At 67.5% G+C, this 56,254-nt stretch carries 53 protein-coding genes and 3 pseudogenes; 37 read left to right on the top strand and 19 right to left on the bottom strand.

Going from position 1 to position 56,254, the window contains the following annotated elements:
- The 5 genes from D9598_RS19325 to D9598_RS19345 all read left to right on the top strand — a co-directional run.
- Nucleotides 1-322 (top strand): cytochrome c biogenesis protein CcdA (locus D9598_RS19325; protein WP_304621617.1); only part of this gene is annotated, 322 nt, incomplete at its 5' end.
- On the top strand, nt 319-936 hold the full coding sequence (locus tag D9598_RS19330; RefSeq protein ID WP_099096355.1) for a cation diffusion facilitator family transporter: 618 nt from the start codon (nt 319-321) through the stop codon (nt 934-936). The genes D9598_RS19325 and D9598_RS19330, both read left to right, overlap by 4 nt.
- Before the next feature lie 75 nt (nt 937-1,011).
- Nucleotides 1,012-1,260, top strand: coding sequence for a hypothetical protein (locus D9598_RS19335; protein WP_198368139.1), 249 nt, complete (start codon nt 1,012-1,014; stop codon nt 1,258-1,260).
- A 454-nt stretch (nt 1,261-1,714) separates the two neighbouring features.
- Nucleotides 1,715-3,127, top strand: coding sequence for a YncE family protein (locus tag D9598_RS19340; protein WP_099096357.1), 1,413 nt, complete (start codon nt 1,715-1,717; stop codon nt 3,125-3,127).
- 102 nt (nt 3,128-3,229) lie between these two features.
- The gene (locus D9598_RS19345) at nt 3,230-4,207 is read left to right on the top strand and encodes an arsenic resistance protein (RefSeq protein WP_198368140.1); all 978 of its coding nucleotides are present in this window, start codon (nt 3,230-3,232) and stop codon (nt 4,205-4,207) included.
- 58 nt (nt 4,208-4,265) lie between these two features.
- Here D9598_RS19345 and D9598_RS19350 read toward each other — a convergent pair whose 3' ends face one another.
- A complete protein-coding gene (locus D9598_RS19350; RefSeq protein ID WP_198368141.1) occupies nt 4,266-4,703 on the bottom strand; it encodes a helix-turn-helix domain-containing protein in 438 nt (145 codons plus the stop codon).
- 231 nt (nt 4,704-4,934) lie between these two features.
- Here D9598_RS19350 and D9598_RS19355 point away from each other — a divergent pair, with 231 nt between their 5' ends.
- The 4 genes from D9598_RS19355 to D9598_RS19370 are packed head-to-tail and all read left to right on the top strand — an operon-like array spanning nt 4,935 to nt 7,171.
- Nucleotides 4,935-5,588, top strand: coding sequence for an SCO family protein (locus tag D9598_RS19355; RefSeq protein ID WP_198368142.1), 654 nt, complete (start codon nt 4,935-4,937; stop codon nt 5,586-5,588).
- Entirely contained in the window at nt 5,585-6,049 is a 465-nt protein-coding gene (locus D9598_RS19360) for a copper chaperone PCu(A)C (protein ID WP_099096361.1), read from the top strand. The genes D9598_RS19355 and D9598_RS19360 overlap by 4 nt, the downstream gene beginning before the upstream one ends.
- Before the next feature lie 22 nt (nt 6,050-6,071).
- Nucleotides 6,072-6,530, top strand: a complete 459-nt coding sequence (locus D9598_RS19365; RefSeq protein ID WP_099096362.1) for a disulfide bond formation protein B — start codon at nt 6,072-6,074, stop codon at nt 6,528-6,530.
- Nucleotides 6,527-7,171, top strand: a complete 645-nt coding sequence (locus tag D9598_RS19370; RefSeq protein ID WP_198368143.1) for a thioredoxin domain-containing protein — start codon at nt 6,527-6,529, stop codon at nt 7,169-7,171. Before D9598_RS19365 ends, D9598_RS19370 begins: the two co-directional genes overlap by 4 nt.
- Nucleotides 7,172-7,195: 24 nt before the next feature.
- On the opposite strand, the gene D9598_RS19375 is transcribed toward D9598_RS19370, so the two are convergent.
- The 9 genes from D9598_RS19375 to D9598_RS19415 all read right to left on the bottom strand — a co-directional run bounded on the left by D9598_RS19375 (nt 7,196) and on the right by D9598_RS19415 (nt 20,343).
- Nucleotides 7,196-8,515, bottom strand: coding sequence for an Nramp family divalent metal transporter (locus D9598_RS19375; protein ID WP_099096364.1), 1,320 nt, complete (start codon nt 8,513-8,515; stop codon nt 7,196-7,198).
- A gap of 235 nt (nt 8,516-8,750) precedes the next feature.
- Nucleotides 8,751-9,677 (bottom strand): cation diffusion facilitator family transporter, encoded by a 927-nt coding sequence (locus D9598_RS19380; RefSeq protein WP_099096365.1) that lies wholly within the window; start codon nt 9,675-9,677, stop codon nt 8,751-8,753.
- A 77-nt stretch (nt 9,678-9,754) separates the two neighbouring features.
- A complete protein-coding gene (locus D9598_RS19385) occupies nt 9,755-12,346 on the bottom strand; it encodes a heavy metal translocating P-type ATPase (RefSeq protein ID WP_198368144.1) in 2,592 nt (863 codons plus the stop codon).
- A 120-nt stretch (nt 12,347-12,466) separates the two neighbouring features.
- Complete coding sequence (locus D9598_RS19390) at nt 12,467-13,396, bottom strand: cation diffusion facilitator family transporter (RefSeq protein ID WP_198368145.1); 930 nt, start codon at nt 13,394-13,396, stop codon at nt 12,467-12,469.
- Between the two features lie 165 nt (nt 13,397-13,561).
- A complete protein-coding gene (locus D9598_RS19395; protein WP_198368146.1) occupies nt 13,562-13,936 on the bottom strand; it encodes a hypothetical protein in 375 nt (124 codons plus the stop codon).
- Nucleotides 13,937-14,004: 68 nt separating this feature from the next.
- Entirely contained in the window at nt 14,005-17,250 is a 3,246-nt protein-coding gene (locus D9598_RS19400; RefSeq protein WP_198368147.1) for an efflux RND transporter permease subunit, read from the bottom strand.
- A gap of 15 nt (nt 17,251-17,265) precedes the next feature.
- Nucleotides 17,266-18,519 (bottom strand): efflux RND transporter periplasmic adaptor subunit, encoded by a 1,254-nt coding sequence (locus tag D9598_RS19405; protein ID WP_198368148.1) that lies wholly within the window; start codon nt 18,517-18,519, stop codon nt 17,266-17,268.
- Nucleotides 18,519-19,841: a TolC family protein gene (locus D9598_RS19410; protein WP_198368149.1), complete on the bottom strand. Its 1,323-nt coding sequence runs from the start codon at nt 19,839-19,841 to the stop codon at nt 18,519-18,521. The genes D9598_RS19405 and D9598_RS19410 overlap by 1 nt, the downstream gene beginning before the upstream one ends.
- An 85-nt stretch (nt 19,842-19,926) precedes the next feature.
- Nucleotides 19,927-20,343: a hypothetical protein gene (locus tag D9598_RS19415; RefSeq protein ID WP_198368150.1), complete on the bottom strand. Its 417-nt coding sequence runs from the start codon at nt 20,341-20,343 to the stop codon at nt 19,927-19,929.
- Between the two features lie 285 nt (nt 20,344-20,628).
- Between D9598_RS19415 and D9598_RS19420 the strand changes: the two genes are divergently transcribed.
- The 4 genes from D9598_RS19420 (at nt 20,629) to D9598_RS19435 (ending at nt 23,953) form a co-directional block, all read left to right on the top strand.
- Entirely contained in the window at nt 20,629-21,213 is a 585-nt protein-coding gene (locus D9598_RS19420; RefSeq protein WP_198368151.1) for a hypothetical protein, read from the top strand.
- A gap of 162 nt (nt 21,214-21,375) precedes the next feature.
- The gene (locus D9598_RS19425) at nt 21,376-22,146 is read left to right on the top strand and encodes a response regulator transcription factor (RefSeq protein WP_198368152.1); all 771 of its coding nucleotides are present in this window, start codon (nt 21,376-21,378) and stop codon (nt 22,144-22,146) included.
- Complete coding sequence (locus D9598_RS21670) at nt 22,143-23,468, top strand: HAMP domain-containing sensor histidine kinase (RefSeq protein WP_198368153.1); 1,326 nt, start codon at nt 22,143-22,145, stop codon at nt 23,466-23,468. The genes D9598_RS19425 and D9598_RS21670 overlap by 4 nt, the downstream gene beginning before the upstream one ends.
- 155 nt (nt 23,469-23,623) lie before the next feature.
- A complete protein-coding gene (locus D9598_RS19435; RefSeq protein ID WP_198368154.1) occupies nt 23,624-23,953 on the top strand; it encodes a hypothetical protein in 330 nt (109 codons plus the stop codon).
- A 300-nt stretch (nt 23,954-24,253) separates the two neighbouring features.
- On the opposite strand, the gene D9598_RS19440 is transcribed toward D9598_RS19435, so the two are convergent.
- On the bottom strand, nt 24,254-25,906 hold the full coding sequence (locus tag D9598_RS19440; RefSeq protein ID WP_198368177.1) for an ISL3 family transposase: 1,653 nt from the start codon (nt 25,904-25,906) through the stop codon (nt 24,254-24,256).
- Between the two features lie 290 nt (nt 25,907-26,196).
- Here D9598_RS19440 and D9598_RS19445 point away from each other — a divergent pair, with 290 nt between their 5' ends.
- The 4 genes and pseudogenes from D9598_RS19445 to D9598_RS19460 all read left to right on the top strand — a co-directional run.
- Nucleotides 26,197-26,337 (top strand): hypothetical protein, encoded by a 141-nt coding sequence (locus tag D9598_RS19445; protein WP_198368155.1) that lies wholly within the window; start codon nt 26,197-26,199, stop codon nt 26,335-26,337.
- A 185-nt stretch (nt 26,338-26,522) separates the two neighbouring features.
- Nucleotides 26,523-26,972, top strand: coding sequence for a Crp/Fnr family transcriptional regulator (locus D9598_RS19450; protein ID WP_198368156.1), 450 nt, complete (start codon nt 26,523-26,525; stop codon nt 26,970-26,972).
- Between the two features lie 29 nt (nt 26,973-27,001).
- The gene (locus tag D9598_RS19455; protein ID WP_198368157.1) at nt 27,002-27,787 is read left to right on the top strand and encodes a recombinase family protein; all 786 of its coding nucleotides are present in this window, start codon (nt 27,002-27,004) and stop codon (nt 27,785-27,787) included.
- 468 nt (nt 27,788-28,255) lie between these two features.
- Nucleotides 28,256-29,143: pseudogene (locus tag D9598_RS19460) on the top strand (cation diffusion facilitator family transporter); the annotation flags it as partial.
- A 195-nt stretch (nt 29,144-29,338) separates the two neighbouring features.
- Here the strand turns inward: D9598_RS19460 and D9598_RS19465 are convergent.
- Together D9598_RS19465 and wrbA are read right to left on the bottom strand one after the other, a co-directional pair.
- Nucleotides 29,339-29,779 (bottom strand): DoxX family protein, encoded by a 441-nt coding sequence (locus tag D9598_RS19465; protein WP_198368178.1) that lies wholly within the window; start codon nt 29,777-29,779, stop codon nt 29,339-29,341.
- 53 nt (nt 29,780-29,832) lie between these two features.
- Nucleotides 29,833-30,410, bottom strand: a pseudogene (gene wrbA / locus D9598_RS19470) (NAD(P)H:quinone oxidoreductase); the annotation flags it as partial.
- Nucleotides 30,411-30,696: 286 nt separating this feature from the next.
- Here wrbA and D9598_RS21260 point away from each other — a divergent pair.
- The 10 genes and pseudogenes from D9598_RS21260 to D9598_RS19520 form a co-directional block, all read left to right on the top strand.
- Nucleotides 30,697-31,008, top strand: a pseudogene (locus D9598_RS21260) (c-type cytochrome); the annotation flags it as partial.
- A gap of 500 nt (nt 31,009-31,508) precedes the next feature.
- Nucleotides 31,509-32,075 carry a cupredoxin domain-containing protein gene (locus tag D9598_RS19480; RefSeq protein WP_198368158.1) on the top strand — a complete coding sequence of 189 codons (567 nt, stop codon included), beginning with the start codon at nt 31,509-31,511 and terminating at the stop codon, nt 32,073-32,075.
- 45 nt (nt 32,076-32,120) lie between these two features.
- Nucleotides 32,121-34,076, top strand: coding sequence for a copper resistance system multicopper oxidase (locus tag D9598_RS19485; RefSeq protein ID WP_198368159.1), 1,956 nt, complete (start codon nt 32,121-32,123; stop codon nt 34,074-34,076).
- Between the two features lie 5 nt (nt 34,077-34,081).
- Nucleotides 34,082-34,840 (top strand): copper resistance protein B, encoded by a 759-nt coding sequence (locus D9598_RS19490; RefSeq protein ID WP_198368160.1) that lies wholly within the window; start codon nt 34,082-34,084, stop codon nt 34,838-34,840.
- Nucleotides 34,841-34,854: 14 nt separating this feature from the next.
- Entirely contained in the window at nt 34,855-35,304 is a 450-nt protein-coding gene (locus D9598_RS19495; protein ID WP_198368161.1) for a plastocyanin/azurin family copper-binding protein, read from the top strand.
- Nucleotides 35,291-36,058 carry a response regulator gene (locus D9598_RS19500; protein WP_370592089.1) on the top strand — a complete coding sequence of 256 codons (768 nt, stop codon included), beginning with the start codon at nt 35,291-35,293 and terminating at the stop codon, nt 36,056-36,058. The genes D9598_RS19495 and D9598_RS19500 overlap by 14 nt, the downstream gene beginning before the upstream one ends.
- Nucleotides 36,055-37,290 carry an ATP-binding protein gene (locus tag D9598_RS19505; RefSeq protein WP_198368163.1) on the top strand — a complete coding sequence of 412 codons (1,236 nt, stop codon included), beginning with the start codon at nt 36,055-36,057 and terminating at the stop codon, nt 37,288-37,290. The genes D9598_RS19500 and D9598_RS19505 overlap by 4 nt, the downstream gene beginning before the upstream one ends.
- Nucleotides 37,291-37,300: 10 nt before the next feature.
- Nucleotides 37,301-37,774: a DUF411 domain-containing protein gene (locus D9598_RS19510; protein WP_232477455.1), complete on the top strand. Its 474-nt coding sequence runs from the start codon at nt 37,301-37,303 to the stop codon at nt 37,772-37,774.
- Nucleotides 37,775-37,953: 179 nt separating this feature from the next.
- Entirely contained in the window at nt 37,954-38,328 is a 375-nt protein-coding gene (locus D9598_RS19515; protein ID WP_198368179.1) for a hypothetical protein, read from the top strand.
- Between the two features lie 132 nt (nt 38,329-38,460).
- Nucleotides 38,461-38,913 carry a hypothetical protein gene (locus D9598_RS19520; protein ID WP_198368165.1) on the top strand — a complete coding sequence of 151 codons (453 nt, stop codon included), beginning with the start codon at nt 38,461-38,463 and terminating at the stop codon, nt 38,911-38,913.
- Between the two features lie 98 nt (nt 38,914-39,011).
- On the opposite strand, the gene D9598_RS19525 is transcribed toward D9598_RS19520, so the two are convergent.
- The gene (locus D9598_RS19525) at nt 39,012-39,212 is read right to left on the bottom strand and encodes a heavy-metal-associated domain-containing protein (protein WP_198368166.1); all 201 of its coding nucleotides are present in this window, start codon (nt 39,210-39,212) and stop codon (nt 39,012-39,014) included.
- Between the two features lie 168 nt (nt 39,213-39,380).
- Between D9598_RS19525 and D9598_RS19530 the strand changes: the two genes are divergently transcribed.
- Entirely contained in the window at nt 39,381-41,762 is a 2,382-nt protein-coding gene (locus tag D9598_RS19530) for a heavy metal translocating P-type ATPase (RefSeq protein WP_198368167.1), read from the top strand.
- A gap of 137 nt (nt 41,763-41,899) precedes the next feature.
- Nucleotides 41,900-42,160 carry a DUF2933 domain-containing protein gene (locus D9598_RS19535; protein ID WP_109518943.1) on the top strand — a complete coding sequence of 87 codons (261 nt, stop codon included), beginning with the start codon at nt 41,900-41,902 and terminating at the stop codon, nt 42,158-42,160.
- Between the two features lie 116 nt (nt 42,161-42,276).
- On the opposite strand, the gene D9598_RS19540 is transcribed toward D9598_RS19535, so the two are convergent.
- A complete protein-coding gene (locus D9598_RS19540) occupies nt 42,277-43,551 on the bottom strand; it encodes a type II restriction endonuclease (protein WP_198368180.1) in 1,275 nt (424 codons plus the stop codon).
- Between the two features lie 887 nt (nt 43,552-44,438).
- Here D9598_RS19540 and D9598_RS19545 point away from each other — a divergent pair.
- The 6 genes from D9598_RS19545 to D9598_RS19565 all read left to right on the top strand — a co-directional run bounded on the left by D9598_RS19545 (nt 44,439) and on the right by D9598_RS19565 (nt 48,900).
- Nucleotides 44,439-44,771, top strand: a complete 333-nt coding sequence (locus tag D9598_RS19545; protein WP_198368168.1) for a four-helix bundle copper-binding protein — start codon at nt 44,439-44,441, stop codon at nt 44,769-44,771.
- A 97-nt stretch (nt 44,772-44,868) separates the two neighbouring features.
- The gene (locus D9598_RS19550) at nt 44,869-46,365 is read left to right on the top strand and encodes a calcium-binding protein (protein WP_232477458.1); all 1,497 of its coding nucleotides are present in this window, start codon (nt 44,869-44,871) and stop codon (nt 46,363-46,365) included.
- Nucleotides 46,366-46,737: 372 nt separating this feature from the next.
- Nucleotides 46,738-47,037 carry a hypothetical protein gene (locus tag D9598_RS19555; protein WP_198368169.1) on the top strand — a complete coding sequence of 100 codons (300 nt, stop codon included), beginning with the start codon at nt 46,738-46,740 and terminating at the stop codon, nt 47,035-47,037.
- A gap of 199 nt (nt 47,038-47,236) precedes the next feature.
- On the top strand, nt 47,237-47,623 hold the full coding sequence (locus D9598_RS21265; protein WP_232477459.1) for an ABC transporter permease: 387 nt from the start codon (nt 47,237-47,239) through the stop codon (nt 47,621-47,623).
- Between the two features lie 66 nt (nt 47,624-47,689).
- Nucleotides 47,690-47,938: a hypothetical protein gene (locus D9598_RS21270; RefSeq protein WP_232477460.1), complete on the top strand. Its 249-nt coding sequence runs from the start codon at nt 47,690-47,692 to the stop codon at nt 47,936-47,938.
- Between the two features lie 11 nt (nt 47,939-47,949).
- Nucleotides 47,950-48,900, top strand: coding sequence for an ABC transporter ATP-binding protein (locus D9598_RS19565; RefSeq protein WP_198368170.1), 951 nt, complete (start codon nt 47,950-47,952; stop codon nt 48,898-48,900).
- Nucleotides 48,901-49,025: 125 nt separating this feature from the next.
- On the opposite strand, the gene D9598_RS19570 is transcribed toward D9598_RS19565, so the two are convergent.
- From D9598_RS19570 to D9598_RS19585, 4 genes are all read right to left on the bottom strand, one after another.
- Nucleotides 49,026-50,258, bottom strand: coding sequence for an acyltransferase family protein (locus tag D9598_RS19570; protein ID WP_198368171.1), 1,233 nt, complete (start codon nt 50,256-50,258; stop codon nt 49,026-49,028).
- 194 nt (nt 50,259-50,452) lie between these two features.
- On the bottom strand, nt 50,453-50,923 hold the full coding sequence (cueR, locus tag D9598_RS19575; protein ID WP_198368172.1) for a Cu(I)-responsive transcriptional regulator: 471 nt from the start codon (nt 50,921-50,923) through the stop codon (nt 50,453-50,455).
- Between the two features lie 265 nt (nt 50,924-51,188).
- The gene (locus D9598_RS19580) at nt 51,189-53,675 is read right to left on the bottom strand and encodes a heavy metal translocating P-type ATPase (RefSeq protein WP_198368182.1); all 2,487 of its coding nucleotides are present in this window, start codon (nt 53,673-53,675) and stop codon (nt 51,189-51,191) included.
- Between the two features lie 185 nt (nt 53,676-53,860).
- Nucleotides 53,861-54,067: a heavy-metal-associated domain-containing protein gene (locus D9598_RS19585; RefSeq protein ID WP_198368173.1), complete on the bottom strand. Its 207-nt coding sequence runs from the start codon at nt 54,065-54,067 to the stop codon at nt 53,861-53,863.
- 440 nt (nt 54,068-54,507) lie between these two features.
- Between D9598_RS19585 and D9598_RS19590 the strand changes: the two genes are divergently transcribed.
- Together D9598_RS19590 and D9598_RS19595 are read left to right on the top strand one after the other, a co-directional pair.
- On the top strand, nt 54,508-54,888 hold the full coding sequence (locus D9598_RS19590; RefSeq protein ID WP_198368174.1) for a hypothetical protein: 381 nt from the start codon (nt 54,508-54,510) through the stop codon (nt 54,886-54,888).
- 117 nt (nt 54,889-55,005) lie between these two features.
- Nucleotides 55,006-56,240, top strand: a protein-coding gene (locus tag D9598_RS19595) for an IS3 family transposase (RefSeq protein ID WP_198368175.1) whose coding sequence is annotated in 2 segments (ribosomal slippage) — nt 55,006-55,354 and nt 55,354-56,240 — 1,236 coding nt in all. Because the reading frame shifts where the segments join, the coding sequence is not laid out codon by codon here.
- Nucleotides 56,241-56,254: the final 14 nt, after the last annotated feature.

The raw sequence follows: 56,254 nt of genomic DNA on the forward strand, positions 1-56,254 counted from the left end.
CGCCTTCGGCTGGACGCCCTGCATCGGGCCGGTGCTCGGCGCCATCCTGGCGCTGACCGCCACCAGCGAGATCAGCCACCTCGGCATCGTGTTGCTGGCCACCTACGCGGCCGGGCTGGGCGTGCCCTTCCTGCTGGTCGCCGCCTTCGCGGACAGCTTCCTGCGCGGCCCGTTCCGCGGGCTGCGGCGCCTTGGCCGTGCTCTTCAGATCGTGGCGGGCGGCGTCATGGTGGCGATGGGGGTGGCCATGATCACGGGCCACCTGACCGACTTCGCCATCCTGATGCTCCGGCTCTTTCCCTGGCTTGGGAACATTGGATGAGCGACGACGACGACCTTCCCGAGGACCTCGCCCACATCACGCCCGCCTACCGCCGGGCGCTCTGGATCGTGGTCGGCCTCAACGTCGGCTATGGCCTCGTGGAGATGGTCGGCGGCTTCGTCTCCGGCAGCCAGGCGCTGAAGGCGGACGCTCTCGACTTCCTGGGTGACGGCCTGATCAGCTTCCTCGGCCTGCTGGCCATCGGCTGGAGCCTCGCCTGGCGCGCCCGCTCTGCCCTCATCCAGGGACTGTTCCTCGCCGTGCTCGGCCTGGGCGTGCTCGCCACCACGGGCTACCGGGTGCTGGTGCTGAACCAGCCCGAGGCCGAGCTGATGGGCCTGTTCGGCGCCGTCGCGCTGGTGGTCAACGTCGCCTCCGCGGCGGTGCTCATCCCGCATCGGGAGGGCGACGCCAATGTCCGGGCCGTCTGGCTGTTCAGCCGCAACGACGCCATCGGCAATGCTGCCGTGCTGGTCGCGGCGGGCCTCGTCTGGTGGACCGAAACAGCATGGCCCGATCTCGCCGTGGCATTCGTCATCGCCGGGCTGTTCCTCCAGTCGGCTTGGTCGATCATTCGCGACGCGCGGGCGGACCTGAGGGTGGCGCGTGATTGACGACGTTCTCCCGCAGCGAAACCCTCCCATGTGGGAAGTGCGTCTTCGTTGCGGGCAACCATGAGGAGGTCAACGATGCGGAAGTTCGTCGTATCCATTGCCGCCCTGGCTGGAATTCTGGCCGTGGCAGACGCCTCTGCCCAGGGCAGCCAGACCCAGGGCGGAATGATGCCGATGCAGCAGGGGCAGCAGGGCGGCATGATGATGGGCTGCCCGATGATGCAGCGGATGGCCTCTTTGGAGACTCACCTGCGCCAGCTTGAGGAGCGGGCAGGAATGCCGACTCCGCCAGCCCAGCCAGGCGCCCCAGAGGGTAGCCACTAGCATCAACGGAAGACCCTTGTCGGCGGCCGACCTGTACCGGATTTGGGAAGTCGGCCCTGGCCAAGTCGACCGGCGGCCCAGACCGCCGGTCGGCCTGCCTCGGCCGCCGCGTTGAAGGGCGCCGCTCCCACGTTGAGGCCCGCCCGGAGCCTTCGCGAGGATGTCGAGGCGCCCAGGGGGAGCCACTGACACCGGGTGGTGGGCCAGTGGAACGGTTGCAGTTGCTTAATCTTAGTGCGATATGCGAATGATTATCATGTGCTGCCGTGAACCAACGCCTCACTGTGCCCGACGCCGTACTCCATCCCGCCAGGATTGTCGGGTCGACCGCGGCCGAAGTCCCTCCAAGGGAGGCAAGCCGTAGCTTAGGCCCCTGGCACGCGGCGGTCCCACGCGCTCTCACGTCAGCCTGACCAACCTCCTCGCCCACCCCGACCAGCAGGACACCGCACCATTGCGACGCCTCCGCACGCACTCTCGCCTCGCCACCATCGGCATGTTGGCCGCCGGTTCGCTGCTTCTGGCCACGGGTGACGCGCTGGCGCAGTCCTCCTTCGGCGCAGTGGACGCTGCGGCCAACGCGCAGGTACGCTTCGCCGCCACCGAGCGCGGCAAGCCCATCCTTCCCGGGAGCGAGGTTGCCGTGTCCGGCCAGGGCTTCCGCCCAGGCCAGAAGGTGGCGCTGCTCTATGGCACGGCGGCACTGCCCAACGGCACGCTGGAAGCGGACAAGGACGGCAAGATCGCGGGCCGGATCATGGTCCCAGCCGACGCCGCCGTGGGCAGCCACCCGATCGTGGTGGTGGCGCAGGGCCCCTACAGCGCGGCGCTGGCGCCCTTGAAGGTGTCGCCCAGCATCCCGCTGTCTGGCCAGAACGGCTACGTGACGCGGGAAGCCAAGGTGGCGCGCGGCCTCTACCAGTCCGCCTACAGCGCCAAGAACAATGCGCTGTTCGTCACCTCCGCCATCGGTCGCCCGCCGGTGAAGCAGTCGGAACTGCTGAAGCTGAACCCTGAGACGTTGGAGGTGCTGGCGCGCATCACGCCGCAGGCTGCCCCGGCGCGGCCTGGCGGCCCGGCGGATGCGGGCGTCTACGCCGTCTACGGCATAGGCGTGGATGACGGCAACGACACGGTCTGGGTCACCAACACGCGGCAGGACACCGTGGCGGTGTACCGCCAGTCCGACCTGTCGCTGGTGAAGCAGTTCCCGCCCGGCACGGTGAGCCACGCGCGCGACGTGCTGGTCGATCCGCGGCTCAACAAGGCCTTCGCCAGCGCCATGCTCGCGCCGGAAGTGGTGGTGTTCGACACCCGCAGCAACGAGGTCGCCGCGCGCATCGAGATCGTGTCCCGGGTCCGCGGCGGCACTTTCTCCGCCGCCAGCCTGTCGCTGGATGCCGCCGCGAACCGGCTCTACGTCGTCAGCCAAGTCACCAACGAGGTGGCGGTGATCAACACCCGCACCAACGCGGTGGAGAAGGTGCTGCCGGTGCCCGGCGCGCGTGGCGCCATCGGTGTTTCCCACGACCCGCAAACCGGGCGCATCTACGTCGCGTCGCAGGACAGCGACAACCTGGTGGTGTTGGACGGCGAGAGCGGCAGGGTGGTGGCTGACACCCCTGTGGGCGCCGGGGCGCTGAACGTCGTATTCGACCCGGCGCGACGCCACGGCTACGTGGCCAGCCGCGGGGCGGGCACCGTTACCGTGGTGGACGCGGACGGCAAGATCCTGGCCAACCTCGGTCCGGCGCCGCTGGCCAACCACGTCCTGCTGGGGCCGCGCGGCACTTTGTACTCCGTGGACAAGTCGGCCGGGGTGCTAGAAGCCGACAGCGACACCATCCTGCGCCTCCAGCCGCGCTGACAGGAGATCTCCTCCCCGAGCGGTGCGGATTGGTCCTGCCCAAGCCGCAGGTGAATGGCATTGGGTCAGGGGTTGCCCACTCATCACGAAGGAGCCGACAGCTTGGCCGTCACCCGCACCGGATTGGAGGAGAACCAGGTCGCCATCTACTTCGCCGCGGTCGTCGCGGGCGCGCTCATGGCCGTTGCCGCCCCTGGGGAAGCCTGGGGCGCGGTCATCAACCCGGCCCTCGCGGCCTTGCTCTACGTAACCTTCCTCCAGGTGCCCCTGGCGGACCTCCGGAAGAGCCTGGCCAACGGGCGGTTCTTGCTAACGCTGCTGGCCGTGAACTTCGTCGCCGCGCCCCTGGTGGCATTCGTCCTGGCCTCCTTCCTACCCAGCGAGGAATGGGTGCTTCGCCTGGGCGTCCTGATGGTGCTGCTGGCGCCCTGCATCGACTACGTGGTCGTGTTCACCCACCTCGGCCGCGGCGATCCCCGGCTGATCGTGGCGGCGACCCCCGTGCTGCTGGTGGCGCAGATGCTGCTGCTGCCCGTCTATCTCGGCCTGTTCGTCGGCGAGCGCGCCATGGCGATGATGCAGCCCGGCCCGTTCATCGAGGCATTCGTCTGGCTCATCGCCGTCCCGCTGGCCCTGTCGGCGGCGACTCAGGCCTGGGCGGCACGGTCCGGTGCCGGGAAGACGGTCGTCGACGCCATGGGATGGCTGCCAGTGCCTCTGATGGCCATGGTGCTGCTGGTGGTCATCGCGGCGGTCGCGCCGGACGTGGCGGCGCAGGCAAGGTCCGTCGCGATGCTGGTGCCGGTCTACGCCGCGTTCGCCGTGGCCATGCCGGTCGTGGGCAGCCTGGTGGCCAGGTTCGTGGGCCTTGAGGCGGGCGCGGGGCGGGCCGTCACCTTCAGCGGTGGCACCCGCAACTCCCTGGTTGTGCTGCCGCTGGCCTTCGCCGTTCCGGAGGCTGGCGCCCTGCTGCCTGCCGCGGTGGTGACGCAGACGCTCGTAGAGCTCGTCGCCATGCTGGTCTACATCCGCTGGGTGCCGACGCTGGTGTCTGCCAAGCCTGCCGCCGCCGCCGAATAGCTGGGGGTGTGGTCACCGATCCGGGCCGGTGGCGCCTGGATGCGGCGCGCATGCATGGCTAGAGCCCGGCTGCCGCGCCGAGTGCCTCAGGGGTGGGCGCCAGGGCTTCGACGATCCGGCATTCCGACACGGTGCCGCAGCCGCACTGGCTGATGAGGGAGTCCAGTTCGCGGCGAAGCGCCTGAAGGTCCGCAATCTTCCGCTCGACCTCCGCCAGATGCTCCCGGGCGATCGCGTCCACGGCGCCGCATGGCAGGTCGGGCTGCCCGACGAGTCCGAGCAGGGCACGAATCTGCTCCAGCGAGAAGCCGAGTTCCCGTGCCCGCCTGATGAAGCTCAGGCGCCCGAGATGGGCTTCCCCGTAGGTCCGGTAGTTTCCGGCGCTCCGACCGGGTTTGGGCAGCAGGCCGACCTTCTCGTACCAGCGGACGGTCTCGACCTTTGTGCCGGTGGCCCGGGCAAGCGTGCCGATGTTAAATGACTGTTCGGCAATCATGGCGTTGACCCTGTAGTGGCTACAGGGTGCATCTAGGGAGCCTTGGGCCGTAGCCGCAAGCGGCTATGCCCCTGCGTAAAGAATGGCGGAGCCATGGCTGACAGCGGACACTGCGCATCGGGAAGGTGCCCCCGGCCTGTTCCGGGAACCGGCTTCATCGCGGGCGCCGCGGCGCCACTCCAGCCAGATGACCATTTCCAGGCCACGACTGACTTGAGAAAGGAGACAAGGATGAACCGCAGGACCCTGCTGCTCGCCCTTGGCGTTGGCGTCCCGGCTGGGAGCGCGCTCGGGTGGGGCCTGTCCGAGTGGATGCTGCGCTCCAAGAGGGCTTCCGCGCCGCGATCCAGCGGCATGCAGCAGCCCATCGGGTCGCCCTTCGCGCTGGTCGACCATACGGGCCAGCGCGTCACCGACGCGACCTACGCCGGGCGGGTGCGGTTGGTGTTCTTCGGCTTCACCCATTGCCCGGACGTCTGCCCGACCGGCCTCGGCTACATCGCGGAGGTCTTGGATGGCTTGGCGCCGCAGGAGGCCGCGGCGGTGCGGCCCCTGTTCATCAGCGTCGACGCCGGGCGCGACTCCCCGGAGTTGCTGGCCAGCTACGTGACCAACTTCCATCCCACCCTCATCGGTCTGACCGGCACCGAGGCGGAGGTGGCGCAGGCCGCAAAGGCGTTCCGCTCATATTACAACAAGGTTCCCACGGGCGGGGATTCCTACGTCATGGAGCACACCGCCTCCATCTACTTGGTCGGTGCGGACGATACGCTGCGCGGCTTCCTGGACACCCACGAACCCGTGCCGACGGCGGTCGCCAAAATCCGGCTGGCCCTAGGCAGCGCGGCGCTCGGCGCCGCCAAGGCGGAGGACCGCTCGTCGTGAAGCGCCGTACTTTCGTGGCCGCCTTGCCTTGCATGGTGGCGAGCGGGGCGTCCGCGCAGGCGCAGCCCGGGTTGTTCGCCGAGAACGCGTGGTCCCGACCGGCGCTGGCGCGCATCGGCACCGCGGTCGTCTACCTCAGCCTCCGCAACGGAGGCAGCCAACCCGTCCGCCTCCTCGGCGGCAGCACGCCCGTCGCCGAGAGGGTCGAGATCCACGAGAGTGTCGTGGAAGGCAGGGTGGCCAGGATGCGCGCACGGCCGGGCGGCGTGGTCGTGCCCCCGGGTGGCGTGATCCGCTTCGAGCCGAGCGGCCTGCACCTGATGCTGATCAAGCCAGCCGCCGACCTCAAAGCTGGGCAGGGCTTCACCCTGACCTTGAACTTTGAGAACGGTGCGACCTTTGCCGTCCCGGTGCAGGTGGCGATGCGGGAACCGGCGGCCGGTCATGGAGCCGCACACTGATGACGGAGAAGGGGACGCGCCCATGAGCGCCGTGACGTCGACCACACAGGGCCGCGCCGACGCCAAGGCTTGGTCCATCCTCTTCGCGGCCTGGGCCGTGGCGCTCGCCGCCAGCCTAGGCGCCCTGTTCATCGGCGAGGTCATGGGCCAGGCGCCGTGCTCCCTCTGCTGGCATCAGCGCGCCTTCATGTTCCCGCTCGCCGTGCTGCTGGCCGTGGCCTGCTACCGCTCCGACACGGGCGCCTGGCGCTACGCCCTGCCGTTGGCGCTGGTCGGCTGGCTGATCGCAGGGTGGCACACGCTGATGTTCTACGGCGTGGTGCCGGAAGCCATACAGCCCTGCGCCGCGTCGGGTCCGTCCTGCTCCGGCGAAGGCATGCTGCTGCTGGGCTGGGCGCCGCTGCCCATGCTCTCGTTCCTCGCCTTCACCACCCTGCTGATCCTGCTGACACTGCTCGCCCGGGGAGGGCGCAAGGCATGAACCGGCGCGTCCTCACCCTTGGCACCGGCGCCGTGGCCCTCGCGGCCTTCGGCTTCGGATACTGGCTGTACCCGCACGGCGAACTCGCTGGCCCGGCGGTAACCGGCCAGGACGACACCTACGTGCGGCCGCACTCGCCCGTCATCGGCAAGTCCGACGCGCGAGTGACCCTCGTCGAGTTCTTCGATCCGTCCTGCGAGGCCTGCCGCGCGTTCCACCCGATCCTCGGGCAGATCCTGGCCCGCCACCCGGAGGACGTCCGGCTGGTGCTGCGCTACGCGCCGTTCCACCAGGGGTCGGACGAGGCCGTCCGCATCCTCGAGGCGGCCCGGCTGCAGGGTCGCTTCGAGCAGGTGCTGGACGCCCTCTTCGCCCGGCAGCCGGAGTGGGCGGCCCACGGCGCGCCGAACCTCGCGGCCGCCTGGCGGATCGCGGGGGTTGCCGGGCTGGACATCGAGCGGGCCAGGAAGGACGGACGGCAGCCGCAGGTCGACCGCGTGCTGCAGGCCGACACGGCGGACCTGCAGTCCCTGCAGGTGCGGCAGACGCCGACCTTCTTCGTGAACACGCGGCCGCTGCTCTCCTTCGGTCCGCGCCAGCTCTACGAACTCATCCTGAGCGAGCTGGACGCCCCGCGCTGAAGGCCGCGCCCGGACGGCGCGACCTCATTCTTGGATGATGAGGTCGAGGATCACCTTGGCGTTCAGGCCGATGATGAGCGCCGCGCTGGCCCAGCCGAGCGCCAGTTGCCAGCGGGGCGCCGTCAGGGTTCCCAATCGCCCCTTGTCCCCGGCGAACAGCATCAGCGGCACCACGGCGAAGGGCAGCTGGAGCGACAGGATCACCTGGCTCAGGATCAGGAGCTGCGCCGTGCCGCTCGTGCCGTAGAACCAGGTGACCAGGACGGCCGGTATGATGGCCACCAGGCGGGTGATCAGGCGCCGCAGCACCGGCGGCAGGCGGAAGCGGAGGAAGCCCTCCATCACGATCTGGCCGGACAAGGTCGCCGTGACGGTGGCGTTGATGCCGCACAGCAGCAGCGCGACCGCGAACAGCGTTGCCGCCGCGCCGGTTCCGACCAGCGGCGAGAGCAACTGGTAGGCTTCCTGGATCTCGGCGACTTCCGTCCTCCCGGCGGTGTTGAACACCGCCGACGCGGTGATCAGGATGGCCGAGTTCACCAGCAGGGCCAGGCTCAGCGCCACGGTGCTGTCGATGCTGGAGAAGCGGATGGCCTCCCGCTTGCCATCCAGGTCCCTGCCGTAGTCCCGCGACTGCACCAGCGCCGTGTGCAGGTACAGGTTGTGCGGCATGACGGTGGCGCCGAGGATGCCCATGGCGATGTAGAGCTGCGTCTCGTTCATGACGATGGAGGCGGCCGGGATGTAGCCGCGCAGCACGGCGCCCCAGTCCGGATCCGCCAAGGCGATCTGGATGGCGAAGCAACCGAAGATCAGGGCGATGAAGCCGAAGATCAGGGCCTCCAGCCAGCGGATGCCCTTGTTCTGGAGCCACAGGATCAGGAAGGCGTCCAGGGCCGTCAGCATCACGCCGAAGAGCAGCGGAATGCCGAACAGCAGCTGCAGGGCGATGGCGGTGCCAATGAGTTCCGCGAGATCCGTCGCGCAGATCGCGAGTTCCGCCAGGAGCCAGAGCGGATAGGCGACGGGAGCCGGAAAACGCTCGCGGCACAGCTGCGCCAGGTCGCGGCCCGTCGCAATCCCGACGCGGGCGCAGAGCGCCTGCAGGAGGATCGCCATCAGGGACGAGAGCAGGGCGATGGAGAGCAGCGTGTACCCGAAGGCCGAGCCGCCAGCCAAGGCCGTCGCCCAGTTACCCGGATCCATGTAGCCGACCGCCACCAGGTAGCCGGGCCCGACGAAGGCCAGCAGCTTGCGGAGGAACCCTCCGGCGTTCGGCACCCGGACGGAGCGATGGACCTCGGGAAGGCTTTCAGGCCTGGAAGGAATCAGGGGAACCGTCATGGACGACGCCTGCCAAGTGGGTGCTCGCCTGCCACCGGCTCCCGCCAGAGGCCCAGAGTGAACCCAAGGCTACAATCATTAGTAGAGGCATCTCAAGCGCAATCCGCGCGGTCCCCGACGGCCGTGAGGGCATCCATCGGCAGGTTCGCACCGGCGCTTGGTCGCCCCGCGCTGAAATCCGGGACTCGCCCACTGGGCAGCCGGTGCTCGGTGCCGGGAGCTTTCTTTCCCTGCCTCAGGGGTCCCCGAGAAGCTGCCGTCCATGGCGGAAACGCCCCGCCAGTTCGAACTCGAGGGTCGCGTGCCCGATCTCGAAGCGGTCGCGTAGCTTCGCCTTGAGGCGCTCCTTGATGTCGGTCACCTCCCCCAAGGGCAGGTCCTCCACGGCGAGGTGCGCTTCCAGTGCCACCTTGCCCTCCTCCGGCTGCCAGACGTGGATGTGGTGAACGTCCCGCACGCCCGGCGCCGCCCTCAACTCGGCCAGAACGGCTTCGTAGTCGAAGTCCCGGGGAGCACTGTTCATCAGCACCGCAACCGCCTCCCGGATCTCGTGCCACGCGTGGATGAAGATGTAGACCGAGATCGCCGCGGTGATGGCCGGGTCGACCCACTGGACGCGCTCTCCCCAAACCATGATGGCCAGGGCGCCCACGATGAGACCCACGGTCGCCAGGGCATCCGCGATCATGTGCAGGTAGGTGCTCTTGACGTTCAGGCTGCCGATGTCCTTCCGCAGCACCCAGGCGGAGGCGGCGTCCTCCACCAGGGCGATGAGGCCCACGATCAGCATCGTCTTCCCGGCGACCTCCGCCGGATTCATGAAGCGGTCTGCCGCCTCGTAGAGCAGGTAAAAGCCGATGACGAAGAGCGTCGTCAGGTTGATGAGCGCGCCGACCGTCTCCGAGCGCCCGTACCCGAAGGTCCGCCTCCGATCCACGTCGCGCCGGGAGATGCGCCATGCGACGTAGGACACGAGCACGGAGCCTGCGTCCGAGAAGTTGTGGGCAGCGTCGGCGAGCATCGCCAGCGATCCGGAGATGACGCCCCCGACCACCTCGGCCGCCGTGATCCCGAGGTTCAAAGCCAGCGCGACGAGAAGACGCCTGCCGCGTCCAGGCGAATCCTTGGCTTCCGTGCCGCCGTGATGATGGTGGTGGGCCATGACCGGCTCCTGGGTTCAGGTTGCTTGCGGCGGAACTCGCCTTCGGGCATCCGGCACCCGGGTTCCACGCATCAGGGCTACACCCCGGGCTTCCAGGCCAGCAGCCGGAGCGCGTTGAGGGTGACCAACACCGTCGCGCCGGTGTCCGCCATGATGGCGGGCCAGAGGCCGGTCACGCCGATGAGCGTCGTCACGAGGAACACGGCCTTGAGGCCGACGGCGATGGCCACGTTGGTCTTCACGTTGGTCATGGTGGAACGCGACAGGCCGACGAGTTCGGCGATGCCGGAGACGCGGTCCTTCAGCACCGCCGCGTCGGCCGTCTCCAGCGCCACGTCGGTGCCGCCGCCCATGGCGACGCCGACCGAGGCGGCCGCCAGCGCCGGGGCGTCGTTGATGCCGTCCCCCACCATGACCACGGAACCGGCTTCGCGGAGCGCGCCGATCTCGCGCAGCTTGTCCTCGGGCAGCAGTTCGGCCTTCACATCCAGGCCAAGGCCACCTGCGATGGCGGCGCCGGTCCGGGCATTGTCGCCGGTCAGCATGACAGAGCGGATGCCCAGCTTCGACAGAGCGGCCACGCCCGCGGCGGCATCCGCACGCGGCTCGTCGCGCAAGGCCAGGACACCCGCCGCGGCGCCGTCCACGACCACCACGACGGCGGTCTTCCCCTCGGTCTCCAGCTTGGAAACCTGTTCGGCGAGAGCACCCATGTTGGCGCCCAGCTCCGCCGCGTGGCGCGGGCTGCCGATGCTGACCTTCCGCCCGCCCACCGTGGCGGTGACCGCCTTGCCGGGCACGGCTCCCTGGTCGGAAGCCTGGGGAGTCGCAATGCCACGCTCACTGGCCTCGGCCAGGACGGCCTTGGCCAGGGGATGCGAGGACCCCTGCTCCACGGCCGCGGCATAGGCCAGGAGATCCCAGGCCGATGTTCCTGCCACCGGAAGCACGTCGGTCACCTTCGGATGGCCCGCTGTCAGCGTGCCGGTCTTGTCGAAGGCCACTATCCGGGCCGCCCCGATCGCCTCCAGCGCCGCGCCGCCCTTGATCAGCAGGCCGCGCCGGGCACCGGCCGACAGGCCGGAGGCGAGGGCGGCGGGGACGGAGATGACGAGGGCGCAGGGGCAGGCGATCAGCAGCACCGCCAGGCCGCGATAAACGCTGGTCCACCAGTCCCAGCCGAGCAGGAAGGGCGGCAGGAGGATGACCAACGCGGACACCACCATCGCGCCCGGGGTCCAGTAGGTCGAGAACCGCTCGATGAAGCGCTGCGTCGGCGCGCGGGAGGCGGTGGCCTCCTCCACCATGCGGATGATGCGGGCGATGGTGTTGTCCGTGGCCGCGCGGCTCACCCGGATGCGGAGCGCGCCGTCGGCGTTGATGGAACCGGCCACAATCGCGTCCCCGGGGCCGCGCGTCACCGGCACGCTCTCGCCGGTGACCGGGCTCTCGTCCAGGGCGGACTGCCCTTCCTCGATGGTGCCGTCGCCGGGCACGCGGTCGCCGGGGCGGACCAGCACGAGATCACCGACCGACAGGCGGTCGGACGGCACCTGTTCGGTCGAACCGTCCGCGCGCAGGCGCAGGGCCGTGCGGGGCATGAGGTTCGCCAGCGCCTTGATGCCCGCCCGGGCGCGCCCGGCCGCCACGTTCTCCAGCAGCTCGCCCAGGGCGAAGAGCAGGACAACGACCGCCGCCTCCTCCGCCGCGCCGATGACGGCGGCGCCCGCGGCGGCGGTGACCATCAGGGTCTCGATGGAAAAGGGCGAACCCGCCCGCGCCAAGTTGAAGGCGCGCCGCCCGAACGGTACCAGGGCGACCAGCGTCGCGATCAGGAAGAGCGGATAGGTCAGGTTGCGGGGCAGCACCAGCGACAGCGCGTAGGCCCCAATGACGAGGGCGCCCAGCAGCCAGACCAGGCGCGCCTTGCCCGTCGCGTACCAGGGCTTGGTCGCGTCGGCGGGGTCCTCGTGGTCGGCATGCGAGTGGCCGAACGCGGCGCCATGGGCATGGCCATGGTCATGGGCGGCGTGTGGCTGGGCACCGGCAGGCTTGGCTTGGGCATGTCCGTGCCCGGCATGGCCGTGATCATGGTCATGATCGTGGCCATGGTCATGATGGCCATGGTCGTGCCCGCGGCAGTGGCCATGGTCGTGGTCAACTGCCGAGGCAGGCGGCGCGCCCGGGGCTTCCTGAGGCGCGAGGGCCTGGGCCTTGTAACCGAGTGCCCCGATCTGCTTCTCCACGGCCACGGCATCCGTCGTGCCCGGCGCGAGGCGCAGGGTCAGCCGCTCGGCCATCAGGTTCACCGAGACGTCGGACACCCCGGGAAGGCGGCCGACGGCCTTCTCCACCTTGGCGACACAGGAGGCGCAGTCCATGCCCTCCACCCGCCAGGACAGCGGCGGCGAGGCGGCCAGGGCCTCAAGGCGGGTGACCTTGTAGCCCAGGGCGCCGATCTGCTTCTCGACGGCCTCGGGCGTCGCGCCACCGGGCGCCAGCGTGGCGCCGAGCCGCTCGGCCATCAGGTTGACCTTGATGTTGGTGACGCCCGGGAGACGGCCGACAGCTTTCTCGACCTTGGCGACACAGGAAGCGCAATCCATGCCTTCCACCCGCCATGTCACCGGCTGTCCCGGGGTACCTCCGCCGCTGCGCGTGCCGTCCATCGAGCAATCTCCTGCTGATGGTCCCCTAGATACGACCTCCAGTCACTGGAGGTTCAAGGGGGTGAATCAGGTTCACGGGAAACTTCCGCTGGCGTGTGGCGGCGACAGCCATGGGAGGAGCTATCCATGCGCATGCCCAGCTTCGGACTTTCCCCACAGGTCTTCGGTCACACCACCATGGGCGCCCGCCAACTCGGTCTGGATGGTCGCGTGGGTGATGCCGAACCGCTCCGCGAGCATGGCTCCCAGCACGTCCTCCAGCCTCTCCTCCCTGGACAGCGCGGCGTCGACAACGATGTGCGCCGAAAGGGCCACCTTGCCGCTGGTGAGTGCCCAGATGTGGAGGTCATGAATGCCGCGGACCCCGGCCGTCTTACTGATGGCCTGCTCGACGGCGTCGATGTCGATGCCGCGCGGGACGCTCTCCAGCAGGACGTCGATGGCTTCCGACAGGAGGGTCCAGGTCCGCGGGAGCACCCAGAAGGCGATGGCGATGCCGAGCACGGGGTCCACCCAGGTCCAGCCGGTGGCCCAGATGACAGCGGCGCCGATGATGACCGCGACGGAGCCAAGGAGGTCGCTCCAGACCTCGAGGTAGGCGCCCTTGACGTTGAGGCTGCTCTCGCTGCCCCCCGCCAGCAGGCGCATGGAGATCCAGTTCACCAGCAGCCCGAAGGCGGCCACCGCGAGCATGCCGAGGCTGCCGATCTCCGCGGGCTCGCGGAAACGCTGGTAGGCCTCGTAGAGGATGTACAGGGCGACGAGGAACAGCAGGGAAGCGTTGAACGCGGCCGCCAGGATCTCGAAGCGATGGTAGCCCCAGGTGCGCCGCCGGTCGGCTGGGCGACGGCCAACCCGGATCGCGACGAGGGCCACTGCAAGGGCCAGCGCGTCGGTCAGCATGTGCGCCGCGTCGGAAAGGAGAGCCAGGCTGTTGAAGATGTAGGCGCCCGCCACCTCGGCGAGCAGGAACGCGCCCGTCAGTCCCAAAGCCTTGGCCAAGGCCGCCGAGTTGGCGTTGCCCGCACCGTGGTCGTGACCCTGTCCCATTCAAGCCTCCAGCAAGGACCCACCGTGGTCCATCCGGGCAGGTCGTTGGCACCTCCAGCCGCTGGAGGTTCAACCCTTAAAAGCCCTTCGGCTCCCTTCCACTCAGGCACGTGTCCGTGAAGTCAGGCAGCCGCCCCACCAAGCGAGCGGGGCGGCATTCAACGCTCAGTAGCGCGCCTGGCCGCTGCGCCCGGCCGGGTTCTTGACCTGCAGGGTCACGGCGGCGCCTCGCGCGGGGGCGCTCGGAGCTGTCCCGGCCAGGGTGTTGTCCGTCCCCGGCGCCAGCTGGACGACCTGGCGGGCCTGGCCGGAGCCGACGAGCGCGGACACCGTGTAGCCCGCCGACGGCACCGGCTTCCCGGCCTCGTCGTAGAGGTGGACCGTCAGGGTCCGGTCCGAGACGATGAGTTCGGCGTGCACGCCGACGACGTCCTGCATGCGGCCGCCATGGGCGCCCTGGTCACTGTGGCCATGCGCCTGTGCCAGCGCGCCGGTGGAGATGGAGGCGGCCGCCAGGGCCGCGAGAAGGATGGTCCGCACGTTTGATGTCCTCGTTGGTTGGTGGACTGTTGTCGCCGGGAGGGGCTGGGACGCCCCTCCCGCCGGATTCACTCGGCCGCGGCGTGCCGCGCCCCGGCGGGGACGGCGTCCTCCGCCACGGGCTTCTGGACACGGCCGAAGCGCACGTAGAGCGCGGGCAGCACCAGCAGGGTCAGCAGGGTCGCGCTGATCAGGCCGCCGATGACCACGGTGGCCAGCGGCTTCTGGACCTCGGCGCCCGCGCCGGTGGCGAGCGCCATGGGAACGAAGCCGAGCGACGCCACCAGCGCCGTCATGGCCACGGGCCGCAGGCGGGTCATGGCGCCCTGGTACACCGCGTCCCGCAGGGACAGGTGCCCCTGCTGCATGAGGCCCTTGATGGAGGTCGCCATCACCAGCCCGTTCAGCACCGCCACGCCGGAGAGGGCGATGAAGCCCACCGCCGCCGGGACGGAGAACGGCATGTCCCGCAGCCAGAGCGCCAGCAGGCCGCCCGACAGCGCCAGGGGCACGCCGCTGAAGACCAGGAGGGCGTCGCGGACCGAACCGAGCGCCGCGAAGAGCAGGATGATGATGAGCAGGAAGCAGGCGGGCACCACGACGCTCAGCCGGTCGCGGGCCTTGGCGAGGTTCTCGAACTGGCCGCCCCAGGTGATGGTGTAGCCGGGCGGCAGCTGGACCTGTTCGTTCACCTTCGCCTGCGCCTCGGCCACGATGGAGCCGATGTCGCGTCCGCGGGCGTTGGCCTGGATGACCACGCGGCGCCGCCCCTGCTCGCGGCTGATCTGGTTCGGCCCCTCGACCACGTTGAGGGTCGCCAGCTGCTGCAGCGGCACCGAGGCGGCGGGCCTGCCCGCCACCGGCGGCAGCGGCACCGGCAGGTTCCGCAGCGCCTCGAGGTTGTTGCGCAGACTTTCCCCCAGGCGGACGACGATGGCGAAGCGCCGGTCGCCTTCGTAGACCATGCCCGACTCCCGGCCGCCGACCGCCGCCGCCAGCACGGCCTGGACGTCGGCGACGCTGAGGCCCCTGCGTGCGACCTCCGCGCGGTTCACCGTGACCTCCAGGAAGGGAAGGCCCGTCGCCTGCTCCACCTTCACGTCCGCGGCGCCCTCGGTGCCGTTGAGGATCTGCGAGATCTGCCCGGCCACCTGCAGCATGGGGCCGTACTCGTCGCCGAAGACCTTCACGGCGAGGTCGCCGCGCACGCCCGCCAGCAGCTCGTTGAAGCGCATCTGGATGGGCTGGGTGAACTCGAGCGCGTTGCCCGGGATGCCCGCGACCGACTGCTCGATGCGGCGCACCAGCTCCGCCTTGGGCAGCGACGGGTCGGGCCACTGGTCGCGCGGCTTGAGGATGATGAAGGTGTCCGAGGCGTTGGGCGGCATCGGGTCGGAGGCCACCTCGGCCGTGCCGGTCTTGGAGTAGATGATCTGGACCTCGGGCAGGCGCGAGATGCGGCGCTCCAGAACGGACTGCATGGCCTGGGACTGCTGCAGCGAGGTGCTCGGGATGCGCAGGGCCTGCATGGCGAGGTTGCCCTCGTCCAGCTGCGGGATGAACTCCTGCCCCAGCCGCGAGAACAGGCTCAGCGACCCCACGAACAGCAGCGCGCCCACGGCGATCACCGGCAGCGGCGCCCGCAGCGCGCGCCCGAGCACGGGAGCATAGACGCGCTTGAGGCCCCGCACGATCGCGACGTCCTTCTCCTGCACCCGCCCGCTGATCCAGATGGCGATGAGGGCCGGGACCAGGGTCAGGGAGAGGACGAAGGCGAAGGCCAGGGCGATGATGACGGTCAGCGCCATCGGGATGAACATCTTGCCCTCGACGCCCGTGAAGGTGAGCAGCGGGGCGTAGACGAGGATGATGATGCCCTGGCCGTAGAGCGACGGCCGGATCATCTCCTTGGCGCTGTCGGCGACCGTCTCGAGGCGCTCGCCCAGGGTGAGCAGGCGTCCCTTCTCGTGCTGGCGCTCGGAGAGGTGGCGCAGGCTGTTCTCGGTGATGATGACGGCGCCGTCCACGATCAGGCCGAAGTCCAGGGCGCCGAGGGACATCAGGTTGGCCGAGATGCCGCCGCGCACCATGCCGAAGGAGGTCAGCAGCATGGTGATGGGGATGACCATCGCCGTGATGATGGCGGCCCGGATGTTTCCCAGCATCAGGAACAGGATGACGACGACGAGGAGCGCGCCCTCGCCGAGGTTCTTGGCGACGGTCTTGATGGTGGCGTCCACCAGGATGCCGCGGTCCAGCACGGCCGTGGCCTCGATGCCGACCGGCAGGGTCCGCTTCAGCTCGTCGACCTTGGCGTGGACGGCGGCGGCCACGGTGCGGCTGTTCTCGCCGATCAGCATCAGCGCGGTGCCGACCACCATCTCCTGGCCGTTGCCGCTGGCGCTGCCCGTCCGCGGGGCCTGGCCGATGGAGACCCGCGCGACGTCGCGGAGGAGGATCGGGGTGCCCTCGCGGGTGGTGACGACCACCTGCTCCAGTTCCGCCACCGTGGCGACACGCCCGCCCGAGCGGACCACCAGGCCCTCGCCGCCGCGCTCCACGTAGCCCGCGCCGGTCGAGACGTTGTTGCGCTCGATCGCGGACGCGAGGTCGCTGAAGCTCAGGCCAAGGGCGATGAGGCGCCCGGGGTCGGGCTGCACCACGTACTGCTTGGTGTAGCCGCCGATGGCGTCCACGCCCGCGATGCCGGGCACGTTGCGGATCTGGGGCCGGATGATCCAGTCCTGCACGGTCCGCAGGTAGGTCGCCCGGTCCGCCTCCGTGGCCAGGCGCTCGCGCTCCGGCGTCAGGTAGCTGCCGTCGGCCTGCCAGCCCGGCGTGCCGTTCGGCTTGACGTCGCCCGGCGTGCGGTCGGCGAAGCGCACCGTCCACATCGTCACCTCGCCGAGGCCGGTGGAGACCGGCCCGAGACGGGGTTCCACGCCCTCAGGCATCGCCTCTCCCGCCTCGATCAGGCGCTCCAGCACCTGCTGGCGGGCGAAGTAGATGTCGGTGCTCTCGGCGAACACCGCCGTGACCTGACTGAAGCCGTTGCGGGAGATGGAGCGCGTGCTCTCCAGCCCCGGGATGCCCGCCAGCGCGGTCTCGATCGGGAAGGTGACCTGCTTCTCGATCTCGTAGGGCGAGAGCGAGGGCGCGACGGTGTTGATCTGCGCCTGGTTGTTGGTGATGTCCGGCGTGGCGTCGATGGGCAGGCGCGCGAGGGACCACGCGCCGATGCAGGCCGCGATGACGGCCAGCAGCACCACCGTCCAGCGGTTGCGGACGGAGAAGTCGAGGATGGGTCCGATCATGTCAGGTGATGCTTCTCAGTGCGCATGACCGGCTTCGGACTTGCTGAGCTCGGCCCGGAGCGAGAAGGCGTTGCCGACCGCGATCTCCGTCCCGGCGTCCAGCCCGAAGACGACCTCGTAGCCGTTCGCGTCCTCGCGCCCGAGCGCCACCTCGCGCAGCTCGAAGCCCTCCTCGTTCCGGACGAAGACGACCTTGTTGCCCTCGACCTCCTGAACGGCCTCCCGGGGCACGAGCACGTCCACCGGCTGCTCGGCCGTCGAGAGGTGCGCCGTGACGAAGCCACCGGCCCGCCAGGCACCTTCGGCGTTGGGGATCTCCGCCACGGCACGGGCCGAGCGTGTCTCGGGGTCCAGGACCGGACTCAGGAAGACGATCTTCCCTTCCGCGCGCGCGTCCCCCTCGCCGGTGACGAGGACGGTCTGGCCCTGCCGGGCCATCGGGACGTCCCGCGGCGGGATGGTCATCTCGACCCAGAGGGTGGACAGGTCAGCGACCGAGAAGACCTCCGCGTCGGCGGCGACGGCGGCGCCGAGGACGGCGTTGCGGGCCGTCACCCGGCCCGCGATGGGCGCGCGGAGCTCCAGGCGCCGCAGGGTGGCGGCGGGCTGGCGGGCCAGTGCCGCGACCTCGGCCTCCGACAGGCCGAAAGCCGCGAGCCGGGCACGGCCAAGGTCGACCTTGATGCGGGCGTCCTCGGCCGCGGTGCGGGCCTGGAGGAACTCCTGCTCAGCGGAGATGCGCTGGCGCCAGAGGCGGGCCTCCCGCGCCAGGGTGGTCTCGGCGAGGGCGGCGACCCGGGTGGCCGCCAGGAACTCGCCCTTGGCGTCGGCCACCTCGCGGCTCTCGAGCACCGCCAGCACGTCGCCCTTGGCGACCTCGTCGCCCAGGGTCTTGCGCACCTCGGAGACGATGCCGCCGAGGCGGGCGGTCACCCGCGCCTGCCGGTCCTGGCTGGCGGACAGGACGCCGGGCACGGCCGCCCGGCTTACCAGCACGCCAGGTTGAACCGCGGCGACGCGGATCCCGGCCGCCTCGACCTGCTCGGCGGTCATCTCGATGTGACCTTCCTCGCCTTCGGCGTGCTCTCCGCCCTCGGCATGGCCGTGCCCGTCACCCTTCGGGGCTTCTGCGGGCGCCGGTGACGCCCCGACGGCGGGCGGCACGGGCAGGCCAACGAGGTTGCGGGTAGCTTCGGGGATGGAGGGGAAGACGGTGGCGACCGCGAGCCCGCCAAGGGCGGCCCCGGCCATCAGGGTCATGCGGAGCATCAACGCGCACTCCTGGTCTGGATGTTCATGGGCTGGGGCGGCGCGGCGGGCGCCTCGCCCCGCAGGCGCTGCACGGCCGCGCGGATGGTGTGGAAGTCGCGGTAGGCCTCGACCAACTGGGCGCGGGTGTCCGAGAGGGCGCGCTGCGCGTCCAGGACTTCCAGGAAGCCGAAGCGGCCCTCGCTGAACCCGCCCGACGCGAAGCGGGCCGCCTGCTCGGCGGACGGCAGGGCGGTGCGGCGGAGGCTCTGCACGGTGCGCCAGGCGAGCGCCAGGCGCTCCTCCGCGGCGACCAGTTGGGCGACGAGCGCGCTGCGCCCCCGCTCGGCCGCCGCCTCGGCCTGGGTCAGTTCGGCGTGGGCCCGGGCGATGCCGCCCTGGTTGCGGTCGAAGAAGGGAAGCGGGATGGAGGCGCCCGCGACGAAGGCGGTCTCGCCCGTGTCGCCGAACCGGCGCACGTCGGCGTTCACGGTGAGGTCGGGCACCGCGTTGGAGCGCTGCAGGTTCAGGTTGGACCGCTGCTGGGCGATGGCGGCGTCCAGCCGGGCCAGCTCGGGGTTCGCCGTCAGCCGGGCCAGGGGACCGGCCTGCGCAGGGCGCGTGGGGGCTGGCCCGATGTCCTCGAACCAGGGTTGGCGCGGCGCCAGTGCGACCCGCGGCACGCCGATGAGGACAGCCAGGTCAGCCAGGGCGATCTCGACCTCGCGCTGAGCCCGCTCGGCGGCGATGTCGGCGGTGACCCGCACGACTTCGGCCCGCTCGGCCTGCAGGAGCGGGTCACGGCCCGCCTCGACCCGGCCACGGGAGGCCCGCAGCGTCTCGGCGGCGAGGCGTGCGCGCCCGCGCTCAACCTCGGCCAGCCTGTTCGCGGCCTCCGCCGCCGCCAGGGCGGTGACGACCTCGCGCGCGACCTCCAGCCGAACCCCGTTGAAGTCGAGCTCGGCCACGGCCGTGTTCCGGGCCGCGTAGTCCATCCGGGCGCCGCGCTTGCCGCCCAGCTCGATGCGCTGGGACAGGCCGATCGTGGTCTCCAGCGTCGTGAAGCCCCGGTTCTCGTTGCGGCCGCCGAAACCGCCGAAGTTCTCGAAGGAACTGTTAAGCTCCGGGTTTGGGCGCAGCCGCGCCTGCAGGGCGTCCGCCTGCACGGCCTGCCGGGCGGCCCCGGCACCCCGGAGCGCGGGGGACACGTTGAGCGCGGCCTCGACCGCCTGCTGGGGCGAGGTGATGGTGAGCGGAGCTGCGGCCGGGTGAGCGTTTTGCGCGCGGGCCATGACCGGGGCGGCGGCGAGGACCGCCGCCAAGCAGAAGACCTTGATTGTCATCGAAGCACCTGAAAAGCGAGCCGTAAGCAGCCCACACAGGTGCTCCCTCAGGAGGCCGTGCGTGGCCGACAGGGACAGGCAGGCTTCAGGCGCGGGGTGGTTTGGTCAGCAGTTCCGACGGTCCGGGCACGAGGGCGTGCGCCGGGGCAAAGGAGCTTCTTGAGGAGGCTTCGTCGGCCGGTGGACACGTGGCGACGGCGGACGAGCGGAGCAGCGCGACATGGCCGCAGAACGGGCCGCTGCCGTGACCCGGCAGCGTGTCCGGCCAAGCCGGGGGCTCCTCGTCCACGCCTTCGGAGAACACGGCCTCGATGGCGGCCATCGGTCCACCCGCCGCGTCGTCTGCCGCGTGTGCGGGCATGACGGCGAGCAGGATTGCCAGCGCGCAGAAGATCGCGATGATCCCCGCGCGAAGCGCCGACACGACCGACGATGTGCCTTTGGTCCACATGCCAGGAGCCGGACTAGTCGATTTCATCGGGCCTGTCACGCAAACGAGCATGTCCGCTCCTGGCCCCGCATTGCCTGAAGCCCAAGCCCACGCTTGGCGGATGGGCTTCGCCCGAAGCGTGGGCCTTGGGCGGGGAGCGGAGACAGGGGGCATGCGGGCCGGAACTTCCTCCTCGGGACGCCCGCCATCTACCACGCGTCGCCGCCCGGGCTACCCGCCATCTGGCGCCGTCACAAAACGATGCGCCTCCGTCAGCGGGGCATGAAAAACCGCCGGTAGCCTTTCGTCAGCGGCACGGGCAGCGCTCCTGCCCGCCACCTGGAAAGGATCCCTATGATGCTGAAGTTCGCACTCGTGGCAGGCGCGTTGATGGTGGCCTCCACCGGCCTGTCGGCCCAGGAAGCCAGCCTTCGCTGCCCAGCGCCGGGCAGCAAGGTCGAACGGACCAACCTACCGACGATCACTTATCGGGGCGCCGACCCCGCGTCCCCCCTTATCTGCCTCGACCAGGCGCGCCAGCCGCGCTTCCTGGGCTACTGGAGCACGCAGTCGGCCTTCTTCAACGCCGGGGGCAAGCAGCTCCTGTCGACCTTCGCGGAATGGAAGGGCGGCCCGAGCCGCGTGGTCAACATCGACTACTTCGGCAGCGATCGCTACGGCAACAGCACCACCGTCAACGAGAAATGGCAGATCCTGGGCCAGGAGCAGGCCGACGTGCGCGCCGGGTCCTTCGACGCCATCAAGGTGCGCCGGGCCTACTCCGTCGTGGGGACAAGCTACACCTTTACGGAAACCCTCTGGATCGACCGGGCCAGCGGAATGCCTGTCAAGTCCGTCGTGGACCACTTGAACGCCACCATGAGTCCCGACGTGACCAGCTGGCAGGCCACCGAGGTGATCACCCGTTCGTCGGGCTCCTGACCACCGCATCTGAGGATGGGACGGGAGCTGCTCGACGCCACTAGGCGCGGGCAGCTCCTTCTTTGTGACCAACGGCAATAGACAGTAACTTGCTTCCGGCGGCAGCGCAGGTGATGGCTCCCGGAAACACCGCGAAGTAAAACCGGACCAAGCGCCAGAAGAATGAAGAACCCGGAGCCAAGTTATATCATAACGAACACCGACGATCCGCCCGTGTTGTCCGGCGAGGGCTTCAGCATCCTCCTCGTCGAGGACAATGGCGACCTCCGCGCCCTGCTGCTCCAGATGCTCCGGCGGAGCGGGTTCCGGGCCAACGGGGCGAGGAACGCCGTCGAGATGCGGGAGATCATGGAAGGCAGCCATGTCGACCTGCTCCTCCTCGACGTCATGCTCCCCGGCATCTCCGGCTTCGAGATCTGCCGGGAGATCAGGGCGAGGAGCGCGGTGCCCATCATCCTGCTGACCGCCCTCGGCGAGGCCCACGACCGGGTCATCGGGCTCGAACTGGGCGCGGACGACTACATCGTGAAGCCGCCGGACTCGCGGGAACTGGTGGCGAGGATCCGCGCCGTGCTCCGCAGGCGCCAGCGGATGAGCCCGGAGGAGCAGGACGCCAGGCGCGACCGGGCGGAGTTCCGGGGTTGGCTGCTGGACACCCGGCAGCGCGAGCTGACGGCCCCGGATGGCAGCAGGATCGAGCTCACCAGCGGCGAGTACGACCTGCTCCTCGCCTTCGTGGAGCGCCCCCAGCGCATCCTCTCGCGCGAGCAGCTGCTCGACATCGCGCGCGGCCGGGCGCTGGGCGGCCTCGAGCGGTCGGTCGACGCGCAGATCAGCAGGCTCCGCTCCAAGCTCGGCGGGCGCGGCGAGGAGATCATCAAGACGCTCCGGGGCGCCGGGTACATGCTCGCCGCCCCGGTGAGCTGGCGGTGACGGCGTCTCGACGCCCGCGGTGGCTGAACTCCTTCGCACTGCTGATCCTCGCGCCCGGCGCGCTGGCGCTCGTCGTGCTCCTCGGGGTCAGCCTCGCCCTGCACGGCTACATCCTCCGCGGGGCCGCCGAGCGCGGCGCGGCGGAGGTGGCGGTGTCCCGCATCTACTCGACGGTCCGGCAGATCGCCTCGCTCCCACCCGGCGAGCGGCCAGGCGCCGCCAGGCGCAACTCCACTCCCGACATGGAGGTGGAGTGGTCCGCCCGCACGGCCGTGCCCGACGGCAGCGACCTCGACGACGACCTCAGGGCCATCGTGTCCGGCCCGCCGGAGTGGCGGGCCGTCCGTGTCAGGCTGGATGCGTCCGGCACCTCCGGGAATGTCCAGGACGTCGCGATCAGCGTCCAACTGGCGGACAGCACGTGGGTGAACGCCCGGCTCCGCGCGGTCTCGCTGCTCAGCGCCGACGACATGGCCTTCCGCATCGCCATCATCCTGACGGCGGTGACGCTCCTGGCGCTTGCGGCCTTCGCCTCCCGTCTGGTTGCCAAGCCAATGGCCCTCCTGGCCACGCGTGCGCGGAACCTGCCTGCCGACGGTGTCCTCAAGCTGGACGGGCTGGCTTCGCCCACCGAGGTGCGGGAGGTCGCCGAGGCCCTGGAGGCCGCGACGTCCCGGACCAGGGAACTGCTGCAGCAGCGGTCGCTCGCCCTGGGCGCCCTCTCGCACGACCTGCTCTCGCCACTCGCCCGCATGCGCCTCAGGGCGGAGGACATCGCCGACGGCCATGCCAGAGGCCGGATGCTCCAGGACGTCCGCGAGATGGCCGAGATGGTGACGGACGTCTTGGCCTATCTGCGTGGCGGGGATGGCGGGGAAGCCGCGACGAGGATTTCGTTGGTCTCGCTGGTTCAGGTGGTGGTCGATGAGTGCGCCGAGGAGGGTGCCCTCCTCGAGGAGCGTGACTACCAGGACTCCGCTGTCCTCGCGCAACCGACGGCCCTGAAGCGTGCGATCCGCAACGTGCTCGGCAACGCCATCAAGTACGGGCGCTCCCCCTGGGTGGAGGTGCTCCGGCGCGGGGACGAGGCCGTCGTGGCCGTCGGCGACAGCGGCCCGGGCGTGGCGCCGGGCGATCTCGAGCGGGTCTTCGAGCCGTTCTTCCGGGCGGACGAGGCGCGGGCGGCGGGTGAAGGAAGCGGCCTTGGGCTGCCCACCGCCAAGGCCATCGCCGAGACCCATGGCGGCCGCCTGGAGATGCAGAGCGTCCAGGGCATCGGGACTGTCGTGAAGCTCACCCTCCCGAGCGTCCGGGGAGGCTGACGGCTAGCCTGGGGCGATCGTCCGCCATTGCTGCCAACCGACGCTGCAGCCGCCTTCCCGTAAGAATTCGATGCAGTCCGGTCAGGCCACCGCACGATTGGATCCGTACATCACCGGGGCCAGCGCACCAGGCGCTGTTTACGCAGGAACCGATGATGCCGAAGTCTCGACTGATGTGGGCGGTGACCCTTCCTTTCCTCATGGCAGGCTGCGCGGGCCTGGATGGGTCGCCCTCGTACCCGCGCGTCGTCGCGAGCGGCGAGAACACGATGATCGATTACGGTCCAGGTCCGAGGAACAACATCGTCGGTGGCGGCGCTGTCGCGTTGTCAGGCGGGGCGGGCGAGAACCTCACCATCACATACTTCGACCGCTCCAAGGCGCAGATGCCGCCAGCTGGCATGACCCCGGTCTTTGCCGGGCAGGGGGAGAACACGGAGATTGTGTGGGTTCCGATGCCGTCTAGCACTCTGGCCGCGCGGTGAGTTCGCGGTCATCCCGGTGCTCTGCCGAGCGCCGGGCATCGACATGGCTCGTGCTGCGGTGTTCTAGATACGGTAATCGGGTCGGCGTGGTAGCGGAGGCGCTACGGCCGGATGTTCTTCCATGTGACCGTCTGTGGTCATGAGCTGAGGGAGGCACCGAGATGACCCACTACGCCGGAATTGACGTCTCACTGGAGACGAGCAGCATTTGCATGGTGGACGCCCAGGGAGTGATCCGGCGCGAGTTCAAGGTGGAGTGATCTTCCCCTGATTTGATGGTTCTCCCGCATTTTGCGTGGATCAGGCAGCGATAAGGACGCGGCGACGGAGCAGCGCGAAGCTGGCGCGGCCATACATGGTGCGTTTTAGCATCTTCAGCCGACTGATCTGCCCTTCTGCTTGCGCGTTGCTCCACGACGTCGTCAGTGCCGCCTGGACCGCCGTCCTGTCCTGCGCCAAGCCGGCCGCGAAGGTTTCCAGCGCCGCAACACCGCAGCTCCGGGCCTCCAGGAGCCATCTGTCGAGTTCGCCGGCAGCATCCGCCGGCCGCTCGCTATTCAAACCGCAGGCGCGGATCAGCATCGTGAACCGCAACGCCATATCGGCGACCTGTGCTGCCTCGGCATCCTGCCGAATGCGGCCGAGGTCGGCCGTGGCGCGGGGCGGCCGCGTCGCGTTCGGCTGCACCAAGATCCAGGCCAGCTGCTTCGGAGAAGGGAGCGGTGCTTTGACGAGCTTGGCACTCGGCGCCCCGGTCAGCGGCAGCCATTTTCGGGCCGTGCGCGGCGCCGGCTTTGCGCGTCGTTCAGCGACGAAGCGGTGCACCTGCCGGTGGGTCCCCGCGAAGCCCTGGCCGCGGATCTCGCGCCAGAGCGCCATGGCATTCTCGCAGCCCTCGGCCATGCGATGCTCCAGATGAGCGAGGTAGGGGTCGAGGCGAGACGGATTGGGTCGGCGAATGGCCCGCTCCGGGAAGCTCTCGGCCTGGGTGTACTTCCGCACGGTTGCGCGCGCCAAACCTGTGGCACGGGCGATCGCCAGCAGGGTCTCGCCTGCGAGATGACGTTGGCGCACATCCTCATAGGACATCAGCCGGCGAGCGCGGCTGTCGAGGCTGGTGGCGATCTCGGCCGCGCTGCGGTGGTAGGCACGCAGGCGCTCTCCAGGCTGTCGTCCGTCACCATCGGGCAGAGCGGGCAGCTGCCTCAGCCGGCCATGAACGCGGCCGAGCCAGCGCTCGAGAGCCTGGCGCATGTTGAGGAGGAGATGCCATCGATCGGCGACCTGGAGCGCGGCCGGCGCACCGACGCTCACCGCTCGAGCGTACTCGGTCGAGCGGTCGCGGGCGACGATCTGGATGCCGGGATGTCGACGCAACCACGCGGCGACGGTTACCCCCGACCGGTCAGGCAACAGGTCGATCGGGCATCGTCGTTCGAGATCGACAAGGAGCGTGCCGTAGGTTCGACCCTTGCGGATGGCCCAGTCATCGATGCCCACGGCTCGCGGCGGATCCGATCTCGGCAGCGGGAGGCGATGCACGAGGCGCAGGATCGTATCAGGGCTGGCTTGCATTCCCAGATGGCCGGTCAGGCGAGCGCCAGCCTCGCCGCCCATTGTCAGCCCGATCCGGGTCTGAGCCTGCGCGAGGCGACGGGTCCGACGCGCTTGCGGCAGCATCAGCCGTGGGAGAAGCTCGGCAAATGTGCGACGGTGGCAGGTGGGATGATGGCAATAGAAGCGTCGGATACGCAGGCGCAGCGTCACGGGCTGGCCAAGGCTCGGCAGGTCGGCTGGACGGCGATCGTAGCGGCTGTGAATGGCAGAGCTGGATGTGCCACAGTCCGGACACCGACCATGGGCACGGCGCGCATGCGCGACGACGACGAGGCGACCGTTGGTCCGGATGACGCGTTCGATGGCGCAGCCAGGTAAGGATGAGCACAGGATCATCCGCCTCGTGAAGCAGTCTGCGCCGATCTTGTCACCGCGACCGTTCCACGCAAAGTGCGGGAGAGCCACCAATTCGAAGGAAGATCAGTGCGCCGCGCCATCCTCGACCGGTTGTTCAGCCACCTCGCCACGCCGATCCGATGTCCGCACTGCCGACGCAGGTTCCTAGCACCTCCGTCTAAAATGCCCAGGTAGTGCTAGGTTTCGTGGACCTTCGGACGGACCAGTTTCGGGTCCACGGTCACCCCGAACCTGCGTTCCTGCAGCGTCTGGACGAGACGCTCGGCCAGATGCAGGCTGTGCTGATGGACGAGGGCTGCTCCGTCCGCTCGGCCCTGCTGATCTGCCGGGAGGCGCGCGAGATCGCGCGAGAGGAGTGGCGGCGGGTCTCTTGTAGGTGGAACCCGATCAGAAAGCCCTCCAGCATCTGAAGGCGCCTCCCTGGGCGATTTCGCACTTATTTTCGTTGCCAGGGAACACTAAGATTTATCTGCCACCGAGGTTCTCCGGCACAGACCGCTGAGGACGCTTCGCGCTCCCGCCGACCGCTCCGTCGCTGGAGCCTATCATGAACTCCCCTCCATCATAGGCCCAGCGATAGGATCCAGCCCATGGCTTGCAACATCAGCAAGTGGCGCGCACCAGCGCCTGCGACGGACGCCACGGGATCAACGCGCGTCTGGCCCGCTGCCTGCTGATGGCGCACGACCGGGCCAAGGGCGACACCTTCGCGATAACCCACGAGTTCTTCGCCATGATGCTCGGGGTGCGCCGCGCCGGGATCACGGTGGCGGCCGGGCTCCTCCAGCAAGGGGGGCGCATCCACGACGAGCGAGGGCGGATCACGGTGATGGACCGGCCTGGCCTGGAGCGCGCCGCCTGCGAGTGTTGCGGCGTAATGCGCCGCACTTTGGACCGCCTCCTCGCGGTGCCAACGGGTGCATCGCCTCTCATGTGCCCTGAGAGCCTAGGCACCCGCCGGAAGCGGATTCCTGACTGGATTTTCACCCCAGAGCGGCTGGCGGAGCCGCAGAACCGTTTGGCCAGGAGGCGTGCTCAGTCTTAATTTTAGCGCGGAGAGACAATGTTCAGCGAATGGCCAGAACAACCAAAAATTGCAGACCTGAGAATGGGTCTGAAGATCGGCGTGCTGTTGGATATCTGCGCATCAGTTTCAGGACGAAGGTCGGGGAACGGCAGGACAGCGACCAGCGCCAGCGCGAGGCTGTGACGCAATACGCCGCTCGCGTAGGCCTGGAGCTGGTGCAGGAGTTTTCCGACGTCGATGTGTCGGGTGCCGATCCTGTGGAGGGCCGCGAGGGTTTCAAAGCGCTGCTGGTCTATGCGCGGGAGCAGGGCATCAGCACGATCATTGTCGAAACAGCCAGCCGATTTGCCCGCGATCTCATCGTTCAGGAGACGGGCTACGTTCAGGAGACGGGCTACATCCTGCTGACCAAGCAGGGCTTTCGCATGATCGCGGCGGAGAGCCCTAGCACCTTCACGGCGGACACGCCGCCAGCAACATTCATTCGGCAGGTCTTGGTTGCGGTCAGCCAGTTCGAGAAGGCGCTGCTGGTGGCCAAGATGAAGGGCGGGCGTAACCGGGCTTCGGCGGCAGCAGGCCACCGGGTGGAGGGGAGGAAGGGCTACCACAAGACGCATCCGAAGCTGGTGCAGGAAGCGAAGCGGCTCGCGCGCCAGAACCCGAGAACCGGAAAGGTCCGAAGCCTGCGCGAGATCGCCGCGGAGTTGGCCAAGCTGGGCTACCTTACCAGCACGGGCAGGATGTTCTCACCGTTGCAGGGCAAGGGCCTGCTGAACCCGGCCTTGCGCTGGAAGGTCGTGAGGGAAGCGAAGGAAACAGAACTGGCAGCTTGAGTGCGCCAGCCGAGACCACATTCCATGCGATCACGGTGGCCGCTGTCGCGACCAATGCATGGGGGTAAAGGCGGTACAAGCGTTGCTGGTTTTATGCCGCGCCGGACGCGGTTTGCATCCGCCAGCGTGTTGCTCGTGGAAAGCGCGCTTTTCACGACTCTGGTGAGAACCTGATCAGGATCAGCCTTCAGACCGCCAAGGGGCTTGGGTGTAGCCTCGTCAACATTGTCGAGCTTATCTTACAAGTTTCTGATTCTGTTTGTATAATTGACTCGATGAGTGGCCTGAGGATACTGCCGCTTTTCGGGGAGTAGCCACCGCCAGCGAGGCGGGACCGGGTCAACATGCTCGCGCATCATGGTGCGCGTGGTCCGGTAAGCCGCACGCGCGGCCCGGCAAGACCGAGACGTGCTACGGCGTACTGGGCATTCCTTGGGCGCCTCTGCTTCGCCCGCCTGAGGACTGGCTATGAACCGCACCATCACAATCGCCTGGGGCAGCCTGGGTGTGAGCGTCGTCGTGTTGACGTTGAAGTTGGCGGCCTACTGGGTGACGGGCAGTGTGGCCCTCTACTCGGATGCTCTGGAAACCATCGTCAATGTCGCGGCGGTTTGTGCCGCTCTGTTCGCGCTCTGGTACAGTGCGCTTCCCGCTGACGCGAACCACCCCTACGGGGCACTACAAGGCCGAGTATCTCAGCGCCGTGATTGAGGGCGGGTTGGTCCTGGCCACCGCCATCCTGATCGTGGTCGAAGCATGGGAAGGCTGGCAGAACCCTAAGGCCCCGGACACACCTTTGCTCGGCCTCAGCCTCAACGCATTTGCCGGGGCGATCAATCTTGGTTGGGCGCTGGTGATGATCCGGGCTGGCCGACGCTGGAAGTCACCCGCCCTGCTCGCGGGCGGCAAGCATGTCCTGACGGATGTCTGGACCACGGCTGCGGTGCTGATTGGCTTCGCGCTCGTTCCCCTCACAGGATGGACCCGCCTTGATCCAGCCATTGCCGCTGTGGTCGCAGTCAACATTCTCTGGACAGGCTACGGCGTTCTGCGAGAGTCGATCGGCGGTCTGATGGACGAGGTTACCAATCCGGAGTTGCTGGCGAGAATCCGTGCAGTGATCACAGGGCAGGCCGCAGGCGCTATCGAAGCACATGATGTGCGGGCACGCATTGCAGGCCGGATGACCTTCGTTGAATTCCACTTAGTGGTGCCAGCGCGGATGGCCGTCGAAGATGCTCATGAGAGCTGCGACCGGATTGAGCACGGCCTCCCGACGAAGTTGAGGATGCCGTGATCCACATCCATGTCGAACCGGAAGGCAAAGCGAAGCACCAAGGCATTCTCGTTCTGTCCTGCAGCCAACGAGTGCCCGCTCCAGCAATTCCGCCCGGATCAGTGCGTAGAGCAGGGCCTCGGCCAGCATCGCTCCTTGCCGGGCAATGTAGCCCTGCTCCTCGCGGGTATAACGCTCAGCCTGACGAGCGAGGGTTTGTCAGGGAGCGCTGCTGCCGACCAGTCGTGCTGCCCATGCGGCGGCCATCGGCAAGCTCACCGGGGCAGCGGCGCCGATCGGCCCAGCGCCGCGTCGACCGAGTAGCGGCCAGGGCCGGTGACGTAGAGCAGCAAGAAGCCGCCGATGATGCTGATGTTCTTGTAGAAGTTGATGGCGTTCCCGTACCGGGCGGCGCCCGCCATGGTCCAGAACGGGTGCCCGATGAGCCCTGTCCCCAGCGGGTAGAGCGCCAGCAGGAGGGCCAGCGGGCGCGTCCAAGCACCCACGGCGACCGCAAGTGCGATGAAGACCTCGACCAGGATCACCACCAGGGCGGCGGCCGAGGGAACAGGAAGGCCCATTTGTGCCATGTAGCCGACCGTACCGCCGTAGTCGGTGAGCTTGCTCCACCCGAACACGACGAAAAGCACGATGAGTAGGATGCGGGCGACGAGGAGAACCTCGTCCCTGTCCCGCTCGGCACCGAACGTCGCCATGATCCTTGTTCCTCTGCTTCGCGCTGCTGGTCAGGCGGCCAGCATGGCGGTGATCCGGCCACGTGGCGATCGAGGAAACGGGCGCCTTCCAACTCGTTCTCGACTCGTTCTCGGTGGGCTGGCGTGAGCCGTCGCCCGCGGCGATTGTCGTGGCACCGTAGGGCGTGCCTCCGGTCACCTCATCTAGTCTGAGCTGGCCCTGGAAGGAGTAGGGCAGACCGACGATAATTATGCCTTGGTGCAGCAGGTTGGTGTGGATGCTCATCAGCGTGGTTTCCTGCCCACCGTGCTGGCTGGCCGTGGAGGTGAAGGCCGCGCCCACCTTGCCGATCAGCTTGCCCTGTGCCTAGAGACCGCCGGTTTGATCCCAGAAGTTGGCCATCTGGGAGGACATACGACCGTAGCGGGTGCCAGTGCCGACGATGATGGCGTCATATTCGACGAGGTCGGCAGGCTTGGCTATCAGCGCGGCCTGGTCGAGCTTGTAGTGGCTGGCGCGCGCCACCTCCTCGGGTACGAGTTCGGGAACGCGCTTGATGTCGACCTCGGTGCCCGTAGCGCGGGCTCCCTCGGCGACGGCGATGGCCCCTCCCAAGGGCCGCGGCCGCCAAGACTGAGGCGCCTCAGAAATTGCCTAGGATACGAGCGGCGCCTGCCTCCGCCGCCCCGCCCCCGATGTTGGGCGCGGCGCCATCATTGAGCCGGCTGAAGGAGAGAGAGCGGTGATGGGACAACGTGGGGGCGTGTGGGCGCAGCGAAGACTGGTGCTCACCGCCATCATTGCCCTCTTCTCTGCGGCAGGCGGCGCTGTCTGGCTCGCATGGCATAGCCGGTGCGGCTTGGCGCCAGACACGATCAATCCGGGCGATCCAGTGCAGGTTGCGCTGGGCCGCCGCGTCTAAGCTGAACAGTGTGCGCAGTGTCACGGCACGAAGCTCGAGGGCCAGCCGAACTGGCGGTCGCGCAGGCCCGATGGAAGACTGCCTGCGCCGCCCCGCGACGTTTCGGGACACACTTGGCAACACGGGGACGCGGTGCTGTTCCGGATCACCCGGGAGGGTACCTCGGCAGTTGTCGGAGGCGGCTACGAGAGCGACATGCCGGGCTTCCGAGGTGTCCTGTCAGACGCCGACATCCGGGCAGCGCTCGCTTTCATCAAGAGCACCTGGTCTGATCGCGAGCGCGGCTTGCAAGAACGCCAGAGCCACCTCGAAAGGCAGCCGCCGTGACAACCTGACCAAGGCTCCGGGAGGCTGACCGACAGCTCTGGATGCTTCCAATGACGATTTCCCCGGATGTGCGCCAGGGGATGTGTCCCGGCGCGGAGCGCCTCTGCCGTGCTTAGGGTTGACCGGGTGCCGCCAGTGCGCCACGGCATGCGGGAGGCTCGGGATCGAGGACGGGCATCCAGAGAGGCGCCGATGTTCGGCAACTGTTCACTCGCCCACCTTTAGAATTCCTGCATGGACGGGGCTGACCCGGTCGCTGTGGGGAAATGCATCAAGGAGTTGACTGGACCGGTGCGGCTACATCCTACCGGTCCAGGATGGAACGCCGTCTCGACCGCGCACCAGAAACAAGTGGCACGTTAGGAAGGCACACCATCCTGAAATATTTTGTCATACTTGAGCAATCTAGCGTTCTTAATTGAGCGCTAGCTCATCTCCATGACCTGCGCGGGGGCGGACTTGGTCCGCTGGCTCGTCAGGTATCACATGGGGTGAGATGAATGGGTTTCCGCACCAGTCTGGCGACTGCAGCACTGATGGCTCTGGGCGTCGCCGCAATCAACGTGTCCCCCGCCGTGGCGGACTCCGCCTACCAAGCTTTCGGTACTCGCGGCCGCGCCCAAGACGTCAAGCGCACCATTGATGTCGTCATGCGGGACAACTCATACCAGCCGCAGCGCATTCAGGTTCGGGCGGGCGAAACTGTGCGCTTCCGCATCCGGAATGCCGGTGAGCTTCTGCACGAGTTCAACATCGGCACTGCAGCGATGCATCAGCAGCATCAGCGTGAAATGCAGGCCATGTTCGAGAGCGGGATGATGACCGCGACCAGCATGGCGCCCATGGCAAACATGGATCATTCGAAGATGCCGAACATGGATCATTCGAACATGGGGCACGGCAATATGCCGATGCGCCATGACGACCCGAACGCCCTTCTGGTTGAGCCCGGCAAGACAGGCGAGATGATCTTCAAGTTCACCAAGGCCGCCACCCTGGAGTTCGCCTGTAACATCCCGGGCCACTACGAGTCCGGCATGGTGGGCAAGGTGGACTTCGCACGCTGAACCTGGACAAGGCCTCGGCTGGCCGCCTGGAGTGAGAAGAGAGTGATGCACGACAGAACCTTGAGCAGGCGGCAGGCGCTGGGCCTTGGCGTGGCTGCCATGGCGTTCCCGGCCGCGCGCGGCGCCCTGGCGCAGCCCGCCGTCGGGCGGGCGATGCCGCGCGAGTTCAACCTGACCCTGTCCCACGTGACGGCCAACATCACCGGGCGCCGCCGCCCGGCCATGGCCATCAACGGGCAGATCCCCGGCCCCGTCCTGCGCTTCCGCGAGGGTGAGGAGGTGGTGATCAACGTCATCAACCGGCTGCGCGAGCACACCTCGATCCACTGGCACGGCCTGATCCTGCCGAGCAGCCAGGACGGCGTGCCCGGCATCAGCGACGGCTTCCAGGGTATCGACGCAGGCGGGACGCACCAGTACCGCTTCCCCCTCGTCCAGGCCGGGACCTACTGGTACCACAGCCACTCGGGCCTGCAGGAGCAGTCCGGGATCTACGGTTCCATCGTCATCGATCCCGCGACGCCGGAGCCCTTCGGCTACGACCGCGACTACATCATCCAGCTGTCGGACTGGACGGATGAGACGCCGAGCCACGTGATCGCCAACCTCAAGCGCGACCCTGGCTACTACAACTATAACAAGCGCACCCTGGCCAGTCTGATCGGCGAGCTCCGCCGCGCACCCGATGCTGCGGCCCGCTCGGCCATCCTCTCTGACCGCATCATGTGGGGCGACATGCGGATGGACCCGACCGACATCGAGGATGTCGGCGGCTACACCTATCTCGTCAACGGCCACCCTCCAGCGCAGAACTTCACCGCGCTGTTCCGGCCGGGCGAGACGGTGCGCCTGCGCTTCATCAACAGCGGCGCCATGTCGCATTTCGACGTGCGCATCCCCGGGCTCGAGATGACCGTGGTCCAGGCGCACGGCAACAATGTCCGTCCGGTCACAGTGGACGAGTTCCGCATTGCCCCGGCCGAGACGTTCGACGTCCTTGTGCGCCCCCGTGACGGACGCCAGTACCAGGTGCTGGCCGAAACCATGGGCCGCCAGGGCTTTGCGCAGTTCAGCCTGGCCACCCGGGAGGGCTTGCCCGCCCTGCCGCTGCCGCCGCACCGCCCGCGCCCCGTGTTGACCATGGCCGACATGGGCATGAACTACGGGCCCAGCGGCCTCGACCGCGGAACGCCGATGCCGGAGGTGGACGCCCCGGGCCATGTCGCGCCGATGGACATGGGCGGGATGGACCATTCCGCCATGCAGATGCCCGCCGGAAGTGCCCAGGGCATGCAGGGCGGCTCCATGGGTGGCATGAACCATGGAAGCATGGCTGGCATGGACCACTCCTCCATGCCCGGGATGGACCACTCGGGCATGGCCGGGATGAACCACGGTACCATGGGCAGCATGCCGGGCATGGACCACGGCAACATGCCCGGCATGAATCATGGCGCGGCGGGCGCCGGTGCCATGACCGGAATGGATCACGGCGCCATGGGCCATGGCGGCATGGCGATGCCGGATCCCTTGGTGAACGATGTGGGTGCGCCGCCAGGCGCCCGCGTGCTGTCCTACCGCGACCTGCGCGCCGCCCAGCCGCTCTACCCGGTGCGGGAGCCGACCCGCATCATCGAAATTCGGCTAACCGGCAACATGGAGCGGTATTTCTGGTCCATCAACGGCAACAGCTTCAGCCAAGCGCAGCCGATCCAACTGTACCTCGGGGAGCGGGTTCGTTTCCGGTTCGTCAACGAGACGATGATGGCCCACCCCATGCACATCCATGGCATGTGGATGATCCCGCAGGTCGGCAATGGGGCGGAGAATCCGCTGCTGCACACGGTGAATATCAAGCCGGGGTCAACCTTGGACATTGATATGGAGGTCGATGCGCCCGGAGGGTGGGCCTTCCACTGCCACATGCTCTACCACATGGAGACTGGCATGATGCGCAAGATCTCCGTCGTGACCTCTCGTCAAACCGCCTCCGCAGGATGAAGCACATGCCAGGGATGAACTTCGAGCGGATCGGGTTGGCTGTGGGGACGGCCATCATGCTGGCTTTCGGGGCTGACACTGCCCGCGCACAGGCGATGCAGCACAGCACCGAGCCGCCCTTCAGTCATGAGGTTTACACCGGCGCGGTGCTGTTCGAGACCTTAGAGTACGGCTGGGGCCTGGACGGTCCCAACATCGGCCGCTGGGATGGGCAAGCCTGGTACGGCGGCGACACGGATCGCGTGTGGTTGAGGACGGAAGGCGAGACCACACGCAGCGGGCGCGTCGAGCAGGCGGAGCTTCAGCTGCTCTACTCGCGTCTGCTCGGCTACTACTGGGACATACAGGCTGGTGTCCGCTATGATATTCGGCCGCTTCCGAACCGCGCCTATGGCGTCATCGGGCTGCAAGGGTTAGCGCCCGGGCTGTTTGAGGTCGGCCTTCAGGGCTTCGTCAGCCAGGAGGGGGATCTGTCCGCACGGGCCGAAGTTTCCTACGATGTCTACATCACGCAGCGGCTTGTGCTCCAGCCGAACGTGGAGGCCAATTTCGCACTTCAAAAGGTCCCGGAACTGGGTGTCGGCAGCGGCATAAATGACGTGGAAGCCGGTTTCCGCCTCCGCTACGAGGTCACTCGCGAAGTGGCGCCCTATATTGGGATCAACTACGAACGCAAGATTGGAGATACTGCCCGCTATGCTCGCGAAGAAGGTGAGCAGGTGGGAGCGTGGAACTTCGTAACCGGCGTCCGGTTGTTCTTCTGACAAAGGCGTTTGGGATGATCCGCTTCCTCTTGACTGCGATGCTCGCTACTACCAGCCTTTCCGCTGTTGCGGCGGAACCCGCTGCGACCGTGCGAGAGTTGAACCGTGGCCCTGGGCAGGACGAGACCTTCGCCTATGACCCCGCCATTATCAGAATTCCTGTCGGCGGCTCCGTCCGCTTTGAGCCCACCGACAAGGGCCACAACGTCACCCCGATCCAATCGCTGTGGCCTGCGGGGTCCCCGCCGGTCACGGTGCCCTTCAACGCCGAAGGAACGGTGACCTTTGAACGGCCCGGCGTTTACCCCGTGCAGTGCACTCCCCACACGGGATTGGGAATGGTGGCGCTGATCGTGGTGGGAGATGCCGACCTAGCTGCATTTGCGCCGCGCGTGCCATCGGCTTCCGGCCTCGCGCCTAAGGCCAAGGCCAAATTGAGTGCTTTGGCAGGTGCAGCCGGTTAGCCCTGCAGGCGAGCGGGAGGGGCGGGGCAACCCGCTGCTTCCCGATGCGCACATCCTCGTTGTCGAAGACGATGGCGAAATGCGCACCCTTATCGCCAAGTTCCTCCGACAGAACGGCTACCGGGTCACCGGCGCCCGCAATGGCGCCGAGATGTGGGACACCCTGTCGCTATCCTCCGTGGATCTCGTGCTGCTCGACGTGATGCTGCCAGGCCAGTCGGGGCTCGACCTCTGCCGGGCACTGCGCGCGAAGACAGAGGTTCCCATCATCATGGTGACCGCTCGGGGAGAGGAGGCGGACCGGGTCGCGGGACTCGAACTGGGTGCCGACGACTACATCCCCAAGCCTTTCAGTCGCCCAGAACTGCTGGCTCGCATTCGGGCCGTGCTGCGGCGCGCCCAGGCCGGAACAGGGCGTACCGGGGTGACGATGGGAGACCGGATGACCTTCGCCAACTGGGTGCTTGACACCCGGAGGCGGGAACTTACAGCGCCTGACGGCTCGGCCGTCGACCTGTCGAGTGGCGAGTACGACTTGCTCTTAGCGTTTTGCGAGCACCCACAGCGCGTCTTGTCGCGGGACCAGGTGTTGGACCTCGCCCGCAACCGGATCTCGGACAGCGTCGACCGCTCGGTGGACGTCATGGTCAGCCGCCTCCGGCGCAAGCTGGAACCGCTCGCTGATAGCCCTTCCATAATCAAAACGATTCGCAGCGCTGGTTACATGTTCGTCCCGACCGTTACGCGCGGATGAGGCGGCTGCTACCCAGCACCCTGGCTGGTCGCATCATCCTGGTGCTGCTGGTCGGCCTGATGGCCTTCCACGTCGGCAGCCTATGGCTGCACCAGACGGGCAGCGACATCCTGCTGGGCCGCACGCAGCAGAAGGTCACCGCTGAGCGGGTAGCCGCCGCCGCCCGCGCCATCGGCATGGTGCCGCAAGACGCCCGCGAGGCTGTGGCGCAGGCCCTGTCGTCGCCGGGCTTCCAGGTGCGCTGGCAACCCGGTGGGGCGGCGGGCGCCGTTGCAGCGCAGGATCTTGCCCATACGGACCACCTGGAGGCGGAAGGCACGGTCAACCTGCCGGATGGCAGCCACCTCTGGTACCACGCCGACCCGCTGCAAGGGCAGCCGGAGCACGCGACGCTGCTCTCCACCACCGCGATGGCGTTGGGCATCCTGGTGCTGGGCCTGCTGGTGGTGCGCCTCATCGCGCGGCCGCTGCGGGAGCTCTCCAACGCGGCTGACCGCATCGGCAGGCCGGGGCAGACGGTCACTGTGCCCGAGGAGGGGCCCCGGGAGGTCCGGCAGGCGGCGCAGGCCTTCAACCGCATGCAGGCGCGCATCGACCGCCTCATCGCCGACCGGACCCAGGCGCTGGCGGCCGTCAGCCACGACCTCCGGACCCCCCTGGCGCGGCTGCGGCTGCGCGCGGGCTTCCTGGACGATGCCGAAACGCAGAGGCAGATCGACGCCGACCTCGACGAGATGGACGCCATGATCGGCTCCACGCTGGCCTACCTGCGGGGCGACGAGGAGCAGGAGGAGGTGCGCTCCGCCGACATCGCGGCGATGCTCCAGACCCTCTGCGGCGATGCCGAGGACATGGGCAAGTCGGTGATCTATGAGGGACCACCGCAGGCGCGGCTGCTCTGCCGGGCCATCACCCTGAAGCGCGCCTTCGCCAACATCATCGACAACGCGGTGAAGTACGGCAGCTCGGCCCGGGTCACGCTGGCCGACCAGGGGCGGGAGCTCGTGGTCCATGTCGACGACGCCGGGCCCGGGGTGCCGGAGGAGCAGCTGGAGCGCGTCTTCCAGCCCTTCTACCGCCTCGAGGAGTCCCGCAACCGCGGCACCGGCGGCTCTGGCCTCGGCTTGGCCATCGCCCGTCAGGCGGTCGGCCGCCATGGCGGATCGGTGACGCTCCAGAACTGTGCGGGCGGCGGCCTGCGCGCCAGCATCCGCTTGCCCAGACCTGCCTAGGAGAATGACGATGTCCCCCTGGAGCACACGCCGGAACCTCACGATTGGCCTGCTCGGTCTGGCCGTGCTCCCCGCCGCCTGCGGCGGCCCGCCCAAGGTGGAAGCCTGGCGGGACCGCAACTGCGGCTGCTGCGGTGGCTGGGTCGCGCACCTGCGGGCCGAGGGCTTCGAGGTGGACGACAAGGTGGTGGATGCCGTCGGCCCGCACCGGCAGGCGCTCGGGACTCCTTCCGACCTGATCTCCTGCCACGCGGGGAAGATCGGCCGCTACGCCCTGGAGGGCCATGTTCCCGCAGCCGCCCTCCGGCGGCTGCTCAAGGAGAACCCCAAGGGCGTTGCCGGGCTCGCGGTGCCCGAGATGCCGCTCGGCGTGCCGGGCATGGAGGTACCGGGAGCGGAGCCCTCGACCTATGACGTCGTCGCCTTCGGCCGGAACGGCGCCTGGCGGCCGTGGATGCGCTTCCGCGGACTGGAAGCCGTATGAACGCGCCCTCCACCGTCCCCGCCTGCAACATGCCGCCTCAAGGCGTGTTGCCACTCCACGCCTTGCAGGACGCGCCGGTTACGGCCTTTGACCGCAACCTCGTCGTGCAATGTCGTCACTCTGACCTGCCGCGGCGGGTCGGGGTGCCTGCCGAACCCCTGCCACCCCAAGGAGGGCACATGGTCCACACTGCCAAAAAAGCGATTGGCAAGGCCGCGCTGACTGCAACATTGCTGCTCGGCATCTCCGCGTGCGCGCAGCCCGGAGGCCCCCCGGCGGCGACCCCGACCTCGTCGCAGATGTCCTTGCCGCCCACATCCACGACGCCACCCGGAACCTCCGCCGCCCAAGGCAGCGTGGGCTCCATGCCCGGTCACAACATGTCCGGCATGCAGGGCCACAACATGGGCGGCATGCAGGGCCACAACATGGGCGGCATGAACATGCAGCAGATGATGCAGCACTGTCAGCAGATGCGGGCCCAGGCTCGGCAGGGCACGCTGTCGCCGCAGATGCAACAGATGATGCAGCACTGCCAGATGATGAACCATTGACTGACACGGCGGAGCACATAGGCGTGCTCCGCCAACCTGCAGCGCGCAGATGGCGGTTCTGGAAGCGCCAGCCGTGATCTCTGAGGCGTTATGCAAGAACTGGAAGTAGGCACAAGAGCGCGTTGTCATTAAATGAAAGACTGGCGCAAAATCGCAGACATAAACGCGCCCTATTCTCTTCAGGTGCCGGAAAGAACGGCAAGCCTGATTGAGGAGTTCGCTATGACGCCGCGCAGTAAGTCCGCAATCTTTGCGCTTTCTCTCATTGCTGCAGTTGGCGGTTCCGCGGCAGCGGCTTACGCCAATGGCCCCATCGAAGTCATTGCACAAGGTGAGAACTTCGCCGTGAAGTATCCACCTGGTCATGACGAGAACGTCGCGGGTGGGGGACGTGTCGACGTTGCTGGCCGTGGCGAGAACGTGCGGATCCGCTACCTGGATCCCGAGACCGCACATCCGGTCCCTGGCGTGCCAGTTCCCACAGGCGGCGAGGCGGGCGGTGTCGCCTATATCGCACCTGACCACCACTATGGCCAGCAGACGGCTGCTGTGATGAGTGACCCGCACGTGCGGCATCACATGTAATCTCGAGGCCATGTTGTGTCCTGGGCGGCATGAGCGCGGTCGGAGCATCCAGCTCCGGCCACACTATGCCGCAGTGGGCGGGATGTCGCCCTTGAGGTTCAGGCTGCCACATGGTTGGGGTAACCGGCGTCTTGGATGGCTGCCGCGACGTCAGCCTGAGACACGAATGAGGTGACGCTCACGCACCTGTTCTCGAGGTCGGCGCTGAACGCGGCTGAACCGTCCTTCGCCTTGACAGCGCGCTCCACCTTCTTGGCGCAGCCACCGCATTTCATGCCGGGAACTTCGAAGCGGTACATCGTAATCTCCGTTGCGGTCGATCACCTCGAAGGTGGGGCTTGCCCCCATGGGAAGGTCAAGGTAGCGGAGATATCTCTGTTGCATGTCTTGACCTTCCCACAATGGGAAACTCCATCCTCTGGGAGCAGCCAAGCACGACGAGCACAGCAGTCGCGGAGGAATGGCCGATGGACGAGCACCACCACCATCACGACCATCATCATGGACACGGCGCACACCGGGGGGGGCATGCGCCAGCCCACGGCGATCAAGCTGCCGTCCACGACCCTGTCTGCGGAATGACGGTCGACCCGGCCAACACGCCGCACCACGCCCAGCATCACGGCACCACGTTCCACTTCTGCTCGGCAGGCTGCCAATCGAGGTTTGAGGCGGCGCCGGACAAGTACCTGAAGCCGGAGACGGCGGCCGCGCCGACGACGGCGCAGAAGGTGGCCATCTACACCTGCCCGATGCACCCGGAGATCCGCCAGCAAGGGCCGGGCAACTGCCCGATCTGCGGCATGGCCTTGGAGCCGCTGGAGGTCACCGCTGAAGCCGCGCCGAGCGAGGAACTTGCCGACATGCGCCGGCGGTTCTGGGTCGGCCTCCTGCTGACCCTCCCCATCCTCGTCCTCGAGATGGGCGCGCACATCCCCGGCCTCGACCTCCATCACTTGGTGTCACCCAGGATCTCCGTGTGGCTCCAGTTCCTTTTCGGCACGCCGGTGGTGCTCTGGGCGGGCTGGCCGTTCTTCGTGCGCGGCTGGCAGTCGGTCGTGAACCGCAGCCTGAATATGTTCAGCCTGATCGCGCTCGGCACCGGCGCCGCCTACCTCTACAGCCTGGTCGCAACCCTCGCGCCGGGCGTCTTCCCCGAAGGCTTCCGTGGCCTGGACGGCACCGTCGCCGTCTACTTCGAGGCGGCCGCTGTCATCACGGTGCTCGTCCTGCTGGGCCAGGTGCTGGAACTCCGGGCCCGCGAGCAGACCGGCGGCGCCATCCGCGCCCTGCTGAACATGGCCCCCAAGACGGCGCGGCGCATCCGTGCGGACGGCTCGGACGAGGAAATCGCGCTGGCCGAGGTGCAGCTCGGCGACCGGCTGCGCGTGCGGCCGGGCGACAGCCTGCCGGTGGATGGCGAGGTTCTGGAGGGGAGCGGCGCCGTGGATGAGTCGATGGTCACCGGGGAATCCCTGCCCGTCGAGAAGCAGCCCGGCGCCAAGGTCATCGGCGGCACCGTGAACGGCACCGGTGCGCTGGTGATGCGGGCGGACAAGGTCGGCTCCGACACCATGCTCTCGCGCATTGTCGCCATGGTCGCCGAGGCGCAGCGCAGCCGGGCACCCATCCAGCGCATGGCCGACACCGTGTCCGGCTACTTCGTTCCGGCCGTCATCGTCGTCGCGGTGCTGGCCTTCGTCGCCTGGGCAATCTGGGGCCCGTCGCCCGCGCTCTCCTATGGCCTGATCGCCGCCGTTTCGGTGCTCATCATCGCCTGCCCCTGCGCGCTCGGCCTGGCCACGCCGATGAGCATCATGGTTGGTGTCGGCAAGGGCGCGACCGCAGGCGTGCTCATCAGGAACGCCGAGGCGCTGGAGCGCATGGAGAAGGTCGACACCCTGGTGGTGGACAAGACCGGCACGCTGACCGAGGGCAAGCCCAAGGTCGTGGCCGTGGTAGCGGCACCTGGTTTGGCCGAAGCGGAGATCCTGCCTCTCGCGGCAAGCCTTGAACGGTCCAGCGAGCACCCGCTGGCGGCCGCCGTCGTGGCGGCGGCCAGGGAGCGCGGCGTGGCCTTCAGCGAGCCCGCCGACTTCGCCTCCCTCACCGGCAAGGGCGTGACCGGTACCGTCGGTGGGCGGCGGGTCGCGCTGGGCAATGCGCGGCTGATGCGGGAGCTTGGCGTGGAACTGGGCGAGCTCGCCGCCAAGGCCGAGGCCCTCCGGCATGAGGGCGGCACGGCGCTGTTCCTGGCGGTGAACGGCAAGCCGGGCGGCGTCATCGCGGTCGCTGACCCCGTGAAGCAGACGACGCCCGCCGCGCTCGAGAGCCTGCGCGCCGAGGGCATTCACATCGTCATGCTGACGGGCGACAACCGCACGACGGCGGAAGCGGTGGCCCGCAGGCTCCGCATCGAACAGTTCCAGGGCGACGTGCTGCCCGAGGACAAGCACCGCATTGTCCGAGAGCTCCGCGCCCAGGGAAAGGTCGTCGCCATGGCGGGCGACGGGGTGAACGATGCCCCGGCGCTGGCGGAGGCCGATGTCGGTATCGCCATGGGAACCGGGACGGACGTCGCCATGCAGAGCGCGGGTGTGACGCTGGTCAAAGGCGACCTCGCCGGCATCGCGCGGGCGCGGCACCTGTCGCGCGCGGTGATGCGCAACATCCGGCAGAACCTGTTCTTTGCCTTCGTCTACAACGCGGCCGGGGTGCCGCTGGCGGCGGGCGTGCTCTACCCGATGCTGGGCCTCCTGCTCAGCCCCATCGTCGCGGCGTTGGCCATGGCGCTGAGCTCGGTCTCGGTGATCGGGAACTCGCTGCGTTTGCGAGCAGTCCGCTTGTAGCACCGGCCCTACTTGGCGAAGGGCCGCAGCCGCAGTTCTGGAAGGAATCTGCCACTCGAATTCAGGTACCTTGAGCCAAATCAATGCTAGGTAACCGGAGCAGCAGACATAATCCGGATCCGGAAAGGGAATCCAAGATGCATGACCATACAACAACGCCATGGTGGCGCACCAAGGTCGGCGTCGCCGTGATCGGATTCTGCTTGGTCGCAGCGTTCTATGTCTTGCGGGAACATTACGCGCATGCCTTCGGAGCGCTGCCATATCTGCTCCTCCTGGCCTGCCCGCTGATGCACCTGTTCATGCACCATGGCCACGATGGGCATGAGGGGCATAGCGCGCGGGGTTGGCAGGCTGAGCCCAGAATGGGGCACGATAAGCCTCAGAAAAACGTCTGATGACCGCGCACCGGGTACTGGCTTGCCGTCGGCCTAGCCGCCCAGCAAGCCAAGTATCCGGGAGTGGGCTGGAGTTAAGCCAGCGGCGTTTCTGCCCAGGGTATACCCGTGAGTTCTCAGACGAGCTCGCGCGCAATGGCCTGGATCGGCTTCATTCCATGGCCGAACTTGGCAATGCTTTCCCTGTTCGCTTTGAGTTCACCGTAAGGCAGATACCGCACTTTGAGGTCGGCAACGCGGGAGAAGGCGGGGCGGGATAGCTGATCCCGGACCTCACCCTCCCGGCCATCTGGTGCCACTAGGAACATGCCCTCGAGCGCATGCGCCTCCGGCCCGAGCGCGAGGTCGAGCATCCGCACGATTCCGGAGTAGATCGAGGTCGAATGCTCGACCTCGTAAGCCGCCACGATGTGCTTCGTCGGCTTATCCAACCACAGCACGTCGATGAGCCGGACAGCGTCAGGACCGGAGCCGGTGTCGAATCCCGGAAGCGAAACCAAGCAGCCATCGCCCAGCTTGCCACCATTGAGCGGGCGGTTGCGGTCGTTTGCCGCAATCCAGACGTCGAAGCCGAGCGACAGGCCAAGGTCGCGGAGCCAGCCTTGGATCTGGGTGTGAGTCTCATCCTCCTGGCGCGCCTCAGCCAGTGCCTTGGCCGCCCTAGCGCCCTCTTCGCGTACCCGAGCGAGGTCTGCCTCCCAGGCGGCGCGCGCCGCCACATCATCCTCCCGCGGAGGCGCCGGATACCGGCCGCTGCCAACGTCGAAGAGCAAGCCTCCGATCGCACCAAGGTCATTCGAGAGTAGGCCGCGGTGGGCAGCATTCAAGGCAAGAATGCCTCGCCGCATGGTTAGATACTCGTCCCAGCGGCCTAGCTTTACCTTCGCCCCAGTCAGTGTGTTGTAGCCATTCACGATCGCCGTATTGAAGGGCGGCACAATGGTCGGGTGCAGAAAGTAAAGGAGGTTTGCTACAGCCGGGCCGAGCCCCTTGATATGCTTCGCGTCGATCTCGGCGACTGCCGCGATGACTTGCTGTTCGGTGGTGCAGCAGACGCAGGTGTCGAGCAGGCGCCCGAAGGCGCGCTGGTTCTCCGGATTTTCGTAGATGTCTGGGATACGCAGCTTGGGCTTCCACAAGAAAGCATGATCTGCGCCCCTGAAGATCTGCCGTTGCTCCGCGATGGAGTGAACTATCGTCTCCAGGGAAGATCCGCGGTAGGCAACGCCGAAGGTGCCTGCTTTGATTTCTGCGACAACCTGCTGAATGCCGCGGCGGATGGAACGGAAGTTCTTAACCCGCTCTTCCCACAGGAACCATGTTCGGTATGTAGCCCCTGAATCATCGCGCCAACGCCGCAGCAGAACAGCCAGTGGGTCAGCCAGGTCCATTCTTCCCGAGAAGGCCGGGAAGTCTGTTGCGAAGTCCATGTCTTGAAGTGCCCTGGGATGGGTGGTGCTTGTGCGTAACAATACGAGACGGAGCTATTCAACCACAAGCGGGAACTGTACGAACTCAGCACCGGCACTGCCCGACTGAGTCCTGATATGTCGATCGAAGTAACTCGTGGGCGCCGTGCTTGTTTGTGAGCGGCATAGATGCTGTGCATTCGCATGCACACCGTGAATTGCGTCCCCCGCATCGAAACCAGCAGGCCGATTATTCCTTACAGTGAGGTCTGTAGGACGCTGGGACACACCGTTGATGCGCCTTATGGTGAGGACAATCCGGACTTTGCTGATAGTAGTGCTGGCGCTTTACCTCGCCACAGCCACGGCGCCGCTTGCCGCGCACGGTGTGGGCGCAGCCTCGCAAACTGATATCGGCGCGGTGTCCATACACACGGGAAACCTACCCTCTCCATCCGTTCCATTCCTGGTGCACAACAGGATCACTGCATCCCGGATGGTAGGGCAGAAGTGTTGCCCAGGTTGCGACAGCCCTGGCCTCCGACCAGGATGTTGCGCAATCGGACATTGCGGCGGAACTGCCTTGTTTTCCCTTCCGCAGGTTCCGCATGTGTTGCTGGCAAGCGAGAATGGCTACGACGCCGCCCCGCAGCGTGAGGCCAATGGCGTAACGCTAGATCTTCCTTCTCCACCACCTCGATAAGATGTCCGAGCAGTCCTGATCCGCTCTCGGCTTCAGGACAGAAAGCCAGGATCGCCCGCCTTGCCCGTTAAGGTCATGCAGGACGTTGCCTCGGCCTTTGAGCGCCATCGGAGCGGCCATGCCATCCGGTGTGCCCCATCACGACGATCTTTCAGAGGAAAAAACGATGCACCAGACGAACTCCGCCATGCAGGCTTGCATTGAGGAATGCCTGCGCTGTCACTCCACCTGCCTGGGCATGGCCATGAACCACTGCCTCGAAGCAGGCGGCAAGCACGTGGAGCCGCAGCACTTCAGGCTGATGATGGCTTGCGCCACCATCTGCCAGACGGCCGCCGACATGATGCTGATCGGCACGCACCACCATAAGCACACCTGTGCCGAGTGCGCCGCAATCTGCGAAGAGTGCGCCGCAAGCTGCGAGGCCGTCGGCGGCATGGAGGATTGCGTCGCACAGTGCCGCAAGTGCGCCGCGTCCTGCCGCGAGATGAGCGCCTGAAGCCGCGAAGGCCGAACCCATGGTCCAGCCTGCCAACCCCATCCACCGGAAGCGGATGCTTCCTGAGCAAACTGTGACAACCTGACGGAGCTTCGGCATGAGCCAAAACCAGCATCTCAGCTGCTTCCTAACGAACCTTACGGATCGGGTAGCTGATACCCTCCACGGCGCCCTGGGAGGCCTGCATTTCGACTTCGAGGCCAGTGGTCACGTCCACAACATCACCTTCGGCGGCGAGAACAAGGACACCGTGGGCGGCAGCAAAGGCGCGGAGTTCACCTGGGGCCTTGAGGGTGACGACCGGATCGGCGGAGGCGGCATGGAGGACATCCTCCACGGCGGTCCTGGCGCCGACCTCGTCTCCGGCAACATGGGCGATGATGAGGTCGAGGGCGGCGATGGCAACGATACCCTCTACGGTGGACCGGGCGCCGACACCCTGCGCGGGGGCGCCGGAGATGACTACCTCGACGAGGGTGAAGGGCACAGCACCGTCGACGGCGGTATGGGTGACGACACCCTGGTTGGCGGAGGCGGCCCGGATGCCTTCATGATTGGCCGGATGAGCGGCCATGACGTCATCAAGGACTTCACGGCCGGCCCCGGCATGTTCGACCACTTGGCGGTCATGGATGGCCTTCAGTGGACGGACCTCAGCGTGGCGGATACGGCTGAAGGGGTTAAGGTCAGTTGGGAGGGCGGCTCCGTCCTGCTGGAGAGCGTGGCTAAGTCGGATCTGGCGCAGGACGACTTTATGTTCGCCGACGCACCCGACCTGCCGCCCGGTCTGAGGGACCCAGCAGGCCCCAATGAAGAGGCGCGCACCGCCAGCGAGGCAGGCCCCGAGATCTCCGGTGAAGTGCAGGCCGGAACGGTCTTTGACCAGCTCGCAGACCATGTTTTCAACGACCGTACCCTGCGGTTCGACATCGACGAAGATGCAGTGGTCCGCGGCACTGCGGGTGCGGATACCCTGAGCGGGTCGGAGAAGAACGATACCGTCTTCGGTCTGGCGGGAGATGACAACATCTCGGGCATGGCCGGGGACGACCATCTTCAGGGCGATGACGGCCGCGACACCATGGCAGGCGGCGACGGTATGGACCGCCTGATGGGCGAGGCTGGCGATGACCGGCTCTCGGGCGGGGCAGAATCCGATGAGCTCATGGGTGGTGACGGGGATGACTACCTCGATGAGGGCGCCGCACATGGCATGTTGAACGGTGGCATGGGCGATGACACCCTAGTGGGCGGCACTGGTGCTGACGCCTTCATGGTGTCAATGAACAGCGGTCACGACGTTGTCCAGGACTTTGAAGCCACAGGCGATGCCCAGGGCGCCTTCGACCACATCGCCTTCATGGACATACAGGCTGAGGATGTCGAGGTGCGGGACACCGCTGAAGGTGCCCTGATCGGCTGGGGTATGGGCGAGGATGGTGGCTTCGAAGGATCCATCCTGCTCGAGGGTGTCGCCAAGGGTGACCTGCGGCAAACCGACTTCATGTTCGGCGATAGGCCCCAGTACGTAGAGGGTATCGGCGACTTCGGCTCCTGGTACATCTTCCCAGAGAGCAGCGGCGCGATCGCCTGACCGAATGGAGGGAGCGTCCGACCGGGCGGCTCCCTCACTGCGGCCGATGCTCTCAAGCGTCGGCCGCCACCAACCCGAGGCTCATCGTTGAGGCTGAAGCACTGTGCCTTTGCAGAGGGGAAAGTCGTAAGTGGACAGGCGCCTCAGATTGTGCCGCCATCCTTAGAATCTAGGAATCTCCCGCTGTTCCAAGACTAGGTCCCTGAATTCGCTCGAAGTATTTCTTTGACCCCTGGCTTGCGTCGACAATCGCATCCCTGGATGGGCCTCGCGTTGACACAGAGACCCATTCAGAAACCTCGAAAGGGGGGTGGGAACCCGACCTTCTTCAGTTCAGCCCATTACCCTGGAAAGTTGTTGGGATCAGGGAAGGTGATCGTCACCACAGTTTCCTTGCCGCTGGACTTCTTTTTCGAGCGTGGCTCTATCCCCAATCTGCATGGTAAACATGTCGACCGGTTGCAGTCCCAAGCGGTATCCGGCCGTGTTGGTGACGACCACGGGCGCCTGGCTGGACAAGGAATGCGTCACCTCTTCCCTTCAAGTCGACGATATCCCGGTCGGCAACGGTATCACCTTCATAGCTACGGTCCGGCATCAGGTTCTCAGGGCGGTTATCAAGCCGTAGAGCTGAAGGTCAGCCTTCGGTTCGAAAGCAGCCATCCTGATTGATTTTGCACCTTGAGACGAAAACCCGATGAGAAGGGCTGTTCGCAAAACCAAACCGGCTCCGAAGGCCCATACTTGACCTTCCCACAAGAGGAACGTGCCGAATGATTCAGATCAGATAGATTCGCGCTTCTCAGCCCGTAACCTGCACAGGGTGATTGACGTGCCCCAGGAAACTAAGTTGTCGCCGTTTAGGCTGCGCATGGAAGGCGTGAACTGGATTGGGGTGGCCACCCTCTACCAGCGTGAGGTGCGGCGCTTCCTCGCAGTGGCCGCGCAGACGGTCGGCGGCCCGGTGGTGAGCACCCTGCTTTTCCTCGTTGTCTTCAGCGTCGTGCTGAGCCGTCACACACCCGCGCCGGGCGGCGCGCCTTACCTCGTCTTTATCGTCCCGGGGCTCGTTATGATGGCGATCGCGCAGAACGCCTTCGCCAACCCCTCGTCTTCCCTCCTGGTCGCCAAGGTTCAGGGCAATATTGTTGACCTGCTACTCGCTCCGCTCGGGCCGGGGGAATTTCCTGTAGGCTTGGTGCTCGGGGGCCTCACGCGCGGGCTCCTGGTGGGCCTGCTGACCGCGCTCGCGGCCTAGCTGGTTGTATCCCTGCCGCTGTCGAACCCAGCCCTCTGCCTGTTCTATGCCACCGGCGGTGCCCTGGTGTTCTCGCTTCTGGGCGTGGTCGGCGGGCTCTGGGCGCAGAAGATGGATCAGCAGACAGCGGCAACAAACTTCATCATCGCACCGCTAACATTGCTCTCCGGCACCTTAGATGGTTTCCAGCATGGCTTCGCGGGCACGTCCGAGGCGCCACCTGAGGTTGGAATCGCCGTCGTCCTTAACGCTAATATTCTGCTCGGCGTCCTTTGCTATCGGCTGCTCGCATCCGGCTGGTGCCTGCGACAGTGACGCCGCCCGGCATGACCGACCATGAACAGCCCACGGCCGTTGAGGTCGAGGATCTCGAGAAGATCTATCCGGGAACGGGGGGCCGAGGCGGCAAGCATGCCCTCAAGGGGGTAAGTCTCACCATTCCCAGCGGGAGTATCTTCGGCCTGCTCGGGCCGAACGGCGCCGGAAAGTCGACCCTCATCAACATCCTCGCCGGGCTGGTGCTGAAATCGGGCGGCCACGCGCGCGTCTGGGGCATCGACATCGACAAGGCGCCACGGGCGGCTCGTGCTGCGATCGGCGTGGTCCCGCAGGAACTCTCTCTCGATCCCTACTTTCCCGCGCGTGCGGCGCTTGAACTGCAGGCTGGCCTCTTCGGCATTCCCAAAGCCGCACGGCGCACGGACGAACTCCTCGAGGTTCTGGGCTTGGCGGACAAGGCGACGGCGCCCGCACGCAGCCTGTCTGGTGGCATGCGACGGCGGCTGATGGTCGGCAAGGCCCTGGTCCACAACCCGCCAGTGCTCGTCCTGGACGAGCCGACAGCGGGTGTCGACGTCGCGTTGCGGCAGCAACTCTGGGACTACGTCCGGCTCCTCAATCGTCGCGGAACGACAATCCTGCTGACGACACACTACCTACAGGAGGCCGAGGCGTTGTGCGACCGCATCGCCATTCTGGCCGACGGGCAGATTGCCGCGAACGATACGACCAGCGCCCTGCTGCGTGGGATCGAGGATCAGGAGTTGCTCGTCGACGTCGCCTCGCCGCTGGCCTCGCTCCCAGAAGTGCTCCGCGCCTTCGAGCCGCATCTCGCCACACCACGTCGCTTGGTGTTCCGATATGCGCAGAACGGTGACAGCGTCGGCCGCATCCTTGACGCCCTCCGCTCGGCTGAGCTCCGTATTACCGGCATTACGACGCGTCAGCCCGACTTCGAAGAAGTCTTCCTCAACCTGGTGCGGAGGCGGTCCTCGTAGGGTCGCCTCCACCCGCAGCAGCAGCAGCTGACTGGATTCACGCAAGGCCACTCTCATCCTCAACTCGACGGGCCTGCCGCGAAACCCTCAAGGACGGCCACGAGAGCACGGGCCGCCGAGGCTGCTCAGGCGCGCGTCTTGCTTGGCTCCGCCTGGAGGGCGGTTGGCGCTTTGGGGCGTACAGGCGCAGCTTGGCCGTTGAAGAGGAGAGCCAGGGTCGGGTGGCGGATCACCAGACAGTAGAAGCCATAGGAAGCGGCCACCGAGATGACGGTGATCAGCAGGAACTCGACTTCAGCAGGCCAGCCCACCGCCAGGAAGGCAACGGAAAGCCAGAGGACGATCGGGACGTGAACCAGGTACATGGTCATCGCCGCCTTCACCATGGCTGCCGAAAGCCGTGTCCGGCGATCCAGCCACAGCCGCGCAGCCGATAGCAGCAGGTGCGCGAACAGCACGCCCACCACAGGCATCAGGAAATAGGTGATGGCGCGGCTCAGATCGCCCTCGGCGTCCTGGTACACGGCCATGATGACCGCCGCGACGAGGGCGATCGCCCAGACCGGCCAGCGTGGGCGTGTGAAGGCTTCGAACCATGTCGGGCGGGACGCCAGTAGGGCGCCCACCAGGAACATCAGGCCATCGGCGACGAACTGGCCCGCCACGAAAATGCCGCCCATCAGGTAGGCGATGTCCAGCTTCGCAGCCACCACGGCAGTGGCGAGGACCACCAAACCCAGTGCCGCCAACCCGAGCCATCCCAGCCACGGATCCTGCTCCAGCCGATCCTGAGCTCGGCCGACGAGGGGGCCCAGGCGCCAATGGCAGCCCAATTGCCAAAGTCCGGCGAAGAGGACGCAGTAGATGAGCAGGTAAAGGAGGAACCAGAGATGAACAGTCCAGGCGGCGCTCGGGCTGCTCAACTCCGCCAGCAGGGCGGGAAGGGCGTTGCTCGCTCCCCCGGCGGCCACCCCACTGGCGAGTACCATTAGCGGGCTGACCAGGATGAGTGACGTCAGCAACGGAATTCCGATACGCCGTGCGCGCCCGGCCAGCCACGGTTCAACACCACGCCTCTGAATCATCAGCGAGGCGAAGAAGCCCGCGATGAGAAAGAACACCGGCATGCGGAAGGTGTGGCTGAACTGGATCGCCCAGGTGACCGGCAGTGACTTCTCGGGTGACTCCACGATCCAGATGGCATGCGCCGCATAGACGAGGCCAACGTGATAGGGAATTCCGATCAGCATCAGGATGGCCCGAAGTTGATCCAGGAAGTCCCATCGCTGGATAGGCGTGGGTCCTGCTTGGGTGGCAGGGAAGCTGGGTATGGCAGCAGATGGTCTGTCGGTGTTCACGCTGGGATGCTTCCGGCAAATGGCTGTGGCTAACGCCAAGCACACGTCCGAGATTTACCGGTTGTCTGCTGACACAGTTTTACAAGTTGTGTCTGCGGTGCCGAAGAGGGTCACTGATAGGCGAGTCCGGGCGCCGTCCCTAGGCAGGGCGTGTGATTTCCTGAGCTCCGGCTAGGTCCGGCTCAACCCGCACGCTAGTGGCCCGAGAGACCCGCGTCGCTGTGCTTCCGGGTACCGACTTGATCTGGCAGGTCAACCCTGCCCCCTGCTGCCTGTGCCCCGCCCTCGAGGTCGCGCAGGATGGGGCACTCCGGCCGATGGTCGCCGTGGCAGGCGTCCGCCAACTCCTGCAGGGTGTCCCGCATGGCGGTGAGCTCCAGGATCCTCGCGTCCAGCTCGGTCACGTGCTGCTGGGCAACCACCTTCACGTCCGCGCTCGACCGTTCCCGGTCTTGCCATAGGCCGACCAGCAGCTTGATGCGCTCGATGGAGAGGCCAAGGTCGCGCGCCCGCCGGATGAAGCGCAGCGTGCTCACATCCTTGGCCGAGTAGACGCGGTAGCCTGCCTCGGTCCGCGCCGCCTTGGGAAGGAGCCCAATGCTCTCGTAGTAGCGGAGCATCTTGGTCGACACGCCCGAGGCCGCTGACGCCTGCCCGATGTTCATGACTGCCTCCGTTCCGAACCGCCCCTGCGGCGGTGCGTAACCCGCAAGCTGAGGTCTCCTATCATGGGAAGGTCAAGGCCGCCCTCAGACCGTCGTCACTTCCACCACGACCTTGAGTCTCCCAGGCTCGCCGCCATTCCGGAGAGCCTGCGCTCGGTGGCGCCCCCCCCGCTCCGTCCAATCGCGGACTCCCTGGCGCGGCAACCCGGTTGGGCCGGAGCGGCGTGGATCTCGGCGCCGAACATGGGCTGACTTTCCGCGCCGGTCAGGCCGCCGCGGAAGCGGTGAGGGTAGCGGGCGGCCCGGCCTCGTGGTGCGTGACCTCCGCGGGCGGGTGGAACCCCCGCAGACGCAGCGCGTTGGTGAGCACGAAGACGCTGGAGACACCCATGGCCGCTGCCGCCAGCATGGGCGAAAGCAGCACGCCGGACACTGGGTAGAGCAAACCGGCCGCCACCGGGATCAGCGCCGTGTTGTAGGCGAAGGCCCAGAACAGGTTCTGGCGGATGTTGCGCATCGTCGCCTGCGAGAGGGCGATCGCGTTTGGCACGCCCCGCAGGTCGCCCGACATCAGAACCACGTCCGCACTCTCGATCGCGATGTCCGTGCCCGTGCCAATGGCGAGCCCCACATCCGCGGCGGCGAGCGCGGGCGCGTCATTGATGCCGTCGCCCACGAAGGCGACCTTGCGCTGTCCGCCCGCCTTCAGCCGCTCCACCACGGCCACCTTGCCATCCGGGAGCACCTCCGCCTCCACCTCGTCGATGCCGAGGCGGCGGGCAATGGCTTCCGCGGTGCGCCGGTTGTCGCCGGTGACCATCGCCACCTTGAGGCCGAGCCGGTGCAGCGCCTCCACGGCTGCGAGGGTTGTCTCCTTGATCGGGTCGGCAACCGCGATGGCCGCTGCCAGACGGCCGTCCACGGCAGCGTAGAGCGGCGTTTTGCCGTCGTCGGCGAGACGTGCCGCTGCTTCGGTGAAGGCACCCAGGTCGTGCCCGAGGCGGACCATGTAGCGGTCGGCACCGACCTCAATCCGCCGTCCACCGACAGTGGCGGCCACGCCATAGCCTAGCACGGCCTCGAAGGCCTCAACCGTGGACAGCATCAGCCCGCGCTGCCGGGCGGCCTCCACGATGGCTTCCGCCACCGGATGCTCGGAGCGCGCCTCGACAGCGGCCACCAGCGCGAGAACCTCCGCTTCAGCGAAGCCTGGAGCGGGCACCAGGTCGGTCAATTCGGGGCGGCCCTTGGTCAGCGTCCCGGTCTTGTCCACCGCCACGATCTGGGCGTCCCGTAGGGTCTGCAACGCCTCGCCCTTGCGGAACAGCACACCCAGTTCGGCCGCCCGCCCTGTTCCGACCATGATGGAGGTCGGCGTGGCCAGCCCCATGGCGCAGGGGCAGGCGATGATCAGCACGGCCACGGCATTGACGAGCGCGAAGGTCAGCGCCGGGTCTGGGCCCAAGACGAGCCAGACCGCAAACGTAAGAGCAGCCACCGCCATCACGGCCGGGACGAACCACATGGTCACCCGGTCCACCATGGCCTGGATCGGCAGCTTGGAGCCCTGCGCGGATTCCACCATGCGCACGATCTGGGCCAGCACGGTGCCGGCGCCAACCGCGGTCGCACGGAAGCGGAAGGAGCCGGTCTTGTTCACGGTACCCCCGACAACGGACGCGCCCGCCTCCTTCCGGACCGGCACCGGCTCGCCGGTGACCATGCTCTCATCCACAAAGGAGGCGCCATCCAGCACCTCGCCATCCACGGGCAGCCGCTCGCCAGGGCGGATCAGCACAATGTCGCCCGCTCCCACTTCGGCCACCGGAAGCTCCACCGCCTGGCCGCCGCGCTCCACCCGCGCGGTCTTGGCCTGGAGGCCCATCAGGCGCTTGATCGCTTCCGAGGTGCGCCCCTTGCTGCGAGCCTCCAGGAAGCGGCCGAGCAGGATGAGCGTGACGATGACAGCCGCGGCCTCGTAGTAGACGTTGCGCGCGTCGGCTGGCAGCAGGCTGGGCGTGAAGGTGGCGACCGTCGAGTAAATCCAGGCAGCGCCCGTGCCGAGCGCCACCAGGGAGTTCATGTCGGGGCCACCGCGCAGCAGGTTGGGCCAACCCTTCCGGTGGAAGCGCAGCCCCGGGCCGAAGACCACCAGCGTCGCCAACCCGAACTGGAGATACCAGGCGGCCTCCATGCCGATGCTGGCCGCGACCCATTCGTGCACCCCAGGGACGAAGTGGCTGCCCATCTCCAGAAGAAAGAGCGGTGCCGTCAGCGCGGCGGCCAGCAGCGTGGCGCGCCAGAGAGAGGAGAGTTCGCGTTCGCGTGTCTCGCGCTCACGGTCCACCCGGGCATCGGCCGCCTCGAACACGGTGCGGCGTGCCTTGTAGCCAGCGCGGCGCACGGCTGCTTCCAGGGCGGCGGCATCCACGGCGCTGCCCGCATGACGCACGAGGGCACGCTCGGTCGCCAGGTTCACCGAGGCCTCCAGGACTCCGGGGACGGCCTTGAGGGCCCGCTCCACCCGTCCGACGCAGGAGGCGCAGGTCATCCCCTCGATGGACAGCTCCGTCGTCTCCTCCACTACGGCGTAGCCTGCGCGGTCAATCGCTGCGAGGACTGCGGGAAGGTCGGGCTGCCCGGTAAAGCGGAGGTCCGCGCGTTCGGTGGCAAGGTTGACGCTGGCCTGGGTGACCCCTGGTACCTTGGCCAAGGCACGCTCCACGCGGCCAACACAGGAGGCACAGGTCATCCCTTCGATGGGCAATGACAAGGCATTGCCAGCCTTCTGCGCAGCAGCCTGGCGCGCCTGCGGCGCGACATGGGTGTCCGGAGCCATCATTTTCCTCCGTGAATCTGATCGCCACCTCCAGGGGTGGGGCTTACGATGCGTCGGCGCCGGGCTTGCGGAGCCTGCCGCAAGCCCGGACCTGCGCGTCAGGCCGCCAGGCGCTCGCACTTCCAGCCCGCGTCGCGCAGGGCGCGGTCGAGAGTGTCGGCGTCGGCCGCCTTGGTCTCGACACTAATCTCGCGCTGCTCAACGTTGGCTTGGACCATGGCGTTTGGGTCCACCTCACGCACGGTGGCCGTCACGCCCTTGGCGCAGCCACCACAGGTCATGTTCGGGATCTTGAAGCGCAGCATGGGTGTCCTCCTTCGCAATGCGTTCGAGCGGAAGGTGGGGTTTCCCATGGTGGGAAGGTCAAGCCATGACCGTGTGGAAATCAGCGGGGCGCACTTTCCAGGCCGCCTCCGTGCCTCCTACGACCGGCCCGCCTTCCAAAGTCCCAGGGACCCTCCTCCTGCTTCTCCCCGTCCCGAAGTCCGGCTAGTCCCATGGAGCGGTTCTCCGCCGCTACGTCCTGCTTGACGATCTAAGTGGCAAAGGCGGCCACGCCCTCAGAAGCATGGCCCCATACAGCTCACCGGGGCACCTGCGGCTTTCGTGGACTTCGTCATCGAGGCGATGATCCTGGATCTGGCGGGTTATCGTGTAGAGGTCTGACCAGAACCGCTGCAGCGTAGACCAGGACGGTGCGATGCGGCGTGGTCGCCAAATCGGCGTCCCCTGCGCAAAGGACATCATGTCCCCTTCCCCGACCCTCTCGCCCTACTCCTTCTCCGCCGCCGAGCGCGACCTGATCCGCCGGGAGTTCGGCCCGCGCTTCGGCCAGCAGCCGGCCCTCGCCCACGGCCTCTTCCTGCGCCGCTGGCGCAGCGGCCCACAGACCGGGCAGCCCAAGATCCCAGTGGCGATGCGGGGCCTGCTCGATCGCGGGCTGCTGGAGATCCACGCCGCGGGGGCGCACCCACGCGCCTTCTTCACCACGGCCGGACTCGAGGCGCTGCGGCACTTAGCCGCTCATCCGCGGTGGCTCGATCCGGTGCGCTTCCGCCACCTCCGGATCGAACTCGGGCTGGAGACTGCGGAGCCGTATCGCTCTCCCCTGCCCGCCCTGGCCTGAACACGACCGAGCGGGGCGCAGGAGACCCAGCCTGGTGTAGGGACATGGAGCGCCCCCCATTTCGACCGGACAGTTGGCGTAACCTGAGGGCCTAGGCTCAAGCCTAGGCATACACCTATGTCCAACCCTGCTGAGCGTGTCGAAATCATCACCGGCCGCGAGCGCCGCAGGCGCTACAGTGCCGCGGAGAAAGTCCGGCTGGTCGAGGAGACGGCTCAGCCCGGCATGACGGTCTCGGCTGTCGCCCGGTTGCACGGCGTCTCCCCCAGCCTGCTGTTCGGGTGGAGGCGTCGCATGGCCGAGGGTGGCCTGGAGGCGGTCCGGGCGGACGACGACGTGGTCGCCGCCAGCCGTGTTCGCGAGCTCGAAGCCAAGGTCCGCGACCTGGAGCGTCTGCTTGGTCGCAAGACCATGGAGGCCGAGATCCTGCGGGAGGCGCTGGACGCTGCCCGGGGGAAAAAGCCCGGCTGGCGGCTGCCGTCGCCGCCTCCGGCCGGTTCCCGGTGAAGGCGGTGGCAGATACCCTCGGCGTCGCCAGATCGAACCTGGTGGCGCAGTTGAAGGGCCCAGGACGCCGCCGCGGCCCTTATCAGTGCGAAGGCGACGACGCGTTCCTGACCGAGATCCGCGCCGTCACCGATGCGCGGCCCACCTACGGTTACCGGCGCGTCGCCGCCCTGCTGAACCGGGCAAGGCGGGCCATCGGGGAGGCGCCGGTGAACCGAAAGCGCGTCCTGCGGCTCATGCGCCGTGCCTCGCTCACCCTCCAGCCCAGCACCGCGAGGCGCGTCATCCGGGCGCATGAGGGCAAGGTCGTCGCGCCCACGTCGAACCAGCGCTGGGCGTCCGACGGCTTGGCTATCCCCTGCTGGAACGGCGAGACGGTCCACGTCGCGTTCGCCATCGACACCCACGACCGCGAGGTCATGACCTGGGTTGCCACGGCGGGCGGGGGCATCAGCGGCGAGATGATCCGCGACATGATGCTGGCCTGCGTCGAGGGCCGGTTCGGTGCTGTCCGCGCACCCCATCCCGTCCAGTGGCTGGCCGACAACGGCTCGCCTTACACGGCCAAGGACACGGTCGACTTCGCAACCGCCCTGAACCTCGTCGCCTGCTTTACCCCAGTCCGCAGCCCCGAGAGCAACGGCGTCTGCGAGGCGTTCGTGAAGACCCTCAAGCGCGACTACGCCCGAGTAAACCCCAGGCCCGACGCCCTCACCGTCCTCCAGCAGCTCCCGGCTTGGTTCGAAGATTACAACACCAGCCATCCCCATTCCGGCTTGCGCATGCTCTCGCCCCGTGAGTTCATCGCCAGCCAGTCATCCACCCCAGCCGCCTGTCCGGTCTGATGGGGAACACTCCA

It is taken from the genome of Roseomonas sp. KE0001 (genome assembly GCF_016107285.1).
Lineage (GTDB): Bacteria > Pseudomonadota > Alphaproteobacteria > Acetobacterales > Acetobacteraceae > Pseudoroseomonas.

What these genes read in the sequence shown, in the direction of transcription:
- D9598_RS19330 (WP_099096355.1), top strand. Translation starts at nt 319, where the DNA reads ATGAGCGACGACGACGACCTTCCCGAGGACCTCGCCCACATCACGCCC.
- D9598_RS19335 (WP_198368139.1), top strand. Translation starts at nt 1,012, where the DNA reads ATGCGGAAGTTCGTCGTATCCATTGCCGCCCTGGCTGGAATTCTGGCC.
- D9598_RS19350 (WP_198368141.1), bottom strand. Translation starts at nt 4,703, where the DNA reads ATGATTGCCGAACAGTCATTTAACATCGGCACGCTTGCCCGGGCCACC.
- D9598_RS19355 (WP_198368142.1), top strand. Translation starts at nt 4,935, where the DNA reads ATGAACCGCAGGACCCTGCTGCTCGCCCTTGGCGTTGGCGTCCCGGCT.
- D9598_RS19365 (WP_099096362.1), top strand. Translation starts at nt 6,072, where the DNA reads ATGAGCGCCGTGACGTCGACCACACAGGGCCGCGCCGACGCCAAGGCT.
- D9598_RS19370 (WP_198368143.1), top strand. Translation starts at nt 6,527, where the DNA reads ATGAACCGGCGCGTCCTCACCCTTGGCACCGGCGCCGTGGCCCTCGCG.
- D9598_RS19375 (WP_099096364.1), bottom strand. Translation starts at nt 8,515, where the DNA reads ATGACGGTTCCCCTGATTCCTTCCAGGCCTGAAAGCCTTCCCGAGGTC.
- D9598_RS19380 (WP_099096365.1), bottom strand. Translation starts at nt 9,677, where the DNA reads ATGGCCCACCACCATCATCACGGCGGCACGGAAGCCAAGGATTCGCCT.
- D9598_RS19385 (WP_198368144.1), bottom strand. Translation starts at nt 12,346, where the DNA reads ATGGACGGCACGCGCAGCGGCGGAGGTACCCCGGGACAGCCGGTGACA.
- D9598_RS19390 (WP_198368145.1), bottom strand. Translation starts at nt 13,396, where the DNA reads ATGGGACAGGGTCACGACCACGGTGCGGGCAACGCCAACTCGGCGGCC.
- D9598_RS19400 (WP_198368147.1), bottom strand. Translation starts at nt 17,250, where the DNA reads ATGATCGGACCCATCCTCGACTTCTCCGTCCGCAACCGCTGGACGGTG.
- D9598_RS19405 (WP_198368148.1), bottom strand. Translation starts at nt 18,519, where the DNA reads ATGCTCCGCATGACCCTGATGGCCGGGGCCGCCCTTGGCGGGCTCGCG.
- D9598_RS19410 (WP_198368149.1), bottom strand. Translation starts at nt 19,841, where the DNA reads ATGACAATCAAGGTCTTCTGCTTGGCGGCGGTCCTCGCCGCCGCCCCG.
- D9598_RS19415 (WP_198368150.1), bottom strand. Translation starts at nt 20,343, where the DNA reads ATGCTCGTTTGCGTGACAGGCCCGATGAAATCGACTAGTCCGGCTCCT.
- D9598_RS19420 (WP_198368151.1), top strand. Translation starts at nt 20,629, where the DNA reads ATGCTGAAGTTCGCACTCGTGGCAGGCGCGTTGATGGTGGCCTCCACC.
- D9598_RS19425 (WP_198368152.1), top strand. Translation starts at nt 21,376, where the DNA reads ATGAAGAACCCGGAGCCAAGTTATATCATAACGAACACCGACGATCCG.
- D9598_RS19435 (WP_198368154.1), top strand. Translation starts at nt 23,624, where the DNA reads ATGCCGAAGTCTCGACTGATGTGGGCGGTGACCCTTCCTTTCCTCATG.
- D9598_RS19440 (WP_198368177.1), bottom strand. Translation starts at nt 25,906, where the DNA reads ATGATCCTGTGCTCATCCTTACCTGGCTGCGCCATCGAACGCGTCATC.
- D9598_RS19445 (WP_198368155.1), top strand. Translation starts at nt 26,197, where the DNA reads ATGCAGGCTGTGCTGATGGACGAGGGCTGCTCCGTCCGCTCGGCCCTG.
- D9598_RS19455 (WP_198368157.1), top strand. Translation starts at nt 27,002, where the DNA reads ATGGCCAGAACAACCAAAAATTGCAGACCTGAGAATGGGTCTGAAGAT.
- D9598_RS19465 (WP_198368178.1), bottom strand. Translation starts at nt 29,779, where the DNA reads ATGGCGACGTTCGGTGCCGAGCGGGACAGGGACGAGGTTCTCCTCGTC.
- D9598_RS19480 (WP_198368158.1), top strand. Translation starts at nt 31,509, where the DNA reads ATGGGTTTCCGCACCAGTCTGGCGACTGCAGCACTGATGGCTCTGGGC.
- D9598_RS19485 (WP_198368159.1), top strand. Translation starts at nt 32,121, where the DNA reads ATGCACGACAGAACCTTGAGCAGGCGGCAGGCGCTGGGCCTTGGCGTG.
- D9598_RS19490 (WP_198368160.1), top strand. Translation starts at nt 34,082, where the DNA reads ATGCCAGGGATGAACTTCGAGCGGATCGGGTTGGCTGTGGGGACGGCC.
- D9598_RS19495 (WP_198368161.1), top strand. Translation starts at nt 34,855, where the DNA reads ATGATCCGCTTCCTCTTGACTGCGATGCTCGCTACTACCAGCCTTTCC.
- D9598_RS19505 (WP_198368163.1), top strand. Translation starts at nt 36,055, where the DNA reads ATGAGGCGGCTGCTACCCAGCACCCTGGCTGGTCGCATCATCCTGGTG.
- D9598_RS19510 (WP_232477455.1), top strand. Translation starts at nt 37,301, where the DNA reads ATGTCCCCCTGGAGCACACGCCGGAACCTCACGATTGGCCTGCTCGGT.
- D9598_RS19515 (WP_198368179.1), top strand. Translation starts at nt 37,954, where the DNA reads ATGGTCCACACTGCCAAAAAAGCGATTGGCAAGGCCGCGCTGACTGCA.
- D9598_RS19520 (WP_198368165.1), top strand. Translation starts at nt 38,461, where the DNA reads ATGAAAGACTGGCGCAAAATCGCAGACATAAACGCGCCCTATTCTCTT.
- D9598_RS19525 (WP_198368166.1), bottom strand. Translation starts at nt 39,212, where the DNA reads ATGTACCGCTTCGAAGTTCCCGGCATGAAATGCGGTGGCTGCGCCAAG.
- D9598_RS19530 (WP_198368167.1), top strand. Translation starts at nt 39,381, where the DNA reads ATGGACGAGCACCACCACCATCACGACCATCATCATGGACACGGCGCA.
- D9598_RS19535 (WP_109518943.1), top strand. Translation starts at nt 41,900, where the DNA reads ATGCATGACCATACAACAACGCCATGGTGGCGCACCAAGGTCGGCGTC.
- D9598_RS19540 (WP_198368180.1), bottom strand. Translation starts at nt 43,551, where the DNA reads ATGGACCTGGCTGACCCACTGGCTGTTCTGCTGCGGCGTTGGCGCGAT.
- D9598_RS19545 (WP_198368168.1), top strand. Translation starts at nt 44,439, where the DNA reads ATGCACCAGACGAACTCCGCCATGCAGGCTTGCATTGAGGAATGCCTG.
- D9598_RS19550 (WP_232477458.1), top strand. Translation starts at nt 44,869, where the DNA reads ATGAGCCAAAACCAGCATCTCAGCTGCTTCCTAACGAACCTTACGGAT.
- D9598_RS21265 (WP_232477459.1), top strand. Translation starts at nt 47,237, where the DNA reads ATGGAAGGCGTGAACTGGATTGGGGTGGCCACCCTCTACCAGCGTGAG.
- D9598_RS19565 (WP_198368170.1), top strand. Translation starts at nt 47,950, where the DNA reads ATGACCGACCATGAACAGCCCACGGCCGTTGAGGTCGAGGATCTCGAG.
- cueR (WP_198368172.1), bottom strand. Translation starts at nt 50,923, where the DNA reads ATGAACATCGGGCAGGCGTCAGCGGCCTCGGGCGTGTCGACCAAGATG.
- D9598_RS19580 (WP_198368182.1), bottom strand. Translation starts at nt 53,675, where the DNA reads ATGACCTGTGCCTCCTGTGTTGGCCGCGTGGAGCGTGCCTTGGCCAAG.
- D9598_RS19585 (WP_198368173.1), bottom strand. Translation starts at nt 54,067, where the DNA reads ATGCTGCGCTTCAAGATCCCGAACATGACCTGTGGTGGCTGCGCCAAG.
- D9598_RS19590 (WP_198368174.1), top strand. Translation starts at nt 54,508, where the DNA reads ATGTCCCCTTCCCCGACCCTCTCGCCCTACTCCTTCTCCGCCGCCGAG.